Source organism: Olleya sp. AS48 (assembly GCF_038900355.1).
In the GTDB taxonomy this organism is placed as follows: Bacteria; Bacteroidota; Bacteroidia; order Flavobacteriales; family Flavobacteriaceae; genus Olleya.
Genome location: NZ_JBBMRD010000006.1, coordinates 1 through 57,671, shown reverse-complemented (window position 1 = coordinate 57,671; position 57,671 = coordinate 1). Strand labels below are relative to the sequence as shown.

52 protein-coding genes and 2 tRNA genes (1 of these 54 running past the window's edge) are annotated in these 57,671 nt (G+C 31.4%); 30 read left to right on the top strand and 24 right to left on the bottom strand.

Annotated elements, in window-relative coordinates; translation table 11 throughout:
* The 7 genes from WNY60_RS08850 to WNY60_RS08820 form a co-directional block, all read left to right on the top strand.
* On the top strand, nt 1-679 hold the 3' portion of the coding sequence (locus WNY60_RS08850) for a hydroxymethylglutaryl-CoA lyase (RefSeq protein WP_342862138.1). The gene continues 185 nt to the left of window position 1, outside the view; the window shows 679 of its 864 coding nt (coding positions 186-864); its start codon lies beyond the left edge, outside the window; it ends in the stop codon at nt 677-679.
* A 216-nt stretch (nt 680-895) separates the two neighbouring features.
* A complete protein-coding gene (locus WNY60_RS08845; RefSeq protein ID WP_342862137.1) occupies nt 896-2,104 on the top strand; it encodes a DUF4856 domain-containing protein in 1,209 nt (402 codons plus the stop codon).
* 84 nt (nt 2,105-2,188) lie between these two features.
* Nucleotides 2,189-3,286: an imelysin family protein gene (locus tag WNY60_RS08840; protein WP_342862136.1), complete on the top strand. Its 1,098-nt coding sequence runs from the start codon at nt 2,189-2,191 to the stop codon at nt 3,284-3,286.
* A 59-nt stretch (nt 3,287-3,345) separates the two neighbouring features.
* The gene (locus WNY60_RS08835; protein ID WP_342862135.1) at nt 3,346-4,710 is read left to right on the top strand and encodes an HTTM domain-containing protein; all 1,365 of its coding nucleotides are present in this window, start codon (nt 3,346-3,348) and stop codon (nt 4,708-4,710) included.
* Nucleotides 4,691-7,117 carry a TonB-dependent receptor gene (locus WNY60_RS08830; protein ID WP_342862134.1) on the top strand — a complete coding sequence of 809 codons (2,427 nt, stop codon included), beginning with the start codon at nt 4,691-4,693 and terminating at the stop codon, nt 7,115-7,117. Before WNY60_RS08835 ends, WNY60_RS08830 begins: the two co-directional genes overlap by 20 nt.
* Nucleotides 7,118-7,190: 73 nt before the next feature.
* Complete coding sequence (gene guaB, locus WNY60_RS08825; protein ID WP_145000092.1) at nt 7,191-8,660, top strand: IMP dehydrogenase; 1,470 nt, start codon at nt 7,191-7,193, stop codon at nt 8,658-8,660.
* 212 nt (nt 8,661-8,872) lie between these two features.
* Nucleotides 8,873-10,396, top strand: a complete 1,524-nt coding sequence (locus tag WNY60_RS08820; protein WP_342862133.1) for a GH3 auxin-responsive promoter family protein — start codon at nt 8,873-8,875, stop codon at nt 10,394-10,396.
* On the opposite strand, the gene WNY60_RS08815 is transcribed toward WNY60_RS08820, so the two are convergent.
* The 7 genes from WNY60_RS08815 to WNY60_RS08785 all read right to left on the bottom strand — a co-directional run bounded on the left by WNY60_RS08815 (nt 10,393) and on the right by WNY60_RS08785 (nt 16,203).
* Nucleotides 10,393-10,968 (bottom strand): hypothetical protein, encoded by a 576-nt coding sequence (locus tag WNY60_RS08815; RefSeq protein WP_342862132.1) that lies wholly within the window; start codon nt 10,966-10,968, stop codon nt 10,393-10,395. The genes WNY60_RS08820 and WNY60_RS08815 overlap by 4 nt on opposite strands.
* 169 nt (nt 10,969-11,137) lie before the next feature.
* Nucleotides 11,138-11,983: an aldo/keto reductase gene (locus tag WNY60_RS08810; RefSeq protein ID WP_342862131.1), complete on the bottom strand. Its 846-nt coding sequence runs from the start codon at nt 11,981-11,983 to the stop codon at nt 11,138-11,140.
* Between the two features lie 102 nt (nt 11,984-12,085).
* Complete coding sequence (locus tag WNY60_RS08805; protein ID WP_145000084.1) at nt 12,086-12,406, bottom strand: hypothetical protein; 321 nt, start codon at nt 12,404-12,406, stop codon at nt 12,086-12,088.
* Nucleotides 12,407-12,525: 119 nt separating this feature from the next.
* On the bottom strand, nt 12,526-13,422 hold the full coding sequence (locus WNY60_RS08800; RefSeq protein WP_342862130.1) for a T9SS type A sorting domain-containing protein: 897 nt from the start codon (nt 13,420-13,422) through the stop codon (nt 12,526-12,528).
* A gap of 29 nt (nt 13,423-13,451) precedes the next feature.
* Nucleotides 13,452-15,296: a cystathionine beta-synthase gene (locus WNY60_RS08795; RefSeq protein WP_342862129.1), complete on the bottom strand. Its 1,845-nt coding sequence runs from the start codon at nt 15,294-15,296 to the stop codon at nt 13,452-13,454.
* 215 nt (nt 15,297-15,511) lie between these two features.
* Nucleotides 15,512-15,748 (bottom strand): hypothetical protein, encoded by a 237-nt coding sequence (locus WNY60_RS08790; protein ID WP_145000078.1) that lies wholly within the window; start codon nt 15,746-15,748, stop codon nt 15,512-15,514.
* 2 nt (nt 15,749-15,750) lie between these two features.
* Complete coding sequence (locus WNY60_RS08785; protein ID WP_145000077.1) at nt 15,751-16,203, bottom strand: SRPBCC family protein; 453 nt, start codon at nt 16,201-16,203, stop codon at nt 15,751-15,753.
* A gap of 264 nt (nt 16,204-16,467) precedes the next feature.
* Here WNY60_RS08785 and WNY60_RS08780 point away from each other — a divergent pair, with 264 nt between their 5' ends.
* The 9 genes from WNY60_RS08780 to WNY60_RS08740 all read left to right on the top strand — a co-directional run bounded on the left by WNY60_RS08780 (nt 16,468) and on the right by WNY60_RS08740 (nt 27,247).
* Entirely contained in the window at nt 16,468-18,408 is a 1,941-nt protein-coding gene (locus WNY60_RS08780; RefSeq protein ID WP_342862128.1) for a peptidylprolyl isomerase, read from the top strand.
* A gap of 1 nt (nt 18,409) precedes the next feature.
* Entirely contained in the window at nt 18,410-19,261 is an 852-nt protein-coding gene (locus tag WNY60_RS08775; RefSeq protein ID WP_261375206.1) for a peptidyl-prolyl cis-trans isomerase, read from the top strand.
* A complete protein-coding gene (locus WNY60_RS08770; RefSeq protein WP_145000075.1) occupies nt 19,224-20,672 on the top strand; it encodes a peptidylprolyl isomerase in 1,449 nt (482 codons plus the stop codon). Before WNY60_RS08775 ends, WNY60_RS08770 begins: the two co-directional genes overlap by 38 nt.
* 9 nt (nt 20,673-20,681) lie before the next feature.
* Nucleotides 20,682-21,635 (top strand): MoxR family ATPase, encoded by a 954-nt coding sequence (locus tag WNY60_RS08765; protein WP_342862127.1) that lies wholly within the window; start codon nt 20,682-20,684, stop codon nt 21,633-21,635.
* A 1-nt stretch (nt 21,636) separates the two neighbouring features.
* Nucleotides 21,637-21,825, top strand: coding sequence for a gliding motility protein GldL (locus WNY60_RS08760; RefSeq protein ID WP_145000071.1), 189 nt, complete (start codon nt 21,637-21,639; stop codon nt 21,823-21,825).
* An 18-nt stretch (nt 21,826-21,843) separates the two neighbouring features.
* Entirely contained in the window at nt 21,844-22,989 is a 1,146-nt protein-coding gene (locus WNY60_RS08755; protein ID WP_342862126.1) for an acyltransferase, read from the top strand.
* A 190-nt stretch (nt 22,990-23,179) separates the two neighbouring features.
* Nucleotides 23,180-25,450, top strand: coding sequence for an aconitate hydratase (locus WNY60_RS08750; protein ID WP_342862125.1), 2,271 nt, complete (start codon nt 23,180-23,182; stop codon nt 25,448-25,450).
* A 287-nt stretch (nt 25,451-25,737) separates the two neighbouring features.
* Nucleotides 25,738-26,616 (top strand): hypothetical protein, encoded by an 879-nt coding sequence (locus tag WNY60_RS08745; RefSeq protein ID WP_342862124.1) that lies wholly within the window; start codon nt 25,738-25,740, stop codon nt 26,614-26,616.
* Nucleotides 26,617-26,680: 64 nt separating this feature from the next.
* A complete protein-coding gene (locus tag WNY60_RS08740; RefSeq protein ID WP_342862123.1) occupies nt 26,681-27,247 on the top strand; it encodes a TlpA disulfide reductase family protein in 567 nt (188 codons plus the stop codon).
* Here the strand turns inward: WNY60_RS08740 and WNY60_RS08735 are convergent.
* The 7 genes from WNY60_RS08735 to WNY60_RS08705 all read right to left on the bottom strand — a co-directional run bounded on the left by WNY60_RS08735 (nt 27,244) and on the right by WNY60_RS08705 (nt 32,477).
* Nucleotides 27,244-28,386: a lycopene cyclase family protein gene (locus WNY60_RS08735; protein ID WP_342862122.1), complete on the bottom strand. Its 1,143-nt coding sequence runs from the start codon at nt 28,384-28,386 to the stop codon at nt 27,244-27,246. The genes WNY60_RS08740 and WNY60_RS08735 overlap by 4 nt on opposite strands.
* A gap of 22 nt (nt 28,387-28,408) precedes the next feature.
* Nucleotides 28,409-28,858 carry a sterol desaturase family protein gene (locus WNY60_RS08730; RefSeq protein WP_145000059.1) on the bottom strand — a complete coding sequence of 150 codons (450 nt, stop codon included), beginning with the start codon at nt 28,856-28,858 and terminating at the stop codon, nt 28,409-28,411.
* Nucleotides 28,859-28,860: 2 nt separating this feature from the next.
* Nucleotides 28,861-29,700 (bottom strand): phytoene/squalene synthase family protein, encoded by an 840-nt coding sequence (locus tag WNY60_RS08725; protein WP_292944260.1) that lies wholly within the window; start codon nt 29,698-29,700, stop codon nt 28,861-28,863.
* A 1-nt stretch (nt 29,701) separates the two neighbouring features.
* Nucleotides 29,702-31,165: a phytoene desaturase family protein gene (gene crtI, locus WNY60_RS08720; RefSeq protein WP_145000055.1), complete on the bottom strand. Its 1,464-nt coding sequence runs from the start codon at nt 31,163-31,165 to the stop codon at nt 29,702-29,704.
* Nucleotides 31,166-32,080 carry a MerR family transcriptional regulator gene (locus WNY60_RS08715; protein WP_342862121.1) on the bottom strand — a complete coding sequence of 305 codons (915 nt, stop codon included), beginning with the start codon at nt 32,078-32,080 and terminating at the stop codon, nt 31,166-31,168.
* 186 nt (nt 32,081-32,266) lie between these two features.
* Nucleotides 32,267-32,339, bottom strand: a tRNA-Lys gene (locus WNY60_RS08710).
* Nucleotides 32,340-32,404: 65 nt separating this feature from the next.
* A tRNA-Lys gene (locus tag WNY60_RS08705) sits at nt 32,405-32,477 on the bottom strand.
* 125 nt (nt 32,478-32,602) lie between these two features.
* On the opposite strand from WNY60_RS08705, the gene WNY60_RS08700 reads away from it, so the two are divergent.
* Entirely contained in the window at nt 32,603-33,118 is a 516-nt protein-coding gene (locus WNY60_RS08700; RefSeq protein ID WP_145000050.1) for a shikimate kinase, read from the top strand.
* On the opposite strand, the gene WNY60_RS08695 is transcribed toward WNY60_RS08700, so the two are convergent.
* Entirely contained in the window at nt 33,110-33,613 is a 504-nt protein-coding gene (locus WNY60_RS08695) for a phosphoribosyltransferase family protein (protein WP_145000048.1), read from the bottom strand. The two genes, WNY60_RS08700 and WNY60_RS08695, sit on opposite strands and share 9 nt — an antisense overlap.
* A gap of 4 nt (nt 33,614-33,617) precedes the next feature.
* Nucleotides 33,618-33,992 (bottom strand): RNA-binding S4 domain-containing protein, encoded by a 375-nt coding sequence (locus tag WNY60_RS08690; RefSeq protein ID WP_145000046.1) that lies wholly within the window; start codon nt 33,990-33,992, stop codon nt 33,618-33,620.
* 79 nt (nt 33,993-34,071) lie between these two features.
* Here WNY60_RS08690 and WNY60_RS08685 point away from each other — a divergent pair, with 79 nt between their 5' ends.
* Nucleotides 34,072-35,013 carry a hypothetical protein gene (locus WNY60_RS08685; RefSeq protein ID WP_145000044.1) on the top strand — a complete coding sequence of 314 codons (942 nt, stop codon included), beginning with the start codon at nt 34,072-34,074 and terminating at the stop codon, nt 35,011-35,013.
* A 69-nt stretch (nt 35,014-35,082) separates the two neighbouring features.
* On the opposite strand, the gene WNY60_RS08680 is transcribed toward WNY60_RS08685, so the two are convergent.
* The 3 genes from WNY60_RS08680 to WNY60_RS08670 form a co-directional block, all read right to left on the bottom strand.
* Nucleotides 35,083-35,724, bottom strand: a complete 642-nt coding sequence (locus WNY60_RS08680) for an outer membrane beta-barrel protein (RefSeq protein WP_342862119.1) — start codon at nt 35,722-35,724, stop codon at nt 35,083-35,085.
* A 143-nt stretch (nt 35,725-35,867) separates the two neighbouring features.
* Nucleotides 35,868-36,821 carry a transketolase C-terminal domain-containing protein gene (locus tag WNY60_RS08675; protein WP_342862118.1) on the bottom strand — a complete coding sequence of 318 codons (954 nt, stop codon included), beginning with the start codon at nt 36,819-36,821 and terminating at the stop codon, nt 35,868-35,870.
* Nucleotides 36,822-36,841: 20 nt separating this feature from the next.
* Nucleotides 36,842-37,687: a transketolase gene (locus tag WNY60_RS08670; protein ID WP_145000038.1), complete on the bottom strand. Its 846-nt coding sequence runs from the start codon at nt 37,685-37,687 to the stop codon at nt 36,842-36,844.
* A 211-nt stretch (nt 37,688-37,898) separates the two neighbouring features.
* Here WNY60_RS08670 and tgt point away from each other — a divergent pair, with 211 nt between their 5' ends.
* The 12 genes from tgt (at nt 37,899) to WNY60_RS08610 (ending at nt 53,070) form a co-directional block, all read left to right on the top strand.
* Complete coding sequence (gene tgt, locus WNY60_RS08665) at nt 37,899-39,029, top strand: tRNA guanosine(34) transglycosylase Tgt (protein ID WP_339809236.1); 1,131 nt, start codon at nt 37,899-37,901, stop codon at nt 39,027-39,029.
* The gene (locus tag WNY60_RS08660; protein WP_342862117.1) at nt 39,030-40,103 is read left to right on the top strand and encodes an LptF/LptG family permease; all 1,074 of its coding nucleotides are present in this window, start codon (nt 39,030-39,032) and stop codon (nt 40,101-40,103) included.
* On the top strand, nt 40,090-40,998 hold the full coding sequence (locus WNY60_RS08655; RefSeq protein WP_342862116.1) for a DMT family transporter: 909 nt from the start codon (nt 40,090-40,092) through the stop codon (nt 40,996-40,998). Before WNY60_RS08660 ends, WNY60_RS08655 begins: the two co-directional genes overlap by 14 nt.
* A gap of 109 nt (nt 40,999-41,107) precedes the next feature.
* Entirely contained in the window at nt 41,108-42,061 is a 954-nt protein-coding gene (locus tag WNY60_RS08650; RefSeq protein ID WP_145000030.1) for an acetyl-CoA carboxylase carboxyltransferase subunit alpha, read from the top strand.
* 254 nt (nt 42,062-42,315) lie between these two features.
* Nucleotides 42,316-43,851 (top strand): replicative DNA helicase, encoded by a 1,536-nt coding sequence (gene dnaB, locus WNY60_RS08645; RefSeq protein ID WP_145000028.1) that lies wholly within the window; start codon nt 42,316-42,318, stop codon nt 43,849-43,851.
* Nucleotides 43,852-43,869: 18 nt separating this feature from the next.
* On the top strand, nt 43,870-44,904 hold the full coding sequence (locus WNY60_RS08640; protein WP_145000026.1) for an AI-2E family transporter: 1,035 nt from the start codon (nt 43,870-43,872) through the stop codon (nt 44,902-44,904).
* A gap of 144 nt (nt 44,905-45,048) precedes the next feature.
* Nucleotides 45,049-46,233, top strand: coding sequence for an asparagine synthetase B (locus WNY60_RS08635; RefSeq protein ID WP_145001080.1), 1,185 nt, complete (start codon nt 45,049-45,051; stop codon nt 46,231-46,233).
* A gap of 1 nt (nt 46,234) precedes the next feature.
* Nucleotides 46,235-47,935: a sensor histidine kinase gene (locus WNY60_RS08630; RefSeq protein ID WP_342862115.1), complete on the top strand. Its 1,701-nt coding sequence runs from the start codon at nt 46,235-46,237 to the stop codon at nt 47,933-47,935.
* Nucleotides 47,928-48,596 carry a response regulator transcription factor gene (locus WNY60_RS08625; RefSeq protein WP_342862114.1) on the top strand — a complete coding sequence of 223 codons (669 nt, stop codon included), beginning with the start codon at nt 47,928-47,930 and terminating at the stop codon, nt 48,594-48,596. Before WNY60_RS08630 ends, WNY60_RS08625 begins: the two co-directional genes overlap by 8 nt.
* A gap of 101 nt (nt 48,597-48,697) precedes the next feature.
* A complete protein-coding gene (locus WNY60_RS08620) occupies nt 48,698-51,529 on the top strand; it encodes a LamG-like jellyroll fold domain-containing protein (protein ID WP_342862113.1) in 2,832 nt (943 codons plus the stop codon).
* Nucleotides 51,530-51,703: 174 nt separating this feature from the next.
* Nucleotides 51,704-51,973 (top strand): EF-hand domain-containing protein, encoded by a 270-nt coding sequence (locus WNY60_RS08615; RefSeq protein WP_292944316.1) that lies wholly within the window; start codon nt 51,704-51,706, stop codon nt 51,971-51,973.
* A 14-nt stretch (nt 51,974-51,987) separates the two neighbouring features.
* Complete coding sequence (locus tag WNY60_RS08610) at nt 51,988-53,070, top strand: adenylate/guanylate cyclase domain-containing protein (protein WP_342862112.1); 1,083 nt, start codon at nt 51,988-51,990, stop codon at nt 53,068-53,070.
* Here the strand turns inward: WNY60_RS08610 and WNY60_RS08605 are convergent.
* The 5 genes from WNY60_RS08605 to thrS form a co-directional block, all read right to left on the bottom strand.
* Nucleotides 53,063-53,869 (bottom strand): HAD family hydrolase, encoded by an 807-nt coding sequence (locus WNY60_RS08605; RefSeq protein ID WP_342862111.1) that lies wholly within the window; start codon nt 53,867-53,869, stop codon nt 53,063-53,065. The genes WNY60_RS08610 and WNY60_RS08605 overlap by 8 nt on opposite strands.
* A 163-nt stretch (nt 53,870-54,032) precedes the next feature.
* Nucleotides 54,033-54,377, bottom strand: a complete 345-nt coding sequence (gene rplT / locus WNY60_RS08600; protein ID WP_028282920.1) for a 50S ribosomal protein L20 — start codon at nt 54,375-54,377, stop codon at nt 54,033-54,035.
* A gap of 99 nt (nt 54,378-54,476) precedes the next feature.
* On the bottom strand, nt 54,477-54,674 hold the full coding sequence (rpmI, locus tag WNY60_RS08595; protein ID WP_090839495.1) for a 50S ribosomal protein L35: 198 nt from the start codon (nt 54,672-54,674) through the stop codon (nt 54,477-54,479).
* Between the two features lie 61 nt (nt 54,675-54,735).
* Nucleotides 54,736-55,245 carry a translation initiation factor IF-3 gene (infC, locus tag WNY60_RS08590; protein ID WP_261375276.1) on the bottom strand — a complete coding sequence of 170 codons (510 nt, stop codon included), beginning with the start codon at nt 55,243-55,245 and terminating at the stop codon, nt 54,736-54,738.
* A gap of 70 nt (nt 55,246-55,315) precedes the next feature.
* On the bottom strand, nt 55,316-57,250 hold the full coding sequence (gene thrS / locus WNY60_RS08585; protein WP_145000012.1) for a threonine--tRNA ligase: 1,935 nt from the start codon (nt 57,248-57,250) through the stop codon (nt 55,316-55,318).
* Nucleotides 57,251-57,671 lie beyond the last annotated feature (421 nt).

The following is a 57,671-nucleotide window of genomic DNA, read 5'->3' as shown; positions in this document are numbered from 1 at the left end:
ATTATCTAAACTAGATTTAAGTACTACTAGTAGTAAATTGTTATCTATTATAGCAAACTCTAGAGGTGCAGCAGACGCTTGCAAACACCCAGAAATAGACTATCTAGGTTATCCGTTTTCTATCTCAGAAAATTTTCAAATGCGTAACACGCATAAGACTATAGCACAATCAATCGTATTACTTCAGGATATTTTAAATCAAGCAGATGCAGCTAATAAACAAGTTGTAGTCTATATATCCATGGGATTTGGTAATCCTTATGGAGATCCATGGAATGTAGAAATAGTAGGAGAGTGGACTGAGCGTTTAAGTAAAATGGGAGTAAAAATTTTATCATTAAGTGATACTGTCGGAACCTCAAATCCAGAAAATATAGAGTACCTCTTCTCTAATTTAATTCCGCATTATAAGGAAATCGAGTTTGGTGCACATCTACATACCACACCAGATTCTTGGTTTGAAAAAATTGACGCTGCTTACAAAGCAGGCTGTAAACGTTTTGATGGTGCAATCCAAGGTTTTGGTGGTTGTCCTATGGCTAAAGACGATTTAACAGGTAATATGCCAACCGAAAAAGTGTTATCCTATTTAACTTCAAAAAAGGTTAATAATTTAAATGCGATGTCTTTTGAAAGTGCTTACAATGAGGCCTCTAAAATATTTAAAGCCTACCACTAACCATCCTATAACTCATTAACTTTCATTAAAAATGAAAAAATTTTAACAGCTGTAACTTTTTGATTTACAAACTGTTAATGGCTTTGTGTGTTTTTAATTTAAATTTATTCTAAATAAACTTGCATGAAATGCTTTTCGTTTTTATTTTTGCAGTCAAATTGCAAATCTATTTGTAATTAGTCTAAATAACAATTAAACTTAATATAACACAAAAAAATGAAAAAAATCGCATTAGGATTAGCTGCATTTGCTACGTTAGCACTAACGTCTTGTAGCAGTGACGATGACAACAATCAGGTTTTTACTAATAACGTAACAGCTCCAGATACGTATACGTTTGAAAGAGATGGAAACTCAACAGTTAGTTTTGGTGGTCAAACAACACGTATCCAAATGGCTCAAGAAATTGTTTCAGGTATGGTAGACCCTTCTAATACAGAAGCTATTCTAGATAACATGTTTGCACACGTGCAAGATGCTAACGATTTTTCAGACGCAAACTTAAACGCATCAGATAAAAACGTAAGAAGTAAAATTGCAGCATCTACAGATTTTTATTCAGCAAATACAACAGATGCCAATAACATCAAAGCGACTTTTGATTTTTTTATTGAAGAACAAGTAAATACAGTATTCCCTAATTGGTCAACAACAGCAACAGCAGGAGTTGCAGGACAATTACAGCAAGTAGGTGGTGGAGCAACACGTTATGTAAATGACAGAGGTTTAGAGTATAATCAAGCATTTGCAAAAGGTGTAATTGGTGCATTGATGGTAGACCAAATGTTAAATAATTATTTAAGTCTATCTGTTTTAGACGAAGCTGATAACAAGGCTAATAATTCGGCTGGTGTATTAGATGGTACAAATAACTATACTACCATGGAGCACAAATGGGATGAGGCTTACGGTTACTTATATGGTAATGAAGACAATCCAGCTGTACCAGTATACGAAGCAGATAAATTTTTAAGTGAATATGTTGCTAAGGTAAATGAAGATCCTGATTTTGAAGGTATAGCATTAGATATCTATAACGCATTTAAATTAGGTCGTGCAGCAATCGTTGCTAAAGATTATGAATTACGTGATGTACAAGCACAAGTAATTAGAGGAAAAATATCTGCTGTTATTGGTATTAGAGCCATCTATTATTTACAACAAGGTAAAGCTAATTTAGATTTAGATAAGGCATCAGCATTTCATGCATTGTCAGAAGCTTACGGATTTATTTATAGCTTACAATTTACAAGACAACCAGGTACAAACGATCCTTATTTTACTAAAGACGAGGTACAACAAATGTTAGATCAGTTAATGTTAGGAGATGGATTTTGGGATGTAACAGCGTCTTCATTAGATGCCATTTCTAATACTATAGCAGCTCAGTTTTATTTTACTGCAGGTCAAGCTGGTAGTTTATAAAATATATAATTTATTACAGCAGTCGTTTATTTAAACGACTGCTATGTTTTATTTTTGCACACTGAAAAAGAAAAAAATTTAATTATGAAAAAGTTAGTTTACATCTTTGCTATTATGTTATTAATAGTAGCATGTTCGGAGTCTGATGACACAGGAAGCAGCACTAGTGCTACGCCTGATAATTATAATAGGGTTGCTATGCAAACCAACTTAGCAGACAATATAATTATACCAAGGATTCAAAATTTAAAATCAGCTTTACAAACCTTATCTGATGTAAATAATACGTTTACAGCAACGCCAAACCAAGCTAATTTGGATAATATTAGAGCTGCTTTTGTAAGTGCATATAAAGATTGGCAATTAGTAGAGCCTTTTAATATCGGTCAAGCCGAAATATTACAATATAACTTTAAAATGAATGTCTATCCTACAACAGTAGCAGACATTGAAGCTAATATCGCTAACGGAAACTACGATTTATTAGCAGCTGCTAATAATGATGCTGTAGGTTTTCCTGCTGTAGATTACATGTTACATGGTATAGCAACAACAGATGCAGACATTTTAAATAAGTATACAAACGCAAACTACGTAACATACTTAACAGATTTAATTGCACAAATGAATAGCTTAACACAAAACGTGTTAACGGATTGGACAACAAATTACAGAACTGTATTTGTTAATAGCACAGAAAATACAGCATCAAGTGCAGTAAATAAATTTATAAACGACTATATTTTTTATTTCGAAAAAGGATTACGTGCTAATAAGTTTGGTATTCCTGCAGGTGTATTTTCTGCAACCTCACTATCAGACAAAGCAGAAGCTATTTATAATGGAACAATCTCCAGAGATTTAGCAATTATAGCTTTAGATAATGTACAAAATATCTATAATGGTAAAGCCTCTAGTACAACTCCAACAGGAGAAGGCTTTTATAAGTATTTAGTAGCATTGGACAGAACTGATTTAGCAACATTAATTAATACAAGAATTGATGATGCTAGACAAAAAATACAAAATTTAAATGCGGATTTAAAAACGCAAGTTGAAGTTGATAGTGTAAAAATGACTGAAGCATATGACGCCTTACAACTAGTAGTTATATCTTTAAAAGTAGATATGTTACAAGCTTTTAATGTAAGTGTAGATTACGTTGATGCAGATGGAGATTAATATCAAGTAACAATAATAAATAAAAGGTTGATTTAAAAGAGTCAACCTTTTTTTATATTATGCAATTAAACCTAAAAACATATCTAAACAAAACCACAGATGCAGCTCCTTTGGCTGTGTTCAGGATTGGTTTTGGATTAATGATGTGTTATGGTATGATTCGTTATTGGTTAAAAGGATGGATTGATACGGTTTATGTACAACCTCAATTTCATTTTAAGTATTACGGTTTTGAATGGGTTAAATCCTTAGGTGAGTATACCTATTTACTATTTTTTATTTGTGGTTTGTCAGCTTTATTTGTCGCTATTGGTTATAAATACAGATTAGCCATAATTACCTTTTTTATTAGCTTTACTTATATAGAGTTAATCGAAAAAACCACCTATTTAAATCATTATTACTTTATAAGTATTCTTAGCTTTTTAATGCTGTTTTTACCAGCTAATGCCTATTTTTCATTAGATAACTATACATCAAAAATTAGCTATAAAAGTATTCCTAAATGGAGTATAGACGCTATAAAGCTACTGTTAGGTATTGTTTATTTTTACGCAGGATTAGCCAAAATAAACAGCGATTGGTTATTAAAAGCCCAACCCTTAAAAATTTGGTTACGCTCTAAATACGACTTACCATTTATTGGCGAAACTATTATGCAGCAAGATTGGTTTCATTACGCTATGAGCTGGTCAGGTATGTTATATGATTTACTAATTCCGTTTTTTTTACTGTACAAACGTACACGATTTGTAGCTTTTATAATGGTCATATTTTTCCATGTATTCACACGTGTTTTGTTTCCTATTGGGATGTTTCCGTTTGTTATGATAGTAAGTGCATTAATCTTTTTTGATGCCTCGTTTCATCATAAAATAATACAAAAAATAAAGTCGCTGCTTGGCTTTATTTCCGCGAAAGCGCAACATATATCATTTAAATCAGTCTACACAGTACGTCATCGTAAATTAGTACTACCAATTCTAGGTTTATTTTTTGTGGTGCAACTGTTACTTCCGTTTAGATATTTGTTGTATCCAGGCGAATTGTTTTGGACAGAAGAAGGTTATCGTTTCTCATGGCGAGTCATGTTAATGGAAAAAATGGGAAACACAACCTTTAAAATTAAGGACGAGCAAGGGAATACGTTTTTAGTCAATAATGCCGATTTTTTGACGCCTTTACAGGAAAAACAAATGAGTTTTCAGCCTGATTTTATTTTAGAATATGCACATTACTTAGGCGATCATTTTACCAAACAAGGCTATAAAAATGTACAAGTGCACGCTAAAAGTTATGTAGCTTTAAATGGACGATTAAGCCAATTATTTATTGACGAAAGCGTAAATTTGTACCAAGAAAAAGAATCGTTTAAACATAAACACTGGATTTTACCATTTACAGATGAAATTAAAGGACTATAACCTATTACTATTATTGATGTTATCTGCTTTTAGCATGTTAGCACAACAGCAAATTTCTGGTACAATTACTAATCAAAATGGCGAAGCACTAAGCGATGTTGGCGTTTATGATACCGTTAAGGGTTTGATAACCAAGTCTGATGCTAACGGTAATTTTAATTTTGAAACTGAAAAAGCAACACTTAATTTAACTTTTTTTAATTACGAATATCAAGTGCTTGAGCAAACAGTGACGTCAACCGAAGCTAAAAACTTAAAAATAATATTACTACCTCTAAGCGAAACAACATTGTCTGAAGTAGAAATTACCGTTAGAAAAGCAAAATTATTTAGCCTAAAACAATTAGCAGACGTTGAAGACACTGCTATTTACGCTGGAAAAAAGACAGAAGTGGTTTTAATAGACCAATCCATGGCTAATCTTGGTGCTAATAATGCCAGACAATTATACAGTCAAGTAGCAGGTTTAAACATTTATCAAAATGACGATGCAGGTTTACAGTTAAATATTGGTGGACGTGGTTTGGATCCAAACCGTACAGCTAATTTTAATACACGCCAAAATGGATACGATATTAGTGCAGATGTACTAGGTTATCCTGAGAGTTATTACACACCAACTGCAGAGGCATTACAAGAAATACAAATTGTTAGAGGTGCAGCTTCATTGCAATACGGAACGCAATTTGGTGGTTTGGTTAATTTTAAAATGAAAACACCAAATACTGAAAAACCATTAGAACTGATTACAAGAAACACGGTTGGAAGTAATGGACTATACACCAACTTTACTAGCGCAAGTGGTACCAAAGGTAAGTTTAGTTATTATACGTTTTTTAACTATAAAAAAGGAGACGGATTTAGACCAAACTCTAATTTTGAATCTAAAAATTTTTACGCGCATTTAGGATATCAGTTTAATGATAATACTAAGTTGGAAGGAGAGGTAACTTATTTAAGATACTTAGCTAAGCAAGGTGGAGGATTAAACGATGATCAGTTTGAAGCAGATCCATACCAAAGTAATCGTTCTAGAAACTGGTTTCAGGTGGATTGGTTGCTGTATAATTTAAAACTGTCTCATAAGTTTTCTGAAAACACAAACTTTACATTTAATGCATTTGGATTAAATGCGTCTAGAGACGCTTTAGGGTTTAGGACTAACCGTGTGGATCAACCTGATGCTAATACAGAAAGAGATTTAATAAAAGGAGAATTTGATAACTATGGTTTTGAAACCAGAGTTTTAACCAACTATAATTTGTTTGGTAAAAAGTCCATTGGCTTACTTGGGGCTAAGTTTTATAAAGCAGAAAACACCTCTGAGCAAGGTCCTGGAAGTGATGGTTCAGATCCAAATTTTGATTTCCAGTATGATGCATTTCCAAATTACAGTAACCAATCTAGCTTTACTTACCCTAATTTAAATGTTGCTGTTTTTGGAGAAAACATTGTGTATTTAAACGATAAGCTATCTATAACTCCTGGTTTTAGATTTGAATATATTAATACCCAAAGTGATGGTTTTTTTAGACGTATAAATACAGATGCTGCAGGTAATGTTATTTTAAATGAAAAAATTGAAGATGACTTAACCAAGGAACGCTCATTTGTGTTATTAGGTTTAGGTGCAAGTTATAAACCAAGTACTGCGTTTGAGGTTTACGGAAATATTTCGCAAAACTACAGATCAGTAACATTTTCTGATATAAGTATTAATAATCCAGCATTTATTATTAGTCCAGATATTGATGACGAAAGTGGGTTTACTGTGGATGCAGGAGCAAGAGGTAAATGGTCTAACAATATATCGTACGACGTTAGTGCGTTTAGCTTATTTTATAATGACAGAATAGGATTTGTGCAACGTGTACTTTCTGACGGAAATATTAAAAGCGAAAGAGGAAACGTTGGAGATGCCATGATGTATGGTATTGAGAGTTTAGTAGAATTTAATTTAGAAAACCTACTGCTAAAAAACGAAGATTATATACTTAACTATTATGTCAATTTTTCATATGTAGACTCAGAGTATACAAAATCTGAAGAGCTTGGAGTAGAAGGTAGTAAGGTGGAGTTTATACCAAACTATAACTTTAAAACAGGTGTTAGATTAGGTTACAAAGACTTTTTATCTAATATTCAATATACCTATTTGTCCTCTCAATTTACAGATGCGACTAATGCGACAGAAGGTAATATAAGTGGTGTAATTGGAGAGATTCCTGCATACGATGTCTTAGATGTGTCTTTGTCGTACAAGTACAAACAATTTAAGCTAGAAGCAGGAGTAAACAACCTTTTGGATAACGCTTATTATACAAGACGTGCAACAGGATATCCTGGACCAGGAATCATTCCTTCGGCTAACCGAAATTTTTATACAACCTTAGAGGTGAAATTTTAAGCAACAATCCGTTAATTATGCAGTTTGATTAATATATAAAACGTATCTTTACTCGCAATTAATTCTAATTGCAATGACAGCACACGAAAATAAAATAGTAGGAGAAGGATTAACTTACGACGACGTCCTTTTAGTACCTGCTTTTTCTGATGTTCTTCCTCGCGAAGTCAACATTCAATCAAAATTTACACGTAACATTACCATTAACGTACCAATAGTTTCTGCAGCTATGGATACCGTTACAGAAAGTCAAATGGCTATAGCTATGGCTAGAGAAGGTGGTATTGGTGTGTTACATAAAAACATGACTATAGAGCAACAAGCGACTAAAGTACGTAAAGTAAAACGTGCCGAAAGTGGTATGATTATAGATCCTGTAACCTTACCAATGACTGCAGTAGTTGCAGACGCTAATAATGCAATGCGAGAGCATGGTATTGGTGGTATCCCTATAGTAGACGATAATGGATTATTAAAAGGAATTGTAACTAATCGTGATTTACGTTTTGAGCATGAAAAAAACAGACCAATTGTTGAGGTTATGACTAGCGAAAATCTAGTTACTGCTCCTGTTGGAACGTCCTTAAAAGATGCCGAAAAAATATTACAACAACATAAAATTGAAAAGCTTTTAATTGTTGAAGGTGATAAGTTAGAAGGCTTAATTACTTTTAGAGATATTACTAAGTTAACACAAAAGCCAATAGCAAATAAAGATACTTTTGGTCGTTTACGAGTAGCAGCAGCTATAGGTGTAACAGGAGATGCTGTAGATCGTGCCGAAGCTTTAGTAAACGCAGGTGTTGATGCTATTGTAATTGATACTGCACATGGTCACACTAAAGGTGTAGTAAATGTGTTAAAAGAAATTAAGAAAAAATTCCCAAAATTAGACGTTATAGTTGGTAATATAGCAACAGGAGCAGCAGCTAAATATTTAGTTGAAGCAGGAGCAGATGCAGTAAAAGTTGGTATTGGACCAGGTTCTATTTGTACGACTCGTGTTGTGGCAGGTGTTGGTTTCCCTCAATTTAGTGCAGTGCTAGAAGTAGCAGCAGCAATAAAAGGAAGTGGAGTACCTGTAATAGCAGATGGAGGAATTAGATATACAGGAGATATTCCTAAAGCATTAGCTGCAGGAGCAGATACAGTTATGTTAGGATCGTTACTAGCAGGAACAAAAGAAAGTCCAGGAGAAACTATTATATATGAAGGACGTAAGTTTAAATCGTATAGAGGTATGGGATCTGTTGAAGCTATGAAGCAAGGTAGTAAAGACCGTTACTTCCAAGATGTAGAGGATGATATTAAAAAATTAGTACCAGAAGGTATCGTTGGACGTGTACCTTATAAGGGAGAATTATATGAAAGCTTACACCAATTTATAGGTGGTTTAAGAGCAGGAATGGGCTATTGTGGAGCAAAAGATGTTGCCACTTTACAAGACACAGGACGCTTTGTTAAAATTACCGCTTCAGGTATCAACGAAAGTCATCCGCATGATGTTACCATTACTAAAGAGTCTCCTAATTATTCTAGATAAGTTTTAGGATTAAATTATATAAAAAAAAGCACAACCATTGGTTGTGCTTTTTTATTGTTTCAAAATTTTTAAGTTGTTGTAGCCAATTATAACTAAGTGTTAATTTTACTATAACAACACTAAAGAAGTGCTTAAATAGTTCTATTTTCAAACTATAAAATTAGTAAAGGTATTTGCTTTAAAATATACCATCGTAACCAACAATATTTAGCATGGAAATTATAGGAAACATTATTAAAGGTGCCATAAACATAAAAGAGGCATTAACTCCGGAAGTTAACCCTGTAGAAGCACAACAAAAAGTATTACAAAACTTATTGAGTACTGCTAAAGACACCATGTTTGGTAAGGCGTATGACTTTGAAGCAATAAGCAAAGCAGATAATCCAGAAGTAGCTTTTGCTAATAGTGTGCCTTATTTTGATTACAACCAAATCAATGACAAATGGTGGTCTAAACTACATGAAGGTTTAGAGGATGTAACTTGGCCTGGAAAACCGTCTTATTTTGCATTAAGTTCTGGTACCACAGGAAAAACTAGTAAGCGTATTCCTGTGACTGATGATATGTTATCTGCAATTAAGCAAGCAGGAATAGACCAAGTCACAGCATTAAGTAATTTTGATTTGCCTGCCGAGTTTTTTAGCAAAGAAGCGATGATGTTGGGAAGCTCTACAGATTTAAAAGAAAAAGATGATCATTTAGAAGGAGAAATAAGTGGTATTACAGCTAGTAATATTCCATCATGGTTTAAAGGGTTTTATAAACCAGGTGAAGATATAGCTAAAATTGAAGATTGGGATAAGCGTGTTGAGACCATAGCACAACGAGCTAAACAATGGGATATTGGCGCTTTAAGCGGAATTCCGTCTTGGATGGAACTAATGTTAAAAACGGTTATCGACTATCATAAAGTAGACAATATTCACGATGTTTGGCCAAACCTTCAAGTGTATACCTCAGGTGGTGTTGCTTTTGGACCTTATCAAAAAAGCTTTAATGCTTTATTAGGAAAACCAGTTACTGTGATTGATACCTATTTAGCCTCAGAAGGTTTTTTAGCATTTCAAGCTAGACCAGAAACAGATGCGATGCAGTTGGTTACTGATGGCGGAATTTATTTTGAGTTTGTATCATTTAAACCAGAATATATTAATCCAGATGGTTCTTTAAAAAACGAAGCACCAAGTGTGACTTTAAAAGACGTGCAATTAGACCAAGATTATGTTGTAATTATCAGTACAGTAAGTGGTGCTTGGCGTTATTTGATTGGAGATACTATTGAGTTTACTGATGTTGAGCGTGCTGAAATCAAAATTACTGGTCGTACTAAATTCTTTTTAAACACTGTAGGATCGCAATTATCAGTAAATAAATTGGATGATGCTATTAGGCATCTTGAAGAAAAGTTTAATACAGCAATCCCAGAATATACTTTATGTGCTAAACGTTTTGAAGATGGTTTTTACCATAGTTGGTATTTAGGATCTGAAAGTTTAAACGAAGCAAATAATAGTATTGCAAACGCATTAGATGAGTTTTTAAAAAATGCTAATAAAAACTACAAAGTTGCAAGAGGTAAAGCTTTAGAAGGCGTAAAAGTAGAAGTAATTAGCCCAGAGGTTTTTGCCGAATGGAGTGGTGCTAATAAGAAAAAAGGAGGTCAAGTTAAAATGGAACGTGTCATGGGAGAGGATAAGTTTAAGGATTGGGAAGCATTTGTTGCTGAAAATTAAGACTCGGAAAGATTGGCATCTCTTTGATTTATAATTTCCATGATTTCTTCTGGAGATAAATAATATTTTTTAATTCGTGCAATATAAGATTGCTCTAAATTTGCTTGACTTAATATAAAGTCCTTTGTTTTTAAAATGTATTGTTCCATTCCTGATTGTACAGCATAAGTATCTGCAGCACGCTCTGCAGTTGCAATATGATTGTCGGATAATAGATACTTTACACCAAACCACATCAGGTTGAGGTTGCTTCGGTTTTTGTAATCCATAACATGACCTAGCTCATGACCAATCCACCCTATTAATACCTCTTGTGGCATATCTACTGTGTATAAAACTTCACCAGAAATTTTTACAGTTTCACTTATAAAAATATTATAAGATCGTTGACCTTTTCTTTTTAAAAAACTACTAGCAGTTGGTTGTGCTTGCATAGTCGATTTTTTAATGTTTTTCTTGAATTCAAAATTAATTGCAGTGTCTTTTAATTCTGGATAAAAAGACAATGCAGTTTCGATTTCATTTTTTATAGATTCAGGTATTACGGCTTTAGGGTATAATTGGTTTGTCATTAGCATTAATATAATTAGTTTAATTAACATCATTAAAATAATATAAGTTATAATAACTTAAGACAAAACCATTTAACTTTTAACTAATGTTTTTTAACACATTTAGATAAAAAAAAGCACAACGCTTAGGTTGTGCTTTAAATTAATGTGAAACTAAAGTATATTTTAATTAACTAATACGATCAGGCCAAAAATTAGGATGCTCTCCACTAAACCCCATTTTTGGAAGATTGTTTATTTGTTTCATTTCGTCCGCAGACAGTTCAAAATCAAAAATATTAATATTCTCTTCAATTCTTTCTGGCGAATTAGATTTAGGAATAATAATAACGTTATGCTGAGTAATCCAACGAAGACATATTTGTGACACCGATTTTTGATGTGCTTTGGCAATGTCTTTTAAAAGTTGGTTATCAAATACTTTTCCTCGAGCTAAAGGCGACCAAGACTCAATAGTTATATTTTTTGATTGACAGTATTCGGTTAATTCTTTCTGCCAATACCCAGGATGAAACTCAATTTGATTAACAGCAGGAATAACCTTTGCAGTTTTAAATAACGCTTCCAAATGTTCTTGGAAAAAATTACTAACTCCTATGGATTTAATTTTACCTTCAGCTTGTAATTCTTCCATTGCGCGCCAACTTTCTGCATTAGCGTGTTGCCAATTATCGTAGTTTTTAGCGTTAGCAGGCCAATGTATTAAGTATAAATCAATATAGTCTACATTTAATCGTTGCAAGGATTTATTAAATTGGTCCTTAGCAGATTGATAGCCTAAATTTTCTCGCCAAAGTTTTGTGGTGATATATATATCTTTTCTATCAATACCACTAGCTTTAATACCTTTGCCAACAGCTTCTTCATTTCCGTAAATAGCAGCTGTGTCTAATAACCGATAGCCTTTAGATAAAGCAGTAGATACGGAATCTATCCCTTCTTGCTCTATGCATTTATAAGTTCCAAATCCAACTAGAGGAATTTTATTACCATCGTTTAGGAGTATTTGTTTCATAATAGTAGTTTTGGTGTTTAAAATATTACTACTTAAAGGTAAGCTTAATGTTGTTTTTTAAAAACTATTTGTACTCTTTTAACAAGGTTTTAGCGTTACAAACTAGTCCAAAGTGACGCAAGTTATTTCTACAATTTTACCAGCCATACAGGTGTCAAAAAGATCGTTTTTTTCTTTATAACCAAAAGTGATTTTAGTATTATCTATTAATTTAATATCAAAGCTATTAAGGTTAGTTGGATTTACTGTTTTACCATCTTGCAATGCAATCATCCAACCACAACCATCTAAACCAGTCTTATTAACTAATGTACCTTTGACACTGTTTAAACAATTAGAAGTATTGTTTTTAGTATTTGCACAGGATAAGGTTAATAGTATTACACTTAAAAGTAAAATTATGTGGTTTTTATTTTGAAACATAAATTGGAATTTTAAATTAGATAAATACTAAGTTAATCTATTTTAGTAATGTTTAAAATTAGTATAAAAAAAGCACGACTTGAGGTCGCGCTTTTTTTTTTGATTATCTAAAAAGAAAATTATTCTTTTATCAATTTAAGTTGTAATTGCTCATTTTCTGTTATTACACTTATTATATACAGACCAGCAGGTTGATTTAATTGAAATGAATATTTATTATCCATAATATTATCCTTTTCGAAAACTAATTCTCCTAAAATATTATGAACTTTAATATTAGAAACAGTAGTTACTGCAAAGTCAATAGTAACTATGTCCTTGGTTGGATTTGGAAAAATAGTAATATTTGAAGCCAAAGTATTATCAACAATACTTAGAGTATTAGGCGGAGAAAAGTTTAATTGGTCAATCATCAAAAGGGATATTGAGCTAGAATTACCACCAGTAAATCTAATGTCATCTATATTACTCCAAGCTTCCGAAAAAGTAAGTGTACCACCATTGGCAGCTGGTATAGCGTCTTTGGCGTATGTTATGGTGCCATTATTATCGCTAATTGTGAAGTCAATAATATCGCTTACCACACTTACTCCATCTCTGTAACCTGTAGCAGTTGCTGTAAAAGCATAACCATTACTTGCAGGATTTGCAGACATATCAGCTTCCATTGATACCATTTTAAATTCTGAACCGTCAGCACTTCCAATTCTGTAATCAAAAGCGCCAATATTAGGACCAGAGATAGTCCCAGAATTATCTATGTTAAAAAGTAAGCCTAAATCAGAACTTGTAGGAGTAATGATAAAAGTTGAAGCTTCCGATAAGGATGCCATTTGACTAATTACATTTGGTGCTATCTGTTGAAATCTAATACCATTAGTGGTGTAGTCTAATCCTCTAAAGCTGGGAGTTAATCCATCAAAATTCTCGTCATTAACTTGTGCAAATAGCGAAGAGGATAATAATAACAGTAGGATGCTAATTTTGTTTAATTTAAAATTGTAGTTTTTTTTCATTTTAAAATATATTTGGAGATAATATTGGGTTACATACTTTTTACAAAGTCTAGAAATACTTTTTTATGAAGTTCTAAATCTAGATTAGGAGATAAGGAGGCACGTACGATGTAATCTTTATCACCTTCTTTAGTTGTGCCTTGTGTTGAGGTTGCAGGAATAGTCCAGTAGCAGCCATTTAATTGACCATAACTAACGCAATATTTACTCTCATTTGGAATTTGAGTAATCATTAGGTTAATTAATTTTAAGTTTAAAGCGCGTTTATAATCTTCTTTTTCTTGTGCTGTGTTTCCTTTTGTTGGAAGGTCTAACGAGAAAACAGAAGGTGTAAAATCTTGCTCAGCAAGTGCTTCTGATACAAAATTGATTTTAGCTTCTGGTAGCGTATCGTGTATAAAATTAACAAACTCACGAGTATTGCTGTAAGCGTCTTTAATTCTTTGATTCATTGAAGGTAATTGCTTTGCTAAAATTTCATATTGAAGATTAGTCGCTTCATTATCGCAAAGGGTTAAATGGTTTTCTATGTGAACCATTAAATCTTGCGTTTTAGTATTACCTACACAATAACCAGCAGTACAATGTCCACCACTAGGAAATTTAGATCCGCTTGCATAAGATATTGTTCTTACGCTAGATAGTATTTTGTCTTCACCTAAAAATAAAACATTTGGACAAAAGGTTTGATCTAAAATAAAAACTGGGTCTATTGCTATATCACCATTTGGTGTGTGTCTAACTTTACTTAATGCAGCCTTTAATTGTAAAAGATCTGGAACTTCAACTCTAGGATTTGTCGGAATTTCTGCAATAATATAAGGTACTGCATCTTGGCTTGCAATAGTGTTTAAAACGGTATCAATACTTGTAACCATGTCATTGTCTCCATCCACAGGTAAATCTACTACTTCTACATTGTCAATACATGCAGCAACACGTCTAGCTTGATCGTTAGTACCACCATAACAGTTTGGAGGAACAATAAACTTAATGTCTTTTCCTTTGTGGTTAATTAACGCATCATGTATAAGTCCCATCATGATAGCATACTGGATTGATAATCCACTTGAGCCTACTAAAGGTTTAGAAGGTGATCCTGTAATTGCTTTAATAGTTTCCAGGACCTTAGCTTTATCTGTCTGTAAAGTGCTACTTGTATAGTCTGATGATGTTGTGTTAATTAAATCCTGTAAAGCAGCTAAGCAATTAATAGGTGTCATTGCAATGGTTTCTCGTCGTCTTACATGTTGTATGTCAGAAATATAAGCTTCGTTTTTTGCACCATTTACTAATAAGACACTTCCTAAATCACTATGTAAGTTAACCGTAAAGTCTATGTTACTGGTTAAATTTGCATGACATATATCGTTTTGTTGATTGATAAAGATGGTACTACCATTAAAATCAGTTATCTCTTGAGCAGAATCTACTTGCTTTAATTCAAAATTATAACCATAAACGTTACGTAATACTTCAGCATCAAAAATACTTGGTAATTGACCAATGTAATTGATTTGTGTGTTTTTATCCGCTAAAAGATTTTTTCTTAAAACAGATAATATTGGAGTTGTTTTAGATGAAAAACTTATAACCGCTTCAGGTTTTAAATTATTTAAATCAGCAATAACCCATTCTAATACACAAGATAGTGGATGACCAAGTCTAATATAATCGTAAGCAGTTGGTAATTGGTTTAAAGCGGAAGCTTCAGCATTATTGTTATTATATAAATTCTCAAATTGATCTAAAAATTCAGTTTTAGCTAATTTTTCGTTATAGATATCTAAGCGATGCGTTGTTAAATTCAACCAGCCAGTTGGCATGTTTTGAAGTACATCTTTAAGATAATTTATCATTTTATTATTGTTCATAATTTCTCCTTTAAAATAGGAGTGCAAGGTACAATAATTAGATTTGTTTTAAAAGAAGAATAGCCAGTGTTGTCACCTAACGTGCATAAGTAATGACAAGAGATTTAAGCGTATTTTGTCTATCAAAAAGGTAACATTATAATTAATAAACATTTAACTAATATAGTATGTTTTAAATAGATTAAAACTATGATGTACTATTATTAGTTTTATAACTATTCTGCGTAAACTTGTCCACGATGTGGTTTTAACGCATCACGTATGGGTTTCATTTCTGTTTCATTAACCACCATAAAAGCAATACTGTGCATATCGCTAAGTGTTTCAAAACCTGTAATATTTAATTCAGTTTTTTCTAAAGTTATATATTCTTTAAGATGTATTTCGTGGTGTTGGGCAATTTTTAAAGCATCAGGACCTCTAAAGTCCCAAATTAATTTAAGTTTTCTCATGTTTAATTTTTAACAGACTTTCCTATTTCTATATAATTTTTAAAATCGTATAAATATTTTTCCGATTGTAACTTTATTGCTTTTGGCATTAAAAGTAACATTAGACGTTTAGAAAATGTAGTTGGTAAAAACTCGTTGTTACACGTCCATAATGTGCTATTATCATCAACGACTTTAAATTGGTTTTCTTGGATGTTATGCATGCCTGCAGAATCAAAGTTGTAATGTACCGTTTTATTGTTTTCAATATAAGTTACAGTTTCTATAACACTCAATTTTCGTTTGCCAAAAGTGTAGTTTAGTTTCATTTGTACACCTACTTCATTAGGTAAACCGCTTAAATGCTCAAAACTAGTTAAACCAGGATGCCAATGTTTTCTGGATTCATGGTTTTGTAAAAGCCTAAAGCATTCTTCAATAGGTTTTCTAATTAATACTGTAATTGTATATTTCATATAAAAAAATAACACGTAAGCTTAAATAAAAGTAATTGTATAATTACAATCTATAAATATGTGTTTGATGGTAAATATAAGTTTTTGTTGTAAATTAATTTTTAAAGAAAGTCTAAAATTTTAAATAATTTGAGGACTTAGTTTTTTAAAAAATAACTAGTATAAAAACTATAATAATTACTTTAAAGTATCGTTTTAAAAGTCATTGTTTAATAGTGTAATATTACTATTTTTGCAGACATTGCTAACAAATGTGGCTTAATTATGAAAATGAATATTTTACGTATTACATTCCTCTCTTTTTTCTTTACCTGTTTATTTGCAAATGCGCAAACTAATACTGTTTTATTTACAGTAGATGATGTGCCAGTTTATACTACAGAGTTTAAGCGTGTATATAGCAAAAACTTAGATTTAGTCAAAGACGACTCTCAAAAGGATATTGATAATTACTTAGATTTATTTGTTAAGTATAAACTTAAAATTGCTGAAGCTAAGGCTTTAGGAATGGATCAAAAACCAGCTTATTTAAGAGAGTTTTCAAGCTATAAAAGCCAATTGGCTAAAAATTATTTAAATGATAGTAAGGTAACAGATCAGCTAATTCAAGAAGGTTACCAAAGACTTTTAACAGAAGTGGATGCCAATCATATTTTGGTTAAAATAGATGAAAACGCAAGCCCAAAAGATACATTGTTAGCCTATCAAGAAATAAAAAAACTAAGAGATCGAGCTATAAACGAAGGCTTTGAGCCAGTAAAAAAAGACATCCATAATGGTCAAACTTTATTTGCAGAAGAGTTGGGCTTTTTTACCGCTTTTAAAATGGTATATCCATTTGAAAATGCTGCATATAATACAGCGGTTGGAGAATGGTCACAACCCTTTAGAACGCAGTTTGGGTACCATGTAGTTTTTGTAAATAATAAACGTAAAAACAGAGGTGATGTTACCGTTGCACACATTATGTTAACAGATGATAAAGCAGAGCAAACAGCCCAGAATAGTATAAACGAAATCTATAAAAGACTAAAGCAAGGAGAAGATTTTAGTGCTTTAGCTAAACAGTTTTCTGATGATAAAAGTTCAAGTAGTAATGGTGGGAAATTAAATGCGTTTTCAGCTGGTCAATTAAGTTCAAAAATATTTGAAGAACAAGCATTTGGCTTAACTAACGTTGGTGATGTGTCTAAACCTTTTAAATCAGAGTTTGGTTACCATATTATTAAACTGATTGAAAAAAATGGAATACAACCTTTTGAGGCTTTAGAATTAGAATTAAAAAATAAAATTAAACGTGATTCTAGATCTAAAGTTATTAGTGATAAGCGTATTGAAAATTTGTTACAAACATATAATGTTGATTTGACAACAGTAGACTTAACGCCTATTATTAATATCCTATCGGATGATTATTTTGCAAGTAATTGGACCATTCCTGCAACATTTATAGGTGAAAAAACACTATTAACTATAGGAACAAAGCAAATACCAGAAATTGAATTTGCTCAATTTTTATTTAAAAGTCAACGTAGACGACAAGCTAAAGTGTCATTAAAACAATTGGCAGAAGATAATTTTAAAGTTTTTGTTGAAAGTAATTTAAAAGCGTATCAAGAAGAAAACTTAGAGTCTGAAAACCAAGAATATGCACAAGTGTTAAGCGAATATCGTGATGGATTGTTGCTGTTTGATTTGATGGAAAACCAAATTTGGAATGCTGCAAAACAAGATTCAGTAGGATTGTTAGACTATTACAATCAACACAAAGCTAATTACTATTATGACACCAGAGTTGATGCAATTGTGGCCTCTTCTGCTAAAAAAAGTGTAATTAAACAAGTGTCAAAATTACTAGAGCAAAATATAGCTACAGATAATATTAAAAAACAAATTAACGCGGACAACCAAATAAATGTTAGTTTTATCATCGATACTTTAGATACAACACATCAAGCATTACCAAAAGGGCTGAATCTGAAAACTGGAGTTTCTAAAGTCTTTAAACATAATGATGCTTACAGTGTCGTTAAAGTAAATGGTATATTACCTAAAACTCAAAAAACATTTGAGCAAGCTAAAGGTAGCGTAGTATCAGATTTTCAGGAGAAAAAAGAAAAAGACTGGCTTTTAAAATTAACTAAAAAGTATAAGGTTACAATAAACAAGGACGCATTAAAACAAGTAAAAGAAGAACTAAAATAAATTGAAAAAACTAAGCTACATATTAATAATGTTAGGTGTTTTATGGTCTTGTGACTATTTTAAACCTGCACAACAAGAAAATGCTATCGCTAGAGTAGAAGAAGTTTTTTTATATTCAAGTGATTTAAAAAAGGCCTTGCCAGAAAATTTAAGCCAATCAGACAGTACTATTTTTGCTAATAACTTTATTAATAAATGGGCAACACAACAACTATTTGTGCAAAATGCGCAAGTTAATTTGTCTGATGCAAAATTGGAAAAATTTGATAGGTTAATACAACAATACAAAAATGATTTGTACAGTAAAGCCTATGTGGAAGCCTTAGTATCTAAAAACTTAGACACCACAGTATCAGTAACAGAAGCTGCTTCATATTACGATTTAAATAAAGACGCCTTTAAGTTAAATGAAGATCTAATTCAGTTTAGATATATTAATGTTGAAGCAAATCGCTTAGATTTAGAAAAAATTAAAACCAAATTTAAACGCTTTAATAAGTCAGATAAAAAAGAGTTAGATTCAATTTCAATACAATTTAAATCTTATTCATTAAAAGATTCGTTATGGATAAGGGTTGATCAGGTTATTAATAAAATACCTGTCGTGACATTAGATAACAAAAATGAATTGTTAAAAAAATCTAATTTTATACAACTCAAAGACTCATTAGGATTATATTTGATGCAAATAAATAATGTGTTGTTACGAAACGATACTGCTCCATTGGAGTACGTTAGACCAACCATTAACCAAATCGTTGTTAACAAACGAAAATTGGAATTAATAAAACAATTAGAAAAGGACATTACTAAAGATGCCATTAAAAACAAACAATTTGAAATTTACAATTAAAAGTAAAACGTTAAATGCCTTAGCGTTTATATTATTAGCAACGTTTGCTACTTCGGCTCAAGAAATAATTGACGAAACAGCACAAGAGCAAGTTAAAGATACCACTAATACAGGTGGAGCACTTAAAGTAGATGGTGTTGCTGCGGTAGTGGGTGATTACATTGTTTTAGATAGTGATATTGACAAAATGATTTTACAACTTAAAGCACAAGGTGCATCTATACAAGGTGTATCACGTTGTCAATTATTTGGTAAATTATTAGAAGATAAATTATATGCACATCACGCCATCCAAGATAGTATTGTTATTAGTGATGCCGAAATTCGTTCATACGTAGACCAACAAGTTCAACAATTTTTACAACAAACTAATGGTAACATGGATGAGTTACTTAAGTTTTATAAAAAAGAAGACGAAGTTAGTTTTAGAGAAGAAATGTTTGAAATTAACAAAAGCAATAAGTTAGCTTCTGAGATGCAAAAGAAAATTATTGCAGATATAGAAGTTACTCCAGAAGAAGTGCGTCAGTTTTTCAATAAAATACCAAAAGAAGAACGTCCAAGATTTGGAACAGAATTAAAAGTAGCACAAATTATTGTTGAGCCTAAAGTAAGCGATGAGGAAAAACAACGTGTTATAGATCGATTAAAAGAATTTAAGAGAGAAATAGAAGAAGACGGTAAAAGTTTTAGATCTAGAGCAGCTTTTTATTCTGCAGATCCAGGTTCTAAAAAAGCAGGAGGAAAATTACCTCCAATGAATAGATCTAAACCAAGAATGGTTAAAGAGTTTAGAGATGTTGCCTTTTCTTTACAAGAAGGAGAAATATCAGAGCCTTTTGCTACAGATTACGGATACCATATTATCTATTTAGAAAAAATTAGAGGTCAAGAATATGATGTAAGTCACATTTTATTAGTTCCTGAAATATCTGATGAAGAAGTTTTAGAAGCCAAAGAAAAAATTGAAAAAATAAAAGCAGACATAGCTAAAGGTGATTATACTTTTGCTGATGCAGCAAGAGAGTTTAGTGACGAAAAAGAAACTAAATACCAAGGTGGTCAATTAATTAATCCACAAACTCAGGATTATAATTTTGAACTAACTAGAATGGATCCGGAATTATATGGGCAATTACAAGGTCTAGAAAACAACACAATTAGTGAGGTGTTAACAGATACTGACAGACAAGGTAATATCAAGTTTAAGTTAGTAACAGTAACGGATAGAATTGATGAGCATGATGCTGATTATGCACGTGATTATTTAAAAATTAAAGAATTAGCTTTAAACGAAAAGCAATTTGATGCTATCGGTAAATGGCAAAACGAAAAAATATTAGATACTTACATTAAAATTAGCGAATCTCACAGAGATTGTGACTTTAGTAGTAACTGGTTAAAAAAATAAGTAAAACATATGTCAGACGTTGCAGCAGTAAAATCTCTGGTAACAAAATATAATGCATTAAGACAAGAAGTAGCAAAAGTTATTATAGGTCAAGATGATGTTGTTAATCAGATTTTAATTTCTATTTTTTCTGGTGGTCATGCCTTATTAATAGGTGTTCCAGGATTAGCTAAAACGTTAATGGTTAATACAATTTCGCAAGCACTAGGACTAGACTTTAAACGCATACAGTTTACACCAGATTTAATGCCTAGTGATATTTTAGGAAGCGAAATCCTAGATGAAAGCAGACAATTTAAGTTTATAAAAGGACCAATATTTTCTAATATTATATTGGCAGATGAGATTAACCGTACACCTCCTAAAACACAAGCTGCTTTGCTAGAAGCAATGCAAGAGCGTGCAGTAACCGTTTCTGGGCATCATTATAAATTAGACTTACCATACTTTGTTTTAGCAACACAAAACCCAATAGAGCAGGAAGGGACTTATCCACTTCCAGAAGCGCAATTAGACCGTTTTATGTTTGCTATAAACCTTGATTATCCTTCTTTTCAAGAAGAAGTAGATGTAGTTAAAGCAACGACATCAGATCATAAACCTAAAGTTAATGCGTTATTTACTGCTCAAGAAATCACAGATTTCCAGCAACTAATTAGACGTATTCCTGTGGCAGATAATGTCATAGAGTATGCTGTAACTATGGTAGGAAAAACAAGACCACTTAGTGAAGCTGCTTCAGATCTAGTTAAACAGTATGTAGATTGGGGAGCAGGTCCTAGAGCTTCGCAAAACTTAATTTTAGCAGCTAAAACACATGCTGCTATTAAAGGTAAATTTTCTCCAGATATAGAAAATGTTCAAGCTGTAGCAACAAGTATATTGCGTCACAGAATGATTAAAAACTATAAGGCTGAAGCCGAAGGTGTAACCATCGAACATATTATTAAAAGCCTTTTTTAATATGAGTTTGAAGCAATTTAAAGTTCCGTTGGTGCTTTTAGTTATTGGTATAATATTAACCATAGTAGGAGCCATGTTTAAAATACAACATAAACCTTATGGTAGTCTATTATTAACAGCAGGTACTTTTATAGAATTTTGCGCTATATTTTTAGGTATTATCAAATTAATTAAAGTAGCTAGACAATAGCGATTTACCCTTTATTTATTGGAAACTATAACAACATATAAACAAAGAATATTTGGTTTAGATGTCGTTAGAGCATTGGCTATTATTTTAATAATATGCTCTCATGCCACGTTGCTATTATTTCCGGATTCTCAATCCAGTATCATAAAAACTATACAGTTTTTTGGAACTATTGGTGTTGATTTATTTTTTATTTTAAGTGGTTTTTTAATTGGTACCATCTTAATAAAGCATATAGCACGTAATAAAACTTCTATTACAGATTTTATTAATTTTTGGTTACGACGTTGGTTAAGGACATTGCCAAATTATTATCTGGTTTTAATTATAAATATTGGGTTGTTATTCCTGTTTAATTTGGACGCTCCAAATCAATTATATAAGTATTTCTTTTTTCTTCAAAATTTATCTCAAAAACAACCTGATTTTTTCACTGAATCTTGGAGTTTGACAATCGAGGAATTTGCTTATATAATAGGACCAGTTTGTTTTATTCTATTAGGAGTGATTTTTAAAAAGGTGACAAAATGGATGTTTTTATTAACTACATTAGTCATTATAGCAAGTGCTATTTATCACAGGTTTTTGTTTGATAATATGGCATCAATAGCTATTCAAGATTTTTCATGGAGTAAGTCGCTACGTAAAGTCGTGGTCTACAGGATAGATAGTATTTACTATGGCTTTATTGGTGCTTTTTTTGCTTTTTATTACAGCAATACTTGGGTGCGTTGCAGGTATATAAGTTTGATAATTGGTGTCTTCTTATTTATAGGAATTCATCTATTAATACTATTTAATCAATTAAATCCAGATAGTTTTAGTACGTTTTTTAATGTTTATTATTTAGCGCTCTTATCCATAAGTATACTACTTTCATTTCCTATGTTTTCCAATTGGCAATCAAGTCAATTTTTATCAAAAACTATAACTAATATTAGTTTGTGGTCGTATTCAATATATTTAATTAATTACTCTATTGTGTTGTTAAGTATCCAGCATTTTACAAAAAACTTAGAACTAACTTATGTAGGTAAGTTTGGTGTTTTATTTTTATATTTAGTTATCACTTTTGTGCTTTCCTACCTACTATTTACCTTTTTTGAATATCCAATTCTAAAATTTAGAGATTCTAAAAGGTACAAACGATGGTTTGAAAATTAGATTTCTTGTTAATTTATTATTTTATAGTATCTTATTTTATCATTTTACTACATTTAAGTAGTTAATATTCTTTTTTATTGAATTTAATTCAATGAATATTCAATTTCCTTATATATTTTTAAAATGCTTCAATTTTTCGTAAATTCGCAAGACTTTAAAACAAATTAACAACCCTTAAAATTCATACTATATGGCATTTGATATTGACATGATAAAAAAGGTATACAGCCAAATGACAGAACGTGTTGACGCAGCACGTAAAGTTGTAGGTAAACCTTTAACACTTTCTGAAAAGATTTTGTATTCTCACCTTTGGGACGGAACACCTAATAAAGCCTTCACAAGAGGTAAAGACTATGTGGATTTTGCTCCAGATAGAATAGCATGTCAAGATGCTACTGCACAAATGGCTTTATTGCAATTTATGCAAGCAGGTAAAGATAAAGTGGCAGTACCAACAACGGTTCACTGTGATCACTTAATCCAAGCTAAAGAAGGTGCTGCAACAGATTTAAAACACGCAAATAGCGTAAGTAGTGAGGTTTTTAACTTTTTAGAATCTGTATCTAATAAATACGGTATTGGTTTCTGGAAGCCAGGAGCTGGTATTATCCACCAAGTAGTTTTAGAAAATTATGCATTTCCAGGAGGAATGATGATTGGTACCGATTCTCATACAGTAAATGCTGGTGGTTTAGGTATGGTGGCTATTGGTGTTGGTGGTGCTGATGCAGTAGATGTTATGGCTGGAATGGCTTGGGAACTTAAATTTCCTAAATTAATAGGTGTAAGATTAACAGGTAAATTATCTGGATGGACTGCACCAAAAGATGTTATTTTAAAAGTTGCTGGAATTGTTTCTGCTAAAGGTGGAACTGGAGCAATTGTTGAATATTTTGGTGAAGGTGCCAAAGCAATGTCTTGCACTGGTAAAGGTACAATTTGTAACATGGGAGCAGAGATTGGAGCAACAACTTCAACTTTTGGATACGATGAGTCTATGGAGCGTTATTTACGTGCTACAGATAGAGCAGATGTTGCAGATGCAGCAAATGAAGTTAAAGAGTATTTAACTGCAGATACTGAGGTTTATGCAAACCCAGAGCAATATTTTGATCAAGTAATAGATATTAATTTATCAGAATTAGGACCATTATTAAATGGACCGTTTACTCCAGATTTATCAACTCCAGTTGGTAAAACAATGGGAGAAAAAGCAACTGAAAATGAGTGGCCAATTCAAGTAGAATGGGGACTTATTGGTTCTTGTACTAACTCGTCTTATGAAGATTTATCGCGTGCATCATCTATTGCACAACAAGCTTTAGACAAAGGCATAAAAATGAAAGCAGAATTAGGTATTAATCCAGGTTCTGAGCAAGTTCGTTTTACAGCAGATAGAGATGGTATTTTAGGAATCTTTGAAAAATTAGATGCTAAAATATTTACTAATGCTTGTGGTCCATGTATTGGACAATGGGCAAGATATAGCGATCCTAAAAATGCACCAAAAAATAGTATAGTACACTCGTTTAACCGAAACTTTGCTAAGCGTGCAGATGGTAACCCAAATACACATGCTTTTGTAGCCTCTCCAGAGATTACAGCTGCTATTGCTATTGCTGGTCGTTTAGACTTTAACCCTTTAACGGATTCGTTATTAAACGAAAATGGAGAGGAAGTTATGTTTGATGAGCCAACAGGATGGGAATTACCTCCAAAAGGTTTTGAAGTTAAGGATAACGGTTATTTAGCTCCTGATGAAGATGGAAGTGGAGTAGTAGTTAAAGTCGATTCAGATTCTGAAAGATTACAATTATTAACACCTTTTACGCCTTTAGGTAATGATATTTCTGGTGCTAAATTATTAATTAAAGCATTTGGAAAATGTACAACAGACCATATTAGTATGGCTGGACCTTGGTTACGTTTTAGAGGACATTTAGATAATATTTCGAACAACTGTTTAATTGGTGCTGTTAATGCATTTGGAATGAAAACTAACTTTGTTAAAAATCAAATAACAGGAGAGTTTGGTGGAGTACCAGATACAGCTAGAGAGTATAAAGCAGCAGGAATTAAAACTGTAGTAGTAGGAGACCATAACTATGGTGAAGGTTCTTCTCGTGAGCATGCAGCTATGGAGCCAAGACACTTAGGTGTTGCAGCGGTAATAGTTAAATCTTTTGCTCGTATCCACGAAACAAACCTTAAAAAACAAGGTATGTTAGGATTAACTTTTGCAAATGAAGCTGATTATGATTTAATCCAAGAAGATGATACCTTTAACTTTATAGACTTAAATGAATTTGCGCCAAATAAACCATTAACTTTAGAGTTAGTGCATGCAGATGGTAGCAAGGATACAATTGTTTTAAACCATACTTACAATGAAGCTCAAATAGCTTGGTATAACGAAGGAAGTGCGCTAAACTTAATTAAAAAAGAGAATAACGCATAATTTTTGATTTTTTATAAATTTAAAACTCCTGATTTTTATCAGGAGTTTTTTTATGATCATAATTAAAAACGATTACAATTTATAAGTCTGAGTGATAATGACTTAAAGGTTTAATTTTGATTTTATACAATTATCACTAAAAACTATTTTTATTGAGTATTTTCTATCAAATTGTAGTTATGTTTTGAATAATTGATGGTTAAAATGTAATTTATTTGATTAAAACGTAAGGTATTGATTTGTTAATCGACTCTTTAAAGAAAAATTAATTAATTAAAACCAAGATTATGATTAGAAAAATGTATTTAGCTGTTTTAGCTTTAGGAGTATTAAGTGTATCATGCAGTAGTGATGACGACGCAACAGCACAACAACCAGAAACGTCTACTTTAACATTAAACCTATCCGATTTAGAAGCGTTGGGTAATGATTTTGTTTATGAAGGTTGGATTATTGTTGATGGATCTCCAGTATCCACAGGAACATTTAGTGATGTTACGTTTCCAAAAACATTTCAAGTATCAAGTTCTCAATTAGCTTCTGCTTCAGCATTTGTGTTGTCTATCGAGCCAGCTTTAGATTTAGATCCAGCTCCAGCTGAAACAAAAATTTTAGCAGGAGATTTTTCAGGTAGTTCTGCAAATGTAAACTCAAATTTAGTTGCAGATTTCTCTGCAGCTGCAGGAAAATTTATTTTAGCAACACCAACAGACGCTGATGACACTAATGAAGAAAGTGGAGTATGGTTTTTAGATAATGCAACTGGAACAGCTGTTGCAGGATTAGATTTACCAGTACTATCAGATGGTTGGGTATATGAAGGTTGGGCTGTAATTGATGGTACTCCAATAAGTAGTGGTACTTTTACAGATCCAGCGATGGCAGATGCAAATGCATCAACATCACCTTTTAAAGGAGATTTAGGAGATGGTCCAAGTTATCCAGGTGAAGATTATTTACAAAATGCGCCTACAGGATTTGCGTTTCCAACTGATTTAAGAGGAAAAACTATTGTAATTTCAGTAGAGCCTAGTCCAGATAATAGTACAGCTCCTTTTACGCTAAAACCATTATTACAAACGGTAGCAACAGATGCAACTGTGCATACCTCTATAGCAATGGGAACAGGACCTGTACAATCATTATCAGGAACAGTAAACAGATAAAAACAAATAGTTTTGTTACTTTTGAAGCACCTAAATTATTAGGTGCTTTTCTTATTTTATAGTCATGAAAAAACCGTTGTTTTCGCTTAAAAATTTAGTTTACTTAGCTATAGTTTTAATATTAGTAATTCCGTCAAGTAGACAGTTTGTACAAATACAAATCCACAAAGGGTTAGCTTTGTTTGCTCCAAACGTAGAGAATGAAACAGATAGAGTACAAATTAATAACTACAATTGGAATTTAATAGATTTGGATAATAAGGTATACAATTTCCGTCAAGCGGAAAATAAAATCGTGTTGATCAGCTTTTGGGCTACATGGTGTCCACCTTGCATAGCAGAGCTACCTAGTATGCAAAAATTATATGAAGCCTATAAGGATAAAATAGAATTTGTTTTTATTTCCAATGAAAAACCTGAAACCATTAAAGCCTTCATGAAAAAAAACAATTATTCTTTTAAGGTTTATAGTCCGTTAGATGCACCTAACATAGAATTATTTAATGTAAATAGCATTCCAAGAACGTTTTTAATAAATCAAAAGGGAGAAGTTGTAATCGATAAAAATGGTGCAGCAAATTGGAATAGTGATTCGGTTATATCAATAATCAATAAATTGCTTAAGGACTAAAGTGTTTTAAAAAAAGATTTTATAAAACTCCAAGAAAATAACGAATACATAATTTGTAATTCTTCTTTAAACGACGAGTCTTCATCTAAAAATCTAAACATAGTTTGAATTGAATTTTTAGAGTAAAATTTTTCAAAAATCCATTCACCTTTATGGTTTTCGTCCTTTAAAACTTTTAAAAATATTTTATCATAAAACTTATATTTTGCCTTAAATAAGTCTGTTGATGGTGTATTGTTTGCTTTAATATTAGCAATTATTGTCGCAACTTTTTTTTCTGTTAACTTAAAAGAATAACCTGTACTACCTTTTACCCAACCACCAGCTGTTCCTATTTTAGTAATGTTTTTGGTGTTAGATTGCTCAAAAGGGAAATTGGTCATTGGTATTTGACCCATTTCGGTTTCAATAATTTGGTAATCTTCAATTTTCAAATAGTCTTTAATGTATTTTTTAATATAACTATCATAAACATGTTCTTCTACTGTATGTTTAGTAAAGTAAGTAAACTCTACTAAAGCTTCACGTTTATTAAAAGGTAATACATAGTTAAAAGTGGTTTGATCACCATCTTTTAATCTATAATCCATCATGGTAATAGTGTCAGGATTAAAAGCGTCTGTGTTAGTTTTTATTATCCAACCTTTAAAATGTTGTGTTATGGTCGTGTATTGATCTAATCTTGAAATAGCATCATGAGCTATGCGACTATCAAATACATGATTGGCAGTGTACGAATTTTTATTGGTGTTTACCCTTATAATATTGTCATCCGTTACAGAGTTTGCAGTTTCTGTTATAAATGTTATATTTTTATTCTGTTTAAGAATTGCTAAAGCATGCGAATAAAAATCAATAGCACGAATGGTTTTATAACTGTAAGGATTAAGCTTTAAATCAATAGTTTTGTTTGAAGCAAAAATGGTTGCTTTTGACCATTTTTGGTGAATAATATCTTCCCATAAACCTGTATTTTGCTCCCAGAAACTCCAAGTTTTATCATTACTTGTTTTAGTGGATGGGTCTATTAAAGCGATGCGCTTATTTGCAAAATGGCTATCATTGTTAAATGCTAAAGCAAGTTGTAAGCCAGCTAAACCATTACCAATAATAATATAGTCATAATGGTTTTTAGACATTATTTAAAAAGTATATAATAATTTATCTTTTGAAATACTTAAACGGTACAAATAACATCCCGAAACATTCACCATCACCTTTACCTAGATGTTTATGATGAATTTTGTGCGCACGTCTTACACCTTTTGCGTACCAATTATTAGCGTTTCTAAATATTTTAAAACGTTGGTGTATAAAAATGTCATGAACTAAAAAATAGGCTGCACCATATGCCATGATACCTAATCCAATTGGTAGACAATACCAAACGTTTTCGTAGTTCCATAGATAAAAACAGGTCATACTTACAATAGCATAAAATATAAAAAAAGCATCGTTACGTTCAAACCAACTGTCGTGATCCTTGTGGTGGTGATCTTTGTGAAGACTCCATAAAAAACCATGCATGATGTATTTATGTGTAAACCACGCCATAAACTCCATTGCAGTGAAAGTTCCTAAAAAAACTAATATGTAATATATTGTTTGCATTATTATAATAAGTTGAGTTGATATTTAACATAGCTTCGTGTTAAGAGTTCTGCTTTTTTATAATTAGGAACTCTAATACGTGTGTTTTTGATTTCTAAAGCTGGTGTTTTCTTTAATTTTTTTAATAATTGATTGTAATAACGGTAAGCCATAAAAACTCCAAACTTAGCTTCAATAGGTAATTGTTTAATGCCTTTTAAGCCTTCATTAAAATCGTTTTCTATATCATTGATTATGTATAGCTTATCCGCTTCAGTTAAATTTGTTAAGTCCGTATTTGGAAAATAGGTTCTATCCAATAATTCGTGATCAGCTTTTAAATCTCTTAAAAAGTTAACCTTTTGAAAAGCAGAACCTAAGGACATTGCTGTGCTTTTTAAAGTTTCATACTTTTCGTTATCTCCTTTTACAAATACTTTTAAGCACATTAACCCAACAACATCTGCCGATCCATAAATATAATCCTTATACTCTTGATCAGTAGTATATTTAGTTTTGGACAGGTCTAGTCTCATGCTTTTCATGAAAGAGTCAACCATATGCTTGTCAATATTACATTTATGATAGGTATGTTGAAAAGCGTTAAGTATAGGATTTAAGCTTATCTTATCTCTAAGTGCAAATTCTAAATCGTCTTCAAAGCGTTTAAAAAGCTCTTTTTTATTGTACTCATGAAAAGTGTCTACAATTTCATCAGCAAATCTTACAAAGCCATAAATATTATAAATATCTTGTCTTATGGTATTGGCAAGCATTTTTGTAGCTAAAGAAAAAGAGGTACTGTAAGATTGCGTAACAATCTTGCTACAGTCGTATGAGACAGAATCGAATAATGTTTTCATTTTAAACGTTATGATGTTTATTAATTAATTCTGCTACTAGTTTTCCTGAAATTAGAGCAGGAGGGACACCTGGTCCAGGAACTGTTAATTGTCCTGTAAAGTAGAGATTTTTCAGTTTATTACTTTTTAAATTTGGCCTTAAAAAGGCGGTTTGTAGTAATGTATTTGCCATTCCGTAGGCATTACCTTTATATGAATTGTATTCTTTTATAAAGTCTTTAACACAAAAGGACTCTTTAAAGATAATATTATTTTTAACATCTTGTTTTGTTAATTTCTCAAAACGTTCTAAAATAATATTTAGATACTTTTCTCTTATCTCAGTAGTGTCTTCAATTCCTGGAGCTATTGGTATTAAAAAAAATCCAGTCTCACAACCTTTTGGTGCCATACTATTATCTGTTATTGATGGAAAATTAGCATAAAACAAAGGGTCTTTTGGCCAACTTGGATTGTCGTAAATTTCTTCAGCGTGTGTCTCAAAATTTGTATCGAAAAACAAATTATGATGTTGCACATTGTTTAATTTTTTGTCAAAACCGATGTAAAAAAGTAAAGATGAAGGTGCAAATGTCTTTTTACTCCAATATTTTTCTGAGTATTGTCTGTGTTTTATGTCTAACAATGTTTCGGAATGGTGATAATCTGCACCACTTAAAACTACATCAAATTGAAGTGTTTGGTTGCCAACAATTATTGCTGTTGCTTTTTTGTCTGACACATTAATTTTAGTTACTGGACTATCGGTTTTTATAGTAACTCCTAAGCTTTCAGCCAATGATGACATGGCTTTGATAATCTCATACATGCCACCTTTAGGATGCCATGTACCTAAACCAAAATCGGCATAATTCATAAAATTATAAAACGATGGTGTTTTGTTTGGTTTGGCACCAAGAAATAAAACCGGAAACTCTAAAGTTGAAATTAATTTAGGGTTTTTAAAGTTTTTTCTAACATCTCTGCTAATGGTTTTAAAAAATTGGTCAACACGCATTATAGTTTCTGGTGTAACTAATTCTAAAGGTGATATTCCAGGCTTTAATACCACTTTATTAATAGCGATATCATAATTAGTGGCAGCTTTATTAATAAACTTTTTTAACGGAACAGAACTACCTTTTTCTATACGTTCAAATTCGGCACATATTTTTTCTAGGGTATCACCAATAGTAATTTCGTCATCTTTAAAAAATATTTTATATGCAGGCGAAAGTTTATCTAATTGATAAAAGTCAGATGTTTTTTTATTGAAGTCTGCAAAAAACTTATCAAAAATATCTGGCATCCAATACCAACTTGGACCAATGTCAAAGGTAAAGCCTTCTTTTTTTAACTGTCTACAACGACCACCAACAGTACTGTTTTTTTCAAAAATAGTTACGTTATGTCCAGATTGCGCTAAGTAACAAGAGGCTGAAAGTGCTGAAAATCCAGAACCAATAATTGCGATATTTTTACTCATTTATGCTAAAACGTGTTGTAAAGATTCAAGAACCTCTTTAGTGGATTGATACGATGCTATTTTAGGGTTTAAAGTACTGTCTATAAAAGCAGTCATTCTTCCTGAAATTATTAATTTGTTGTTTGTGTTTTTTAATATTTTGGAATTAAAATCAGCCAAATATTGGTTAATGTCGTCTTTTTCAGGCTTAACCGTAAAACACGAAATAAAAGTGATGCTATCGTATTGTGATTTTAAAAACTCTAAACTGTCTAAAGGGACACTTTGTCCTAGATATATTGAGTGAAATCCTTTGTTAATTAATTCGTAATTGGTAAATAATAAACCTAATTCATGTACTTCATTATCTGGTAAAAACAACACATACACTTCACTACTGCCTACTAAATTCTTTTTGTTTAAAGAAGTCTCTATGTTATAAACAATCTTTTGTTTAATAAGTTCTACTATAAAATGCTCATGAGCAGGCGTTATGGTGTCTGTTTGCCATAACATACCAATTTCATCTAATAATGGTACAAATACTTTATAGAAAATATCACCAAAGTTTAACTCTGTTTTTAAATCTTCGTAAGTTGTAAAAAATAACGATTGATCAAAATTGAACATAGCCAATTTTAAAGCGTTAATGTAATGGTTATTACCCTCTTTTTTTTCGGCAATCTGCCTAACAATAGTTGGTATATCTTTACTATCCAAATTAGCTATTTTAGATATTTTGTAACCGTTATTGTTTAGGTAGCTTATGTTTAATATTTTTTGAAGACTAGATAAACTGTAATATCTAATATTAGTTTCTGTTCTGTTAGGTTCAAATAGATTGTATCGCTTTTCCCATATTCTTATGGTGTGCGCTTTGATACCTGAGAGATTCTCAAGATCTTTAATACTAAATTTAGTTTTTATATTGTTCATTGTTTAGCTAAATTAATTAAACAAAATGAATTTCAGCTATAAAAACGTGAACATTTTGAAATAATTAACAAACTGCATCTTTTAATACGGTTTTAGATTAAATATTTTTAAGAAATAGAATGTATATAGGTTCCTAATGTTAGGTGTGAAGCAAAAAAAAAGCTAAGCAAGACGCTTAGCTTTTTGTGACCAGACTGGGGCTCGAACCCAGGACCATCTCCTTAAAAGGGAGATGCTCTACCAACTGAGCTATCTGGTCAGTAAAACAATTTTTATATTTTGTAATAGTCACAAAATAAATTCAAACTATAGCTTGAAAATAAGTGACCAGACTGGGGCTCGAACCCAGGACCATCTCCTTAAAAGGGAGATGCTCTACCAACTGAGCTATCTGGTCATTTGTTTTACGAGGGTGCAAATATAATAGCTTTTATTAATAATACAAGGCTATTTTTGATTTTTTTTTTGTTTTTTTGTTTCTCAAATATGTATGGTTTTAATAATCAATTTATAAGCTTAAAAATGAATTTAATTTTTATTGGATATATGGCTTCAGGAAAGTCAACAATTGGTCAGAAAATGGCAGAAAAAATGGGATTTAAATTTATTGATTTAGATAATTATATTGAGGAGTTTGAAAAAATGAGTGTTTCTGATATATTTAAAACTAAAGGAGAAATCCATTTTAGAAAACTTGAGCAGACCTATTTAAAACAAATAACCTCCAATACAGATCAAACAATAATTGCGTTAGGAGGAGGTACACCTTGTTTTTATAATACTATGGAATGGTTAAATAAACTAGATGATTTTAAGACTATTTATTTAAGAACTAATTTAGATATTTTGACAGACCGATTATTTTTAAATAAAACAAGACCATTAATTAGTCATCTAGAAACTAAAGTTGCTTTAAAAGACTTTATTGCTAAACATTTATTTGAGCGCTCTTATTTTTATAATCAAGCAAGCGTAGTTGTTGAAGCTACTAATGATGAAGAAGAGACAATTAATAATATTTTAAAAAAGTTAATTTAAATAAGCTTTCCACTCTTTACCTTCTAGATCTACCTGAACATGCTCATTTAAAGAGGTTGACAACGATATACCCTTATAATCTGCTTTTACCGGAAATTTTTTATGATTTCGGTTTACTAAAACAGCAGTTTTAAATTGTTTTAAAGGGACTTCTAAAAAGTGTTTTACACAGTAAATTAAAGTAGTACCTGAATTTAACACGTCATCAATTAAAACAACCGATTTGTTTTGATATTGTTCCGGTTTTAGAGAGGTCTTTATTAGGTCTCTTGGGTTTTTCTTGTCTATGGATATTTTACAAAGCGTTGGTTGGATTGGAGATATTTTTGCTAAAATGGTTTTCAGTTTTTTTGCTAAAATATAACCATTCGCATCTATACCAGCTAAGACAACTTCTTCCTCATTTATATTTGCCTCATATATTTGAAAAGCAATTCGTCTTAACTTATTGTTAATGGCACTATTATCTAATATTACATCTTTTAAAACACTCATAATACTATTGCTCGTTTTCTGCGTTTAAATTGTCTAAATCTCTTCTGTCTTTTTTTGTTGGTCTTCCAACACCTTTTTTTCGGTAATAATCCTTGGCTAATTTAAGCATTTCTTGTGCTTCAAAAGCGGATTTAGGCGTGTTATCTACACGATAAATATCTACAAGTTTAGCACCAACCCTGTTTGGAGGAATATCCAAAACGGTCAATTTATAGTTAACCTGGTCTTTTCTAAGTTCAATTATATCTGTTGGATAAACTTCTCTACTAGCTTTAGCTACACTACCATTTACCTTAATGTGGCCTTTTTTACATGCAGTCGTTGCTATGTTTCTTGTTTTAAAATGTCTAACACACCATAAATACTTATCTACTCGCATACAAATTATCTAAAATTGACGTTAAGGTTATTGTGCAAAATTATATTAAAATGTATCTTGCACATCAAAAATAAGAATAATGAATTTAAGAAAAATCACTTTTGCGTTATTAGTTGTGTTAGTTACTGCATTTTCATGTGGTACAGATGATGGAGATACATTTACTTTTGTGCCTAGAGATAGCCAAGAGGTTTATGATGAGAACATTGTTGAGATAGAGGCGTTTTTAGCCACACATACATATAATTATGATGAATTTGATTTTGCTAATCCATACTCATTAGCTAACGATACGTTTAAAATTGTTTTTGATACAATTAGTGAAGCAAATAACAATTTAGATGCGATAGCATTACTAGATAGACCAGAGTTATTATTTAAAACGGTTACTCAAGGTGATGTAGATTATAAACTATATTATTTAAGTGTTAGAGAAGGTTTAGGACAAGCAACACACCCTTTGGATGCAGTAAATGTAACATATAATGGTACTTTATTGGATGGGACAGAGTTTGATGGAGCAGATGTTGATGGTCTTACTTTTAATTTATCATCTGTAGGTTCGTCTTTTGGAGTAGTTGATGGTTTTAGAGAAGCTTTAGTTGAATTTAGAATGCGTGATGGCTATACTGAAAATGGTGATGGAACTACAACAAACCATAACTATGGTATTGGAGCAGCTTTTATTCCTTCTGGGTTAGGTTATTTTTCAACAGGAACAACATCTATACCAAGTTATTCTCCTATTAATTTTACATTTGGATTACTAACTAGAATTGATACCGATTATGATTTAGATTCAATCCCTTCACATTTAGAAGATTTAGATGGTGATGGTGATGGTTTAAATGAAGATACTGATGGTGATGGTGTAGCTAACTTTATTGATAATGACGATGATAATGATGGTGTGTTAACTATTGATGAAGATATCGATCAAGATGGAGACCCAACTAATGATGATACTGATGGAGACGGAATACCAAACTATTTAGATTTTGATACTAATTTATCAAACTAAAAATTAAATATTATAAAAAAAAAGAGCCACTTTATAAAGTGGCTCTTTTTTTTTATGATTGTTTGAAATTTATAACATAACAGATATACTAAGTATTAGTTGTTCTGGTCGCGTATCTAATCTATTTGGATTTAATACTGATACATTATTATTAATAATAGTCGCTTCGTTATTATTAAAGCCTCTCTCGTATCTTAAATCTATACCAATCTTATCCAAGCTTAATCCTATTCCAAAATTTAATCCTACAGAAAAGTCATCTTCTATAGTGTCAATTGTAGCATTTTCAAATTCGCTATCCATTATATATTGTAAAGATGGACCTGCAAAAACATGTATAGGACCTAAAACTTTTAAGCCAATTAATAATGGAGCATCTAATTTTTGTAATTCAAATTCGCCAGCAGTATAATCGCTTTTTGTAGTAGTATAAACCAATTCTGGTCTAAAGTATATTTTGGTGCCAATTTTTCCAAAAACACCAATATGGTAGCCAACGCTTCTATCTGGATTTTGATAACTGTTAGAAATAGACTCAAAGTAATCTCCATTACCATTGTAATTTACACCACCTTTAAAACCAAATCCATTTCCATTTTGGGCATAACCTAAAGCTGAAAATATAAGTATTCCAATAGATGTTAAAATTACTTTTTTACTTAAGTCTGAATTATACCCTAAGCCATTCTGAAATTTTTGTAAAATGTTCATAATTGTCGTTTTTTTGATTAACACTAGTTATAACGATAATTATGCCAAATTATTTGAATGCTTAATAGACAGTGTTTTACAAAATAAAAAAGCGTTTAAAACACAAGGTTTTAAACGCTTTACTATGTAATGAGATAGTGTTTTTACTTTCTTGTAATCACTTTTTCTGCTGCTTTAACAATAGCATCAGCATTTAGACCGTACTTTTCCATTAATTGCGCTGGTGTCCCTGACTCACCAAAAGTATCGTTTGTAGCAATAAACTCTTGTGGTGTAGGTTGATGTTGTGATAAAACACGTGCAATACTTTCTCCTAATCCTCCTAAGTGGTTATGCTCTTCAGCAGTAACAACACATTTAGTTTTTTTAACAGACTCTATAATAGCATTAGCATCTAATGGCTTTATAGTATGTATGTTTATTACTTCGGCAGAAATACCCTTATCATTTAAGGTTTTTGCAGCTTCTAAAGCTTCCCAAACTAAATGTCCCGTAGCAACAATTGTTACATCAGTACCTGTTTGTAATTGTACAGCTTTACCAATTTCAAAAGTTTGATCTTCTGGAGTAAAGTTAGCTACTTTTGGACGTCCAAAACGTAGGTAAACTGGTCCTTCATGACTTGCAATTGCAATAGTAGCAGCTTTGGTTTGATTGTAATCACAAGTGTTTATTACAGTCATACCTGGTAACATTTTCATTAATCCAATATCTTCAAGTATTTGGTGTGTTGCACCATCTTCTCCTAAAGTTAAACCTGCGTGAGATGCACAGATTTTAACGTTTTTGTCAGAATATGCAATACTTTGTCTAATTTGATCATAAACACGACCTGTAGAAAAGTTAGCAAATGTACCTGTAAAAGGAATTTTTCCTCCAATAGTTAAACCTGCAGCAATACCCATCATATTAGCTTCTGCAATTCCAATCTGAAAAAAACGTTCTGGGTTTTCTTCAATAAACTGATCCATTTTTAAAGACCCAATTAAATCTGCGCAAAGTGCTACAACATTAGGATTTGTTCTTCCTAACTCTGTTAATCCGTCTCCAAAACCTGATCTTGTATCTTTACTTCCTGTATTTGTATATGTTTTCATGTTGTCTTAATTCAAGTTGATTAATAGTCGCCTAAAGTTTCAGGGTTTTGCTCTAATCCAATAGCTAATTGCTCGTCATTAGGTGCTTTACCATGCCAAGCATGTGTATGCATCATAAAATCTACACCATTACCCATTATTGTTTTTAGTAATACACAAACAGGTTTTCCTTTACCTGTTAAACTTTTTGCTTCTGCCATTCCTTTTAAAATAGCATCAATATTATTACCAGCTTCAATGTCTATAACTGTCCATCCAAAAGCTTCAAATTTAGCTCTAAAACTTCCCATTGGTAATACAGTATCTGTTGACCCATCAATTTGCTGTCCATTTAGATCTATAGTTGCAATAATGTTATCTACTTTTTTAGCAGATGCATACATAATTGCTTCCCAGTTTTGACCTTCTTGCATTTCGCCATCTCCATGTAAGCTATATACTAAATGTTTGTCTCCATTTAATTTTTTTGCTTGGGCAGCACCTAAAGCAACACTTAAACCTTGACCTAAAGATCCTGATGCAATCCTAACACCTGGCAGTTTTTCATGTGTTGTTGGGTGACCTTGTAGTCTTGTGTTAATTAATCTAAAGGTGTTTAATTCTTCTACAGGAAAATAACCCGTTCTAGAAAGTACACTATAAAATACAGGTGAAATATGTCCATTTGATAAAAAGAAAAGATCTTCTCCAATGCCATCCATATCAAAACCTTCTTTTCTATCCATGATGTTATCATAAAGTGCTACTAAAAATTCTGCGCAACCTAATGATCCTCCTGGATGTCCAGAATTTACTTTGTGTACCATACGTAAAATGTCTCTACGTACCTGTGTGGTTAAATCTTCTAATTGTTGTGTGCTTGCCATGTTTTATGGGTTAAATATTTTGTTCCAAAATTAGGATTTTAATAGCCCACAACCAAGATTATTGAGGACACTTATTAACCAAATGGCTAGATTTCTTAACAATTCATTCATTTTAAAAAAAGTATTAACAAAATTTTCAATTTTAGGAAGTATTTAATACCCTTTGCATTTTTCTTACATATATTTGCTAGCTGAAGATTAAAGAGATATAATGACTTTCGATTTAAAAGCAAAAGACACACAAAGTAACGCTAGAGCAGGAGTAATAACTACAGATCATGGTGTAATTGAAACACCAATTTTTATGCCTGTTGGTACTGCTGGAACTGTAAAAGGTGTGCATCAAAGAGAATTAAAAAACGATATTAATCCAGATATTATCTTAGGTAATACCTATCACTTATATTTAAAACCTCAAATAGATGTTTTAGAAAAAGCTGGTGGATTACATAAATTTATGAACTGGGATCGTAATATACTTACGGATTCTGGAGGTTATCAAGTCTACTCTTTATCAGGAAATAACAAGATTAAAGAAGAAGGTGTTAAGTTTAAGTCTCATATTGATGGTAGCTACCACACTTTTACGCCAGAAAACGTAATGGAAATCCAACGTAGTATTGGAGCAGATATTATTATGGCATTTGACGAGTGTACACCTTATCCTTGCGAATATAACTACGCTAGACGATCCATGCACATGACGCATCGTTGGTTAGAGCGTTGTTTAACACATCTTGATAAAACACCTTTAAAGTACGACTACTCACAATCTTTTTTTCCGATTGTTCAAGGTAGTACGTATAAAGATTTACGTAAGCAATCAGCCGAGTATATTGCAGGTGTTGGAGCAGAAGGTAACGCTATTGGTGGTTTGTCAGTAGGCGAGCCAGCAGAAGAAATGTATGCTATGACAGAGGTTGTAACAGATATACTACCATGGGATAAACCACGTTATCTAATGGGTGTTGGTACACCAATTAATATACTAGAAAATATTGCATTAGGTGTAGATATGTTTGACTGTGTAATGCCAACACGAAATGCAAGAAACGGAATGTTATTTACTGCCTTCGGATCCATAAATATTAAAAACCTTAAATGGCGCGACGATTTTTCGCCAATTGATGAGATGGGTATTACTTACGTAGACACGGAATATAGTAAGGCATACTTACGTCACTTATTTAATACAAATGAATTATTAGGTAAGCAAATCGCAACCATACATAACTTAGGTTTTTATTTATGGTTGACTAGAGAAGCAAGAAAGCATATCTTAGCAGGAGACTTTAGAGCTTGGAAAGATAAAATGGTAAAACAAATGAATAATCGTCTATAAGTGAAAATATTAGACTGGTACATATTAAAACGTTATCTAATGACTTTTGCGGTCATGCTACTGTTGTTTATACCAATTGGTATTACAGTGCATTTAGCAGAAAAAATTGGTAAAATACTAGAAAACAATGTGCCTTTCGGCGAAGTCATGCAGTACTTGTTAGACTTTACAATATACTTTGCACATCTACTTTTTCCGTTATTTTTATTCTTATCAGTAATTTGGTTTACATCAAAATTAGCAAATAATACAGAGGTTGTAGCGTTTTTAAGCTCAGGTGTATCGTTTACACGATTTTTAAGACCTTACTTAATTGGAGGCGTAATTGTTGCTTTATTATCCATTGTCTTAGGATTATATCTAGCACCTAACGCTAGTAAAGGGTTTAATAATTTTAAATATAAATACCTCTCAGGTAAAAAAGAAAATAATAATACCAATGTATTAAAGCAGATTAATGACAACGATATTATTTACGTTACAAGCTTTGATACAAAAAATAAAACAGGAGTAAATTTTACTTTAGAGCATTTTGAAGAAGGTAAAATGTCCTATAAAATTAGTGCATCTAACCTAAGATATATCGAACAGGATTCAGCTTACATACTCCGTAATTACTTTAAAAGAACCATTGGAGATAATGATGATGTGTTGGATATTCAACGAAAAAAAGACACAATCTTTTCATTTGATTTAGAAGATTTAACACCAGAAAGTTACATAGCTGAAACCTTAAGGTACGATGAGCTAGTTAGATTTATTGATAGAGAAGAAAAACGAGGCTCTAAATATATAGGTCGTTACAAGTTAGCTAAATATCAAAAATGGAGTTTACCAGTTTCAGTATTTATACTTACAATTATTGCAGTAGCTGTATCGTCTAGAAAACGTCGAGGCGGAATGGGAGTCAATTTAGCATTTGGGATTTGCATAGCCATGGTTTTTGTCTTTTTTGATAAGATATTTGGTACACTAGCCTCTCAGTCTAACTTTTCACCATTGCTAGCAGTTTGGTTTCCTAATATAATTTTTGGGGTTTTAGCCTTTTTCCTGTTACGTAATGCAAAACGATAAATTAAAAAATTACCTTCACTTACATGTCCTAGTTTTTATAGCTGGATTTACTGCTATTATCGGTAAATTAATAACAATCAACGCTGTTAGTCTAGTGTGGTATAGGATGTTAATGGCTACGGTTTTAATGTTTATTTACATTAAAATTGCCAAAGTCGATATTTCTATTACCAAAAAAGCATTGATTAAATTATCCATTGCAGGAGTAATAATAGCATTACATTGGATTACTTTTTTTGGAGCCATACAAGTAGCTAATGCTTCTATTGCTTTAGCAATGTTCTCCACAGGTGCTTTTTTTGCATCCTTTATAGAACCTATAATCTATAAACGTAAAATTATTGCTTATGAGATTGTTTTTGGTCTTATCGTGATTTTAGGTGTGTATTTAATTGTAAAAAGTGAGTTTAAATATATTGACGGAATGATTTTAGGAATTATTTCTGCATTTTTATCCTCATTATTTGCAGTCCTAAACGGAAAGTTTTTAGAGGAGCATTCTGCAACCAAGATTTCATTTTACGAGTTTTTAAGTGGAGTTTTTTTTATTTCACTTTACATCTTGCTTTTTGGAGATGGTTTTAATTTAAATCATTTTAATATATCGCTATCAGACGGTTTATGGTTGTTTGTGTTAGCATCCGTTTGCACAGCCTATGCATTTATAGCCTCTGTTTATGTCATGCGCTATATTAGTCCTTATACAGTAGTGTTAACTTATAATTTAGAGCCTATTTATGGAATCATTTTGGCATTGATGCTATTTCCAGAATCTGAGACTATGTCACCTTCATTTTACATTGGTGCATTTATAATTTTAGGGGTTGTATTACTTAATGGAGTCCTTAAAAATTTAAAAAAATTCAGAAAGAATAAAAGCCCACAAACTAATTGATTATCAAATTTTAACGTTAAAATGTGCGCATTTTAATCATAATCTTAAAATTTGAAGTAAAAAAAATGTAATTTTGCATGCTAACATATAAACAAAACTATCGTTCCCTATGGAATATTTAGAATTTGAATTACCAATTAAAGAACTGGAAGAGCAATTAGGAAAGTGTCAAGTTATTGGAGAAGAGAGTGATGTAGATGTGACACAAACTTGCAAGCAAATCGAGAAAAAGCTTATTGCTACCAAAAAAGATATATATAAAAACCTGACGCCTTGGCAAAGAGTACAAATGTCACGTCATCCTGATAGACCTTATACTTTAGATTATATTAAAGCTATATGTGGAGAGTCGTTTTTAGAGTTACATGGAGACAGAAACTTTAAAGATGATAAAGCCATGATTGGTGGACTAGGTAAAATAGGTGACCAAAGCTTTATGTTTATTGGTCAACAAAAAGGGTTTAATACAAAAACTAGACAATACCGTAATTTTGGTATGGCTAATCCAGAAGGCTACCGTAAGGCTTTAAGATTAATGAAGTCTGCTGAAAAATTTGGAATACCAGTAGTAACATTATTAGATACGCCTGGTGCTTATCCTGGTTTAGAAGCTGAAGAGCGTGGACAAGGTGAGGCTATTGCTAGAAATATTTTAGAGATGACACGTTTAAAAGTGCCAATTATTACAATAGTAATAGGTGAAGGTGCTTCTGGTGGAGCTTTAGGTATTGGTGTAGGAGATAAGATTATGATGTTAGAAAACACATGGTACTCTGTTATATCTCCAGAATCTTGTTCTTCAATTTTATGGAGAAGCTGGGAATATAAAGAATTAGCTGCTGAAGCTTTAAAATTAACAGCTACAGACATGAAAAAAATGAAGATTGTAGATGATATCATTAAAGAACCTTTAGGAGGTGCACATTCTGATAGAGAAACAACTTTTAAATCTGTAACAGAAGCTATTCTTGGTGCATACGACGAGTTTAAAAACTTATCACCAAAAGATTTAGTAAATAAGCGTATAGAAAAATATTGTGATATGGGTGTTTTTAAAGGGTAGACCTTATAAAACCATTTGCTAACAAAATCTGAAGTGTAATGCTTCAGGTTTTTTTTATGCTTATTAACAAAAAAACAGACTTATTAACAGTATAAATGTTGACGACCTGTTAAGATTGAGTAACTTTGTATCCTAATATTTCTTAACAATTTATTTACTTTCGCTAAGTCAAGAATTAGGTGAATTTTCATCTGGTTTTTTTAAATATTTAATCAATAAATTACGGAGTTATAACTCAAAACTATATTCAATAAATGAAGCAACCCAATCAAATAAAAGGCTATCAAGTTGACAGGAGCACTATTATAAACCTTGAAAAAGGTAAGATTCCACCACAAGCGTTGGATCTTGAAGAAGTAGTACTTGGTGCAATGATGATTGACAAGAAAGGGGTTGATGAAGTGATTGACATTTTAAGTGCTGATGCCTTTTATAAAGAAGCACATCAACACATTTTTGAAGCCATATTTATGTTGTTTCAAGAAAGTCAACCAATTGACTTATTAACAGTTTCGACACAATTAAAAACAAATTCAAAATTAGATTTAGCAGGAGGAGATTTTTATTTAATTTCTTTAACACAAAAAGTATCCTCTTCTGCCCATATCGAGTTTCATGCTCGTATAATTCTGCAAAAGTTTATCCAAAGAAGTTTAATTAAAATTTCTTCTGAAATAATTGAAGAAGCTTACGACGAAACTCAAGATGTATTTGACCTTTTAGATAAAGCAGAATCTAGGTTATACGAAGTCACACAAGGAAACATTAAAAAATCCAGTGAAACTGCACAAGACTTAGTAATTCAAGCTAAGAAAAAAATTGAAGAAATCTCCAAAAAAGAGGGGATGAGTGGTGTGCCATCTGGTTTTAATAAACTAGATAAGTTAACCTCTGGTTGGCAAGAAAGTGATTTAATTATTATTGCAGCACGTCCAGGTATGGGTAAAACAGCCTTTACTTTAACAATGGCTAGAAACGTTGCAGTAAACTCAAATATTCCAGTTGCTTTTTTCTCTTTAGAGATGGCATCTGTACAGTTAATTACTCGTTTAATTTCTAGTGAGACAGGATTGTCTTCAGAAAAATTAAGAACTGGTAAACTTGAAAAACACGAGTGGGAGCAGCTTAACGTAAAAGTAAAAGCGTTAGAAAAAGCACCACTTTTTATTGATGATACACCGTCGCTTTCTATTTTTGATTTACGTGCAAAAGCTAGACGTTTAGCTTCTCAGCATGGTATTAGAATGATCATGATTGATTATTTACAGTTGATGACAGCTGCAGGATCTGGAGGTAACCGTGAACAAGAAATATCGACTATTTCCCGTAACTTAAAAGCATTGGCTAAAGAGTTAAGTTTGCCTGTAATTGCACTATCTCAATTATCGCGTGCTGTAGAAACTCGTGGAGGAAGTAAACGTCCTTTACTATCCGATTTACGTGAATCTGGTGCGATTGAGCAAGATGCCGATATTGTAAGTTTTATTTACAGACCAGAATATTATAAAATTGACGAGTGGGATGATGAAGAACGCTCTCCAACAGAAGGTCAAGGTGAGTTTATTGTAGCAAAACACCGTAATGGTGGTTTGGAAAGTATTAGACTTAAATTTATCGGTCATTTAGGTAAGTTTGATAATTTGGATGATTTTGACACACCATTTGGTCAAGAATTTCATAGTAAAATGAATGCTGCTGCAAATGATAATACATTTGCTCCAGACAATTTCCCGTCAGCTAATGATGCTTTTGGTGCACCAGAAGAGGATGATAACGACGTGCCTTTTTAATAATAAGTAACTATTTAAATGGATAAAATAAAAACAACTAACTACCTACTTTTAATAATTGTAATACCTATAATATTTTACTTATTAAAAGTACTGTCATTTATATTTGTACCTCTGGTTTTTTCAATGTTTATAGCATTGTTGTTTTTACCATTAATGCGTTTTTTACGTAAGCGCAAATTGCCTAAAGCAGTCAGTGTTTTTATTGTATTACTTGTTATAGCTTTAGGTGTAAAGCTTGGAGTAGAATTAGTAAAGCTATCAAGTAGAGAAATTTTAGCATCAGATTCTCAATTTTTTGCTAAAGCAGAAACAAAAATCAATACACTAGTTGATAATGTCGAAGCTTTTTTTGGTGTAGAAAAAGTAGAAGGTAGCAGGTCTTTAACTAGGTTAGTTAATAAAGAAGCCTTGTTAGATAATTTATCACCAACAATTAGTTTTATTAGTAAATTTTTGACAGCTTTATTAATGACGACGTTTTTTGTGGTCTTATGGTTAGCAGAGTCCATTAATGTTGAAAAATTAATTAATAGGACCATTTTAAGAAAAAAGCACACGTCTATTAAAACGTTTATGAAAATAGAAAAAGACTTGATTAAATTTATTAAAGTTAAGTTTTTAGTAAGCTTTTTAACTGGTGTTTTTACAGGTGTAGCATGTTACTTTTTTGATGTAAGTTTCCCTATATTTTGGGGTTTATTTGCGTTCTTAATTAATTTTGTTCAAATGGTAGGTTCGTTTATTACAGTAATTTTGCTATCTATTTTTGCATTTGTCGAGTTAGAAACATCTAGTAAATTATTATTTTTTATAATTTCAATAACAGGAACACAAGTATTATATGGTAGTATTTTAGAGCCTATATTTATGGGTAAATCCTTTTCTATTAATGTTATTGCTGTTTTAGTGATGTTAATGTTTTGGGGTTACATTTGGGGTATTCCTGGTTTAATTATGGCTATTCCAATTACAGTATTTCTTAAAATTATTTTCGAACAATTTCCTCGAACAAAAATTATTTCAGAATTACTCTCAGGCTCTACTAGTTAATTTACTATTAATCCTTTTATAACAGTTGCTTTTTTAAGTATCTTTCAAGTTATAAAAAAGTATTTTTAAATGAATAAATTTACAGTATTTCTATTCTTATTTCTGTTTGTTTCTAAAGGGTTTGCATCCTATATCTTAATACCAATGGATGCTGATACCCAAAAAAATCATTTAAAAGCTTACGGAATTACGTATTGGAGTTTAGAAAAAGACGTTAAAGTTAAGTGGTTACTTAATTATAGAGGTGGTTCTTTTTTATTACCTGATAGCGAGTCAATCCAGCGTGAGTGTAAAATTAGAGGTGTAAGTTTCGAAATTATTTCTGATACAAAGACAGAGCAAATTTTAAAAGAAATAGCAAGTCCAAGTAAAAATATGGAAGCTGTGGTTTTGGAAAAAGCACCTAAAATTGCTGTGTACACACCTCAAGGTAAATTACCTTGGGATGATGCAGTAACTATGGTATTAAGTTATGCCGAAATACCTTACGAAACGATCTACGATGAAGAAGTATTAAAAGACGAATTACTGTTGTACGATTGGTTGCATCTTCACCATGAGGATTTTACAGGACAATTTGGGAAATTTTATGGTAGATATCGCCAAGCAGCATGGTATATTCAAGAAAAAAAAGACGCAGAAGCATTAGCTACTAAATTAGGTTATACCAAAGTATCTGAAGAGAAACGTGACGTTTCATTAAAAATAAGAGATTATGTAGTTGGTGGTGGTTTTATGTTTGCCATGTGTAGCGCAACAGAAAGTTTTGATATCGCCTTGTCTGCAGATGGAATTGATATTTGCGAACCTATGTTTGATGGAGACGCTAGTGATGGTAACTATCAAGCAAAAATTGATTTTGATAAAACATTTGCTTTTAAAGATTATACTTTAGAGCGTAGTCCTTTAGTGTATGAGTTTTCTAGCATTGATATGACCATGAAACGCAATATACCAAAAGAAACAGATTACTTTTCTTTAATGGATTTTTCGGCAAAATGGGATCCAATACCAACTATGCTTTGTCAAAATCATACAGCTTTAGTAAAAGGTTTTATGGGACAAACAACTTCTTTTACCAGAGACCAAATTAAGTCCAATGTTTTAATTATGGGAGAAAACAAAACAAATGGTGAAGCTAAATACATCCATGGTATAAAAGGAAAAGGCTTTTTTACTTTTTACGGTGGACATGATCCAGAAGATTATACGCACCAAGTTGGCGATCCAAAAACCGAATTATCCTTGCATCCAACATCACCTGGTTATAGACTTATTTTAAATAATGTCTTATTTCCTGCTGCTAAAAAGAAAAAGCAGAAAACGTAATATGAAATATTTATTTCTATGTATTTCTATCTTTTTTTTCCAAATTTCTTTTACTCAAACAGATAGTGTTCTAGTTTATGGTCAAAATTTAATTGATCAAAATAAATTAGATACAGCCATAATTTACTACAAAAAGCACTTGCTTAGCCCAAGCAGTCAAAAACAACAGGTACACTTACTTTTTGGATTGGCAGATGCTTATAAATTAAAATTAGATTATACTAATGCTAATGAAAACTACAGCAAGTCTTTTATTACGATAAGCAAAATTAAAGACAAGCAATTAGAGTTTTTGTATTATGTAAAAAAAGCAGAGTTTTTTAGAAAAAGAGCTATGCATCTTGATGCAGTAAAAGAGTTAGATAAGGCGTTAGTTATATTAAAAAATACGCCTATAAATGATTTATATTTATCCAAGTATTACAATCGTAAAGCCGCACTTTTTACAGAGCATTACCAGTTGAATGATTCCACGCTTTATTATTCAAATAAATCCTTAGTACTTGCAAAAAAAACAAACGATAATGATGCTGTTTTTTATTCATTATTAGAAATTTCTGGGGTTTATGAGCGTAAAAAGGATTATAAAACTTCTCTAAAATATTTGGATGAAATTATAGCTTTTGCTAAAAGCAATAATATGAAGCAGCAAGAAGCAGATGCTTACATTAGTTATGTAATGGTATTGGCACGAAGCAATCAATTAGAAAAAGCATTAAAAGCGTCACTTTATGCTGCAGATTTTTCTAAAAAAAATAAGTTTTTATACAATGAGATTATCTTTAATCAAAATATTCAAAATTTATATTTTAGACTAAATAATATAGAAAAAGCATACGAGTATTTAAAACAAAGATTAGAGTTAACAACCAAATATGATGAAATAAAAAAAGAAGAATTATTATTTAATCTAGAAACACAATACAAGCTGGCAGATAAAGAGAGTCAGATTAAGATTAATAATTTGGAAATTATAAATCAAAAAAAAGCATTAGCCTCCAATAAGGTAAACTTATATATTGCACTAGTATTGTTTGTGTTTTCAATTGTAGTTGCAGTCCTAATAGCTTATTTTCTTAAACGCTCAAAAAAAAGCAATAAGCAATTACAAATACTGTCTTCAGAAAACGAATTTTTATTAAGTGAAGCAAACCACAGGATTAATAATAACTTACAATTAGTAGTTATACTTATTACTAATCAACTTAAAAAAGCCTCGGAGACAGAAAAAATTCGACTAAAAAATATTTTAATAAAGGTGGAAGCTATTTCTACTTTACATAAACATTTATATAAAAACGAAGACAAACAAACTATAGATATTGCTAATTACTTAAAAGATGTAAAAACTAGTTTTTTTGATGTGTTTAAAGAAAATGATATTACTACTAACTTTGATGTCAATTCTTTAGAAATAGCCACAGATCAAGCGATGTATTTTGGATTACTACTAACTGAGTTATTAATTAATTCTATCAAACATGCCTTTAAAGAACAAGATTATAAGGTGATAGATTTTACATTAAGGGTTAATAATGGGTTGCTATTATTTATATATAGTGATAATGGTATAAGCTTGGCTAATAAGTCAATAAAACCTAAACTGGTAGATAAAATTTGTCGTCAATTAGAAATGGATTATAATATAAATACAGATAATGGTTTTAATTTTTCGATGTCTAAAAAAATAAATAATGAATAAATTACTGGACACCAAAATCCTAATCGTAGAGGACGAGATTATTATAGCAGATTACATAGAGGAGTTATTACTTGAAGAGCAATTTACAAACGTAGTTATTGCCAATAATAAAGAAACAGCTTTAAATAAAATGACTGATTTTTTACCTGATATTATTTTAATGGATATTAATTTACAAGGGAAAAATGAGGGCATTGAGTTAGCCAAAGTTAAAAATAATAATGCGACCATTATTTTTATCACAGGTCAAAACGACTTAGTTTTAATGAATGAAGCATTAAAATCCAATCCAGACGCTTACTTAACCAAACCTATAAAACGATTAGATCTATTAGCTTCAATAAATTTAGCGTTTTATAAAAAGCAATCGCAAATCTTTCAATTTAAAGATGGATACGATATTGTTAATTTAAACTTTTCGGACATTAGATATTTTGTTGCAGAAGGTAATTATGTAAATATTTATACGCTTACTAAAAGATTTACTATTAGACAATCATTGATGGGTGTAATGGATAAACTTCCTACAGATAGTTTTAAACAAACGCATCGTTCTTATTTAGTAAATAAAAATAAGATAGAGAAAGTAACATCAAACACAGTAGTTATTAATGGTTTAGATATTCCTTTATCAAGGACGTATGCCAAACAATTTAAATAGCATTTTACATACAAAGTGACGCGTTTCAACCCGTGTTATTGGTATTTCATAGAGGAAAAGTTAGTTTTACGATTCTTAAAAATCTAACTAACCTATTATTTATGAAATTAAAACTTTACTTTTTTTTATTAGCTTTTATAAGTCTCAATTTATCTAAAGCTCAAAACTTTGATCACGTTTACAGCAAGGTAATTGGTATATATCAACAATCAAGTTGGACATCGGGACAAGAATACGAAATAGAAAATTTTTCAAATTTCTCAAAATGTCACACCAATATTAATGTAAATTATACTTTTAATTTAGAAACCGGAGGAAACGGAACTATTAAAATGTATGCTGTTAATGGTTCTGGAGAGAATTTGATAAATACTATTAATGTAACCGACAGTCCTACTAGTAATTCTTTTAATGTTCCTAATAATTTATTACCAATTGAAGGGTTTCTAATTAAATGGACAATTGGTAATACGACATCATCAAATTTTATTTTTGAAAGTTTTACACTTACCGCTACAAGTCCAGAAGTAACAATGCCTTCTAATCCTTTAGTAGAGGATGTTTACTACACTGTTGGTCAGTTAGCTAATGCCTTGACAGCAAACGGAACGAACCTTAAATGGTATACTTCAAATTCTGGTGGAATGCCAATTACTAGTGCACCTATTCCAAATACTAACGCTTCAAGTGTTACTACCTATTATGTAACTCAAAGTGATTTTACTGGTTGCGAAAGTAAAAGGCAAGCAATAAATGTTTATGTAGGTGATTCCGCTACACACTTAAGTTTTGATGGAGTGGATGATTTTATTGATTGTGGTAATATATTGCCAGAATCATACACAAAAGAGGCATGGATTTCTATAGATGCAATTAATCAGACAAGTAATATAATTTCAGGCTCAGATAGTTTTGGACAAAATGCTTTTTGGGCACCTAATGGAGTGTTATCTGCTGGTCATAATGGTTTCTGGAATGCTGTAGAAGATTCAAATGTATTATCATTAAATACTTGGTATCATGTAGTGGTTAGTTATGATTACGCCACTCAAACTTTAAAATTATATAAAGACGGAATTTTGATAGATTCAAATAATAATGTTCCAGCACCAATTAATGGTAATGATATTCATATAGGTTCTTATAATGATGCAAGTAACTTATTTAATGGATCTATTGATGAAGTTCGTATTTGGAATGTCGTAAGAACAGAAGAACAAATTAATGGTAGTAAAAATTGCGAGTTACAAGGTGATGAAACAGGTCTTATTGCTTATTATAATTTTAATGAAGGCCTTGATGCTAATGAAAATGCAGCTTTCACAACCTTAAATGATGCAACTATCAATACTAATAATGGGTCGTTAACTAATTTTGCTTTAACAGGAAACACCTCTAATTGGTTAGCAGGATCTCCAATTGTAAGTGGATCAATTGTTCCTTCTGAAGCAAGTGTTAGTAGTCCAGTAAATTATACACAAAATGATAGTGCAACGCCATTAACTGCAACTTTAGGAGCCAATGGATCAGAATTATTATGGTATACAGCAGAAACAGGAGGAGTTGGATCAGCAATTGCGCCTACACCAAGCACAATGACCACTGGGTCAACATCATATTGGGTAACAAGTGCTAATGCAAATGGATGTGAAAGTGAAAGAACTGAAATAGTAGTAAATGTATTAGAGCCAGCAACACACTTAAATTTTGATGGTATTGACGACTATGTTAATATAAACATAGGAACATTTACTACTCAAAACTTTAACTATACTCATGAGTTTTGGTTTAAAACTACAAGCGCTAACAGTACAATTTTTAACTTTTCTGATACAGGAATGCCTAACTCTGGAGGTTTTAATAAAACCATTTATTTACAAAACGGAAACTTAGTGTCTTATGTTTATAACAATACAGAAAATTATATCACATCAACAGCCACATTTAATGATAATAATTGGCATCATGTTACAGAGATTGTTACGTTTTCAGAAAGACGTCTTTATGTGGATGGTACATTAATAGGAACAGATACTAGTTTTTCTAACCAAAATTTTGGATATATAGTTCTAGGAGCAAGTAATTTAACTCCAGGAGTTTATTTTGAAGGAGAAATAGATGAAGTTAGAATTTGGAATACAGCCTTATCTATTGACGATGTTAATACTACAGGTAATTGTCAATTGCAAGGTGACGAAGCTAATTTACTAGCATATTATCAGTTTAATCAAGGAACAGATGCTACAGATAATACATCAGTAACAACTTTAATAGATGCGACAGCAAATGCATATAATGGTAATTTGATAAACTTTAGTTTAACAGGTAATACTAGTAATTGGTTAGCTGGTTCTCCTATTGGAGCAGCACCTATAGTTACAGTGCAACCTCAGGATCAAACTATTACAGAAACAGATACTGCTGTTGTTTTTACTGTTTCAGCATCAAATGTCACATCTTACCAATGGGAAGTGTTTCTTGAAGATGGTGAAGGTGGTTCATGGATGCCTTTAGACGATTCATTTACAGATCCGGATGTAACTGGTTTTACAACTAATACGTTAACAATTTCAGGAGATAATGTTTCATTTGTTGTTGGTTTACAATTTAGAGTTGTAATGAATGGTACTGCTAGTTGCAATGTTATTTCAAATGAAGTTACTGTAACAGATGAAACACTGTCAGTGTCTAATTTTTTAATTAATGAAGTAAAGGTATTTCCAAATCCAACAACAGATAAGGTTAAGGTTACTTTATCTAAAGTACAAGATTTTGAAATAACAGTATACGACCTAAACGGAAGACTACTTTTAAACTCAAAAAACAGAAGTGATGCTTTTCTATTAGATTTAACAGATTATCAAAATGGTATATATATTATTAAGACTAAGATTAATCAAAAAGAAGCTATTAATCGAGTTATTAAACACTAAGGAAGTTTAGTAAAGTTCGAGAAGCAGTGTTGTAATTTACAACACTGCTTTTTTTTGCTATATAACTAGCGGATACTAATAGCAAATTATTAAATTTTAGTGTTGTTTAACTAAACAATATTATATAAGAATATTATTTTTACTACATTACAGTTAATCTAAAACAGTCTTAAAATGTCAACAAAAGATCAAATCTTAAAAAAAATTGAAATATTAATCACCAACCACTTCGAATCTCCAAAAAATGCATTTGATTTTTTTGATGAAGATGGTGATAAAAAATTATCAAAATCAGAAATTAAAAACCTTTTGCAAGAAGCAGAAATTAGTGGGTTTATTAGAGGTATAGTTGCTTCAAAATTAATAGAAGGTTATGATTTAGATGGAGATCAACTTATAAGTTGGTCAGAATTTAAAACTGCAATTGACGAAATAGCACTTTAAATTCTGTCTTTTTTTTGAAACAATCAATACTACAATTCCTCAAATTACAAATCATTACAATACTTTTTTGGGTATTATCGTTTTGCTTATTTATTACTATCCGTTATTTTGAAATAGGCACGGAAGGAGGAAAGGCATTTGTAACTAACTACGACCAAGTAATACCAATAACACAATGGTTACAATTTAGTATTTTAATAGGTGTGCTTGTTGGCTTTTTTTATGGGATAATCGAGTTTATTTCTGATAAATTATTGCTGTACAAATTTTCTACTGGTTTACTAATATTACTTAAAACAATTGTTTATTTACTTTTATTAATACTTTCAACAAATTTTGTGGTTGGTTTAATAGAAGTTCAAATAGACAGAAACCTTCCAAATGAACCTGGTTGGTGGATGGAAAATAAAGTGTTTTGGCTAATAGTTGTGTATTTTAATATATGCTCATTAATATTTTCTTTTTTAAAAATTGCGATAGAAAACTTTGGTCATGGCGTTTTATTTAATCAGTTAATTGGAAAATATAAAAGACCAAGAGAAGAACGGCGTATTTTTATGTTTCTAGATCTTCAATCTTCGACCACAATTGCAGAGCAATTAGGCCACTATAAATACAGTCAATTGATTCAACAATGCTTTTATGATCTTAACTCGATAATAAATAATTTTGATGCAAATATTTATCAATATGTTGGTGATGAGGCTGTGATTAGTTGGACTTTTAAGAAAGGTTTAAAACAAAATAATTGTGTCGAATTATTTTATAAATTTCAAGATAAGTTAGTTAAAAAAGAAAAAATATACCTCAAACAGTTTGGTATAATACCTAAATTTAAAGCTGGATTGCATGGAGGAACATTAATAGTGACAGAAGTTGGGACTATTAAAAAAGAAATTGCTTACCATGGAGATGTTATAAATACATCTGCAAGAATACAAGGAGAGTGTAATAAGTATGATGAAACGCTTCTTATATCCGAATCATTACTTCAAAAACTTAAATTACATAAATACAAGCTTACATCATTGGGTGACATTACTTTAAAAGGTAAAGAAAGCACTCTTAAGTTATTTTCAATTAATAAACTTAATTAATCAAACTATCAATTAACTGCTTGATTACAATTTCAACCCCTTTTTCATTATTTGATTTAGTTAAGTAGTTAGCAATGGTTTTTACATTTGGATGTGCATTATCCATAGCGTAACTATAGTGTCCTAACTTTAGCATCTCTATATCATTATTATAATCTCCAAAAACCATAGTTTCAGATTCATTAATATTATATAGCTCTTGAATATGTTTAATGGCATAGCCTTTATTAGCTATATTTTCTGAAATATCAACCCAGTGGTTGGCAGATACCTTTACTTTAAAATTTTGTTCCAAATGTTTAACGGAAGGGTAGATGTACTTTTCAGAGCTTTCTTCATGATATAATGCTATTTTATAAACGTCTTCTGTAATTTCAGACACATCATCAATAATGTCGTAATTTGAGTAATACTCACTTAAAAGTGATAACAATTTTTCAGATTTACTTATTACGTAAGCTTTATTTTTTGTACAAAATACAGGATGAGTATCCTGTAATCCAACTACTAATTTAGAAATTGTAGTTAAGCTGTTTTTTTTAAAAGTATTTGAAATTAGTAAATGATCTTGTTTTATTGCTAGTCCACCATTTTCTGATACTATAATAATATCATCTTTAATAACTTTTAATTTTTCAAGCATGCTATAATAAGGTCTTCCGCTAGCAGCTACAAACAATATGTTTTTTTCTTTTAAGATTTTAAATAATTCAAAAAACTCATCACTTACTTGATGATTAGCGTTTAATAAAGTTCCATCTAAATCGGATACTATTAATTTAATTTGGCTTAATGACATGTGCAATTCAATATTTAAAATGTAAAGCTAGTGGATAAGTTTGTTATAAAACAATTATTATAGTTAAGTTATAATTAAATGGCATAAAAAAATCCGATTCAATTAAGAATCGGATTTTCTATTTTATAAGCGAAGTATTGTTATACAAATGGCAAAATGCCCTTTATTTTACTTTATTCACAATTGCTTCAAAAGCATCTGGATTGTTCATTGCTAAATCAGCTAAAACCTTACGGTTTAATTCGATATTATTAGCTTTTACTTTACCCATAAATTGTGAGTAAGACATTCCATGTAATCTTGCTCCAGCGTTAATACGCGTGATCCATAATGCACGGAAAGTTCTCTTTTTGTTTCTACGGTCTCTGTATGCATATTGCATAGCTTTATCAACCGCGTTTTTTGCTACTGTCCAAACGTTTTTACGACGTCCAAAGTAACCTTTTGCTTGTTTAAGCACCTTTTTTCTTCTGGCTCTTTTGGCAACAGAATTTACTGATCTAGGCATAATTTAAATTGTTTTTTGTAGTAGGCGGTTAATTAATTAACACTTTGTAAAGGCCTAACTCCAGGGTTTATAAATAATTTGTAACCAATTAAGGTAATGTTACTTTAAACGCATCATTACTTTAATATTGTTCTCATCCGCTTTATGTACTAAACCGTCATGAGTTAACTTAAGCTTACGTTTTTTAGACTTCTTTGTTAAGATGTGACTTTTAAAAGCGTGCTTTCTTTTAATTTTACCAGTACCAGTAAGCTTGAAACGCTTTTTAGCACTAGATTTTGTTTTCATTTTAGGCATTTTGTTTCCTAGTTTTAATTATTTCGCTTATAATATTGTGGTCCTTAATAAAGGATACTATTTACTTTTTAGGAGCAATAAACATGGTCATACGCTTTCCTTCAAGTCTTGGCATTTGCTCTACTTTTCCAAATTCTTCCAAATCTTGAGCTAATCGTAATAATAATATTTGTCCTTGCTCTTTAAACACAATTGATCTCCCTTTAAAGAAAACAAAAGCTTTTAGCTTTGCACCTTCTTTTAAGAATTTCTCGGCGTGTTTCTTTTTAAATTCGTAATCATGGTCATCTGTTTGAGGACCAAATCGAATTTCTTTGATAACAACTTTTGTAGCCTTGGATTTTAATGCTTTTTCCCGCTTCTTCTGTTCATAAAGAAACTTCTTGTAATCCATTATTTTACATACAGGCGGATCTGCTTTAGGCGAAATCTCCACCAAGTCAAGTTCTTGCTCTCTTGCAAATTCTCTTGCTTCTTTAGTGGTATAAATTCCTACTTCAACATTTTCTCCAACTAGACGCACTTTTTCTGCTCTAATCTTACCGTTAATGTTGTGCTGATCTTCCTTAATGATTCTTGCCGGACCTCTTGATCTTTTTCTACGTATTGCTATGACTTATATATTTTAGTTAAACTTAATTTTAAAATTGTCTTTTTGTTTTATTTATCTCTGTTTTAACAATTTCTGCAAAGGTATCTACACTAATCGTGCCTAAATCTTCACCACCATGTTGTCTTACAGATATTTTGTTTTCTGCTTCCTCTTGTTCCCCAATGATAATCATATAAGGCGTTTTACTCATTTCAGCCTCTCTAATTTTCTTACCAATGGTCTCGCTTCTGTTATCTACAAGTGCGCGAATTTCGTGATTTTCTAGCAAAGTTAAAACTTTTTCACCGTATTTCTCGTATTTCTCACTAAGAGTTAATATAGAAACTTGATTTGGCATTAACCAAAGCGGGAAATTTCCTCCTGTATGTTCCAGTAAAATTGCTATAAAACGTTCCATACTCCCAAAAGGCGCACGGTGTATCATTACAGGTCTGTGTGTTTCATTATCACTACCTTTATAAGATAATTCAAAACGTTCTGGTAAATTATAATCAACCTGAATAGTTCCTAATTGCCATTGTCTACCTAAAGCATCCTTAACCATAAAGTCTAATTTAGGTCCGTAAAATGCAGCTTCGCCAGTTTCTATAACATAATTTAAATTTTTATCTTTCGCAGCATTTATAATAGCTTGTTCTGCTTTTTCCCAGTTTTCTAAACTTCCAATATATTTTTCTGGCTTTTCTGGGTCACGCAATGATACTTGTGCAGTAAAGTTTTCAAATCCTAAAGATCCAAATACATACAACACTAAATCAATAACATTTTTAAACTCTTGATCTAATTGATCTGGAGTACAAAAAATATGGGCATCATCCTGCGTAAAACCTCTAACTCTTGTTAAACCATGTAATTCGCCACTTTGTTCATATCTATAAACAGTACCAAATTCAGCAAAACGCTTTGGTAAATCTTTGTAAGACCATTGCATACTGTTATATATTTCACAGTGATGTGGGCAGTTCATTGGTTTTAGTAAAAATTCCTCACCTTCTTTTGGCGTAGTAATTGGCTGGAAGCTATCTTCACCATACTTAGCATAATGTCCAGAAGTAACATAAAGCTCCTTTTGTCCTATATGTGGTGTAACAACCATTTCATAACCTGCTTTTTTCTGAGCAGCCTTTAAAAAATCTTCTAAACGCTCACGTAAAGCAGCACCTTTTGGTAACCATAAAGGTAAACCTGCTCCAACTTTTTGAGAAAAAGTAAAAAGCTCAAGTTCTTTACCTAACTTTCTATGGTCACGTTTTTTAGCTTCTTCTAATAAAGCTAAGTATTCAGTTAATTCTTTTTGTTTTGGAAAAGATGTTCCGTAAACACGTGTTAATTGTGGTTTGTTTTCATCACCTCTCCAATAAGCACCTGCAACAGATAATATTTTTACAGCTTTAATAATCCCTGTGTTCGGGATATGTCCACCACGACACAAATCAGTAAAAGTAGAATGGTCACAAAAAGTAATAGTCCCATCCTCAAGATTTTCAATTAATTCAGTCTTATATTCATTGTCTTTATATAAAGATAAAGCATCGGCTTTAGTAACAGATCGCATAGCAAACTCATGTTTGCCTCTTGCAATCTCTAACATTTTAGTTTCAATGTTTTTAAAATCTTTATCAGTAATGGTCTCATTACCAAAATCAACATCATAATAAAAACCATTATCAATAGCAGGACCAATAGTTAATTTACTATTAGGATATAACTCCTCAATCGCCTGAGCTAATACGTGGGCAGAACTATGCCAAAATGCTTTCTTTCCTTCATCGTTAGTCCAAGTGTAAAGTACCAAAGATCCATCTGTTGTTAATTTCGTAGATGTTTCAACGGTTGTTCCATTAAAGCTTGCCGAAATAACATTTCTTGCCAATCCCTCGCTAATACTCTTAGCAACATCCATAGGTGTAGAATCTTTTTCAAAAGATTTTACACTACCGTCCGGTAAAGTAATTTTTATCATCAATATAATATTAGACCGCAAATATAATAGGATATTAGTAATTGGCAATACAACTCTTAACTAATACTAAATAAATTCACACAATAAAATAATGGCGTTACCCAAAGGGTCAGGCTTTCACTACTCGCTTTTTTTTACATAAGTATTATACATATACATAATGTCTATTTGTAATACGCAATATAATAGCCAATATATAATAGGAAACAAAAAAGAGCTCAAGCAGACCGTTCAATCCTTAACGCAAGCATCTCAAACTAATTTATACTAGTAAAAGTAACATAGTGTCTATTAAAACCACCGTAATTAGTTTAAATCACAACCAATTCAAATAAAAATATTTCATAACCTGTTAGCAATAAGGCATTAAAGGTTTGTATTAAAATAAAATTAAAAAAAGATTAAAAAAAGGGTTGTGGGA

Coding starts and splice junctions, on each gene's coding strand:
- WNY60_RS08730 (WP_145000059.1), bottom strand. CDS start 28,858: ATGCAAACAATATATTACATATTAGTTTTTTTAGGAACTTTCACTGCA.
- guaB (WP_145000092.1), top strand. CDS start 7,191: ATGACAGCACACGAAAATAAAATAGTAGGAGAAGGATTAACTTACGAC.
- WNY60_RS08700 (WP_145000050.1), top strand. CDS start 32,603: ATGAATTTAATTTTTATTGGATATATGGCTTCAGGAAAGTCAACAATT.
- WNY60_RS08800 (WP_342862130.1), bottom strand. CDS start 13,422: ATGAAAAAAAACTACAATTTTAAATTAAACAAAATTAGCATCCTACTG.
- rpmI (WP_090839495.1), bottom strand. CDS start 54,674: ATGCCTAAAATGAAAACAAAATCTAGTGCTAAAAAGCGTTTCAAGCTT.
- WNY60_RS08605 (WP_342862111.1), bottom strand. CDS start 53,869: ATGTCATTAAGCCAAATTAAATTAATAGTATCCGATTTAGATGGAACT.
- WNY60_RS08795 (WP_342862129.1), bottom strand. CDS start 15,296: ATGAACAATAATAAAATGATAAATTATCTTAAAGATGTACTTCAAAAC.
- tgt (WP_339809236.1), top strand. CDS start 37,899: ATGACTTTCGATTTAAAAGCAAAAGACACACAAAGTAACGCTAGAGCA.
- WNY60_RS08750 (WP_342862125.1), top strand. CDS start 23,180: ATGGCATTTGATATTGACATGATAAAAAAGGTATACAGCCAAATGACA.
- WNY60_RS08695 (WP_145000048.1), bottom strand. CDS start 33,613: ATGAGTGTTTTAAAAGATGTAATATTAGATAATAGTGCCATTAACAAT.
- WNY60_RS08740 (WP_342862123.1), top strand. CDS start 26,681: ATGAAAAAACCGTTGTTTTCGCTTAAAAATTTAGTTTACTTAGCTATA.
- WNY60_RS08760 (WP_145000071.1), top strand. CDS start 21,637: ATGAGTTTGAAGCAATTTAAAGTTCCGTTGGTGCTTTTAGTTATTGGT.
- WNY60_RS08830 (WP_342862134.1), top strand. CDS start 4,691: ATGAAATTAAAGGACTATAACCTATTACTATTATTGATGTTATCTGCT.
- WNY60_RS08785 (WP_145000077.1), bottom strand. CDS start 16,203: ATGAAATATACAATTACAGTATTAATTAGAAAACCTATTGAAGAATGC.
- WNY60_RS08620 (WP_342862113.1), top strand. CDS start 48,698: ATGAAATTAAAACTTTACTTTTTTTTATTAGCTTTTATAAGTCTCAAT.
- thrS (WP_145000012.1), bottom strand. CDS start 57,250: ATGATAAAAATTACTTTACCGGACGGTAGTGTAAAATCTTTTGAAAAA.
- WNY60_RS08745 (WP_342862124.1), top strand. CDS start 25,738: ATGATTAGAAAAATGTATTTAGCTGTTTTAGCTTTAGGAGTATTAAGT.
- WNY60_RS08685 (WP_145000044.1), top strand. CDS start 34,072: ATGAATTTAAGAAAAATCACTTTTGCGTTATTAGTTGTGTTAGTTACT.
- rplT (WP_028282920.1), bottom strand. CDS start 54,377: ATGCCTAGATCAGTAAATTCTGTTGCCAAAAGAGCCAGAAGAAAAAAG.
- WNY60_RS08815 (WP_342862132.1), bottom strand. CDS start 10,968: ATGACAAACCAATTATACCCTAAAGCCGTAATACCTGAATCTATAAAA.
- WNY60_RS08725 (WP_292944260.1), bottom strand. CDS start 29,700: ATGAAAACATTATTCGATTCTGTCTCATACGACTGTAGCAAGATTGTT.
- WNY60_RS08655 (WP_342862116.1), top strand. CDS start 40,090: ATGCAAAACGATAAATTAAAAAATTACCTTCACTTACATGTCCTAGTT.
- WNY60_RS08845 (WP_342862137.1), top strand. CDS start 896: ATGAAAAAAATCGCATTAGGATTAGCTGCATTTGCTACGTTAGCACTA.
- WNY60_RS08715 (WP_342862121.1), bottom strand. CDS start 32,080: ATGAACAATATAAAAACTAAATTTAGTATTAAAGATCTTGAGAATCTC.
- WNY60_RS08670 (WP_145000038.1), bottom strand. CDS start 37,687: ATGGCAAGCACACAACAATTAGAAGATTTAACCACACAGGTACGTAGA.
- WNY60_RS08770 (WP_145000075.1), top strand. CDS start 19,224: ATGCCATTAAAAACAAACAATTTGAAATTTACAATTAAAAGTAAAACG.
- dnaB (WP_145000028.1), top strand. CDS start 42,316: ATGAAGCAACCCAATCAAATAAAAGGCTATCAAGTTGACAGGAGCACT.
- WNY60_RS08735 (WP_342862122.1), bottom strand. CDS start 28,386: ATGTCTAAAAACCATTATGACTATATTATTATTGGTAATGGTTTAGCT.
- WNY60_RS08805 (WP_145000084.1), bottom strand. CDS start 12,406: ATGTTTCAAAATAAAAACCACATAATTTTACTTTTAAGTGTAATACTA.
- crtI (WP_145000055.1), bottom strand. CDS start 31,165: ATGAGTAAAAATATCGCAATTATTGGTTCTGGATTTTCAGCACTTTCA.
- WNY60_RS08690 (WP_145000046.1), bottom strand. CDS start 33,992: ATGCGAGTAGATAAGTATTTATGGTGTGTTAGACATTTTAAAACAAGA.
- WNY60_RS08615 (WP_292944316.1), top strand. CDS start 51,704: ATGTCAACAAAAGATCAAATCTTAAAAAAAATTGAAATATTAATCACC.
- WNY60_RS08790 (WP_145000078.1), bottom strand. CDS start 15,748: ATGAGAAAACTTAAATTAATTTGGGACTTTAGAGGTCCTGATGCTTTA.
- WNY60_RS08680 (WP_342862119.1), bottom strand. CDS start 35,724: ATGAACATTTTACAAAAATTTCAGAATGGCTTAGGGTATAATTCAGAC.
- WNY60_RS08640 (WP_145000026.1), top strand. CDS start 43,870: ATGGATAAAATAAAAACAACTAACTACCTACTTTTAATAATTGTAATA.
- WNY60_RS08635 (WP_145001080.1), top strand. CDS start 45,049: ATGGATGCTGATACCCAAAAAAATCATTTAAAAGCTTACGGAATTACG.
- WNY60_RS08780 (WP_342862128.1), top strand. CDS start 16,468: ATGAAAATGAATATTTTACGTATTACATTCCTCTCTTTTTTCTTTACC.
- WNY60_RS08630 (WP_342862115.1), top strand. CDS start 46,235: ATGAAATATTTATTTCTATGTATTTCTATCTTTTTTTTCCAAATTTCT.
- WNY60_RS08765 (WP_342862127.1), top strand. CDS start 20,682: ATGTCAGACGTTGCAGCAGTAAAATCTCTGGTAACAAAATATAATGCA.
- WNY60_RS08675 (WP_342862118.1), bottom strand. CDS start 36,821: ATGAAAACATATACAAATACAGGAAGTAAAGATACAAGATCAGGTTTT.
- WNY60_RS08835 (WP_342862135.1), top strand. CDS start 3,346: ATGCAATTAAACCTAAAAACATATCTAAACAAAACCACAGATGCAGCT.
- WNY60_RS08840 (WP_342862136.1), top strand. CDS start 2,189: ATGAAAAAGTTAGTTTACATCTTTGCTATTATGTTATTAATAGTAGCA.
- WNY60_RS08625 (WP_342862114.1), top strand. CDS start 47,928: ATGAATAAATTACTGGACACCAAAATCCTAATCGTAGAGGACGAGATT.
- WNY60_RS08810 (WP_342862131.1), bottom strand. CDS start 11,983: ATGAAACAAATACTCCTAAACGATGGTAATAAAATTCCTCTAGTTGGA.
- WNY60_RS08650 (WP_145000030.1), top strand. CDS start 41,108: ATGGAATATTTAGAATTTGAATTACCAATTAAAGAACTGGAAGAGCAA.
- WNY60_RS08820 (WP_342862133.1), top strand. CDS start 8,873: ATGGAAATTATAGGAAACATTATTAAAGGTGCCATAAACATAAAAGAG.